The 55,087-nt window shown below is 62.4% G+C and carries 59 protein-coding genes, 1 tRNA gene and 1 riboswitch (1 of these 61 cut by a window edge); of the genes, 37 read left to right on the top strand and 23 right to left on the bottom strand.

The window, feature by feature from the left end; all coding sequences use genetic code 11:
- From M6D32_RS14255 to M6D32_RS14235, 5 genes are all read left to right on the top strand, one after another.
- Positions 1-864, top strand: partial view of an alpha/beta hydrolase gene (locus M6D32_RS14255; protein WP_298257192.1) — the 3' portion only. 18 nt of this gene lie to the left of the window's left edge; 864 of the gene's 882 nt are visible here — the last part of the coding sequence; its start codon lies off the left edge, out of view; the stop codon is at positions 862-864.
- Between the two features lie 216 nt (positions 865-1,080).
- Entirely contained in the window at positions 1,081-1,290 is a 210-nt protein-coding gene (locus tag M6D32_RS14250; protein WP_298257190.1) for a CbtB-domain containing protein, read from the top strand.
- Between the two features lie 83 nt (positions 1,291-1,373).
- Complete coding sequence (locus M6D32_RS14245; protein WP_298257188.1) at positions 1,374-2,141, top strand: CbtA family protein; 768 nt, start codon at positions 1,374-1,376, stop codon at positions 2,139-2,141.
- Positions 2,142-2,165: 24 nt separating this feature from the next.
- Entirely contained in the window at positions 2,166-2,744 is a 579-nt protein-coding gene (locus M6D32_RS14240; RefSeq protein WP_298257186.1) for a histidine phosphatase family protein, read from the top strand.
- Positions 2,745-2,818: 74 nt separating this feature from the next.
- Positions 2,819-3,373 (top strand): hypothetical protein, encoded by a 555-nt coding sequence (locus tag M6D32_RS14235; RefSeq protein ID WP_298257184.1) that lies wholly within the window; start codon positions 2,819-2,821, stop codon positions 3,371-3,373.
- Positions 3,374-3,381: 8 nt separating this feature from the next.
- Here the strand turns inward: M6D32_RS14235 and bluB are convergent, their stop codons facing one another.
- From bluB to cobU, 3 genes are all read right to left on the bottom strand, one after another.
- Positions 3,382-4,014 carry a 5,6-dimethylbenzimidazole synthase gene (bluB, locus tag M6D32_RS14230; protein WP_298257182.1) on the bottom strand — a complete coding sequence of 211 codons (633 nt, stop codon included), beginning with the start codon at positions 4,012-4,014 and terminating at the stop codon, positions 3,382-3,384.
- 86 nt (positions 4,015-4,100) lie between these two features.
- Entirely contained in the window at positions 4,101-4,871 is a 771-nt protein-coding gene (gene cobS / locus M6D32_RS14225; RefSeq protein ID WP_298257180.1) for an adenosylcobinamide-GDP ribazoletransferase, read from the bottom strand.
- 10 nt (positions 4,872-4,881) lie between these two features.
- Positions 4,882-5,385, bottom strand: coding sequence for a bifunctional adenosylcobinamide kinase/adenosylcobinamide-phosphate guanylyltransferase (cobU, locus tag M6D32_RS14220; RefSeq protein WP_298257178.1), 504 nt, complete (start codon positions 5,383-5,385; stop codon positions 4,882-4,884).
- Positions 5,386-5,530: 145 nt separating this feature from the next.
- Between cobU and cbiB the strand changes: the two genes are divergently transcribed.
- Entirely contained in the window at positions 5,531-6,454 is a 924-nt protein-coding gene (gene cbiB, locus M6D32_RS14215; RefSeq protein WP_298257210.1) for an adenosylcobinamide-phosphate synthase CbiB, read from the top strand.
- Positions 6,455-6,462: 8 nt separating this feature from the next.
- Positions 6,463-7,431, top strand: coding sequence for a threonine-phosphate decarboxylase CobD (gene cobD, locus M6D32_RS14210; protein WP_298257176.1), 969 nt, complete (start codon positions 6,463-6,465; stop codon positions 7,429-7,431).
- Between the two features lie 2 nt (positions 7,432-7,433).
- Here cobD and M6D32_RS14205 read toward each other — a convergent pair whose 3' ends face one another.
- Together M6D32_RS14205 and cobO are read right to left on the bottom strand one after the other, a co-directional pair.
- Entirely contained in the window at positions 7,434-8,882 is a 1,449-nt protein-coding gene (locus M6D32_RS14205) for a cobyric acid synthase (protein ID WP_298257174.1), read from the bottom strand.
- 20 nt (positions 8,883-8,902) lie between these two features.
- Positions 8,903-9,559, bottom strand: coding sequence for a cob(I)yrinic acid a,c-diamide adenosyltransferase (gene cobO, locus M6D32_RS14200; RefSeq protein WP_298257172.1), 657 nt, complete (start codon positions 9,557-9,559; stop codon positions 8,903-8,905).
- Between the two features lie 40 nt (positions 9,560-9,599).
- A riboswitch (cobalamin riboswitch) is annotated at positions 9,600-9,821 on the top strand.
- A gap of 93 nt (positions 9,822-9,914) precedes the next feature.
- On the opposite strand from cobO, the gene M6D32_RS14195 reads away from it, so the two are divergent.
- The 7 genes from M6D32_RS14195 to cobJ are packed head-to-tail and all read left to right on the top strand — an operon-like array spanning position 9,915 to position 17,834.
- Entirely contained in the window at positions 9,915-10,301 is a 387-nt protein-coding gene (locus tag M6D32_RS14195) for a DUF1636 domain-containing protein (RefSeq protein WP_298257170.1), read from the top strand.
- A complete protein-coding gene (gene cobW / locus M6D32_RS14190; protein ID WP_298257168.1) occupies positions 10,298-11,332 on the top strand; it encodes a cobalamin biosynthesis protein CobW in 1,035 nt (344 codons plus the stop codon). Before M6D32_RS14195 ends, cobW begins: the two co-directional genes overlap by 4 nt.
- The gene (cobN, locus tag M6D32_RS14185; protein WP_298257166.1) at positions 11,332-14,580 is read left to right on the top strand and encodes a cobaltochelatase subunit CobN; all 3,249 of its coding nucleotides are present in this window, start codon (positions 11,332-11,334) and stop codon (positions 14,578-14,580) included. Before cobW ends, cobN begins: the two co-directional genes overlap by 1 nt.
- Complete coding sequence (gene cobG, locus M6D32_RS14180) at positions 14,577-15,740, top strand: precorrin-3B synthase (RefSeq protein WP_298257164.1); 1,164 nt, start codon at positions 14,577-14,579, stop codon at positions 15,738-15,740. Before cobN ends, cobG begins: the two co-directional genes overlap by 4 nt.
- Positions 15,740-16,369, top strand: coding sequence for a precorrin-8X methylmutase (locus M6D32_RS14175; protein WP_298257162.1), 630 nt, complete (start codon positions 15,740-15,742; stop codon positions 16,367-16,369). Before cobG ends, M6D32_RS14175 begins: the two co-directional genes overlap by 1 nt.
- 2 nt (positions 16,370-16,371) lie before the next feature.
- Positions 16,372-17,103, top strand: a complete 732-nt coding sequence (gene cobI, locus M6D32_RS14170) for a precorrin-2 C(20)-methyltransferase (protein ID WP_298257160.1) — start codon at positions 16,372-16,374, stop codon at positions 17,101-17,103.
- A complete protein-coding gene (gene cobJ / locus M6D32_RS14165) occupies positions 17,100-17,834 on the top strand; it encodes a precorrin-3B C(17)-methyltransferase (protein ID WP_298257158.1) in 735 nt (244 codons plus the stop codon). The genes cobI and cobJ overlap by 4 nt, the downstream gene beginning before the upstream one ends.
- On the opposite strand, the gene M6D32_RS14160 is transcribed toward cobJ, so the two are convergent.
- On the bottom strand, positions 17,810-18,556 hold the full coding sequence (locus M6D32_RS14160) for a cobalt-precorrin-6A reductase (protein WP_298257156.1): 747 nt from the start codon (positions 18,554-18,556) through the stop codon (positions 17,810-17,812). The two genes, cobJ and M6D32_RS14160, sit on opposite strands and share 25 nt — an antisense overlap.
- Between M6D32_RS14160 and cbiE the strand changes: the two genes are divergently transcribed.
- The 5 genes from cbiE to cobT are packed head-to-tail and all read left to right on the top strand — an operon-like array spanning position 18,555 to position 23,700.
- Positions 18,555-19,748: a precorrin-6y C5,15-methyltransferase (decarboxylating) subunit CbiE gene (cbiE, locus tag M6D32_RS14155; protein ID WP_298257154.1), complete on the top strand. Its 1,194-nt coding sequence runs from the start codon at positions 18,555-18,557 to the stop codon at positions 19,746-19,748. The genes M6D32_RS14160 and cbiE overlap by 2 nt on opposite strands.
- Positions 19,745-20,527 carry a precorrin-4 C(11)-methyltransferase gene (cobM, locus tag M6D32_RS14150; protein ID WP_298257152.1) on the top strand — a complete coding sequence of 261 codons (783 nt, stop codon included), beginning with the start codon at positions 19,745-19,747 and terminating at the stop codon, positions 20,525-20,527. Before cbiE ends, cobM begins: the two co-directional genes overlap by 4 nt.
- Positions 20,527-21,837 carry a cobyrinate a,c-diamide synthase gene (locus tag M6D32_RS14145; protein WP_298257150.1) on the top strand — a complete coding sequence of 437 codons (1,311 nt, stop codon included), beginning with the start codon at positions 20,527-20,529 and terminating at the stop codon, positions 21,835-21,837. Before cobM ends, M6D32_RS14145 begins: the two co-directional genes overlap by 1 nt.
- Positions 21,837-22,610 (top strand): precorrin-6A synthase (deacetylating), encoded by a 774-nt coding sequence (gene cobF / locus M6D32_RS14140; RefSeq protein ID WP_298257148.1) that lies wholly within the window; start codon positions 21,837-21,839, stop codon positions 22,608-22,610. The genes M6D32_RS14145 and cobF overlap by 1 nt, the downstream gene beginning before the upstream one ends.
- A gap of 40 nt (positions 22,611-22,650) precedes the next feature.
- The gene (gene cobT, locus M6D32_RS14135) at positions 22,651-23,700 is read left to right on the top strand and encodes a nicotinate-nucleotide--dimethylbenzimidazole phosphoribosyltransferase (protein ID WP_298257146.1); all 1,050 of its coding nucleotides are present in this window, start codon (positions 22,651-22,653) and stop codon (positions 23,698-23,700) included.
- Here cobT and M6D32_RS14130 read toward each other — a convergent pair.
- From M6D32_RS14130 to M6D32_RS14115, 4 genes are all read right to left on the bottom strand, one after another.
- Positions 23,697-24,269 (bottom strand): histidine phosphatase family protein, encoded by a 573-nt coding sequence (locus M6D32_RS14130; RefSeq protein ID WP_298257144.1) that lies wholly within the window; start codon positions 24,267-24,269, stop codon positions 23,697-23,699. The two genes, cobT and M6D32_RS14130, sit on opposite strands and share 4 nt — an antisense overlap.
- Before the next feature lie 165 nt (positions 24,270-24,434).
- Positions 24,435-24,785, bottom strand: coding sequence for a hypothetical protein (locus tag M6D32_RS14125; RefSeq protein ID WP_298257142.1), 351 nt, complete (start codon positions 24,783-24,785; stop codon positions 24,435-24,437).
- A 121-nt stretch (positions 24,786-24,906) separates the two neighbouring features.
- Entirely contained in the window at positions 24,907-25,272 is a 366-nt protein-coding gene (locus M6D32_RS14120; RefSeq protein WP_298257140.1) for a PRC-barrel domain-containing protein, read from the bottom strand.
- Positions 25,273-25,353: 81 nt separating this feature from the next.
- Complete coding sequence (locus tag M6D32_RS14115) at positions 25,354-25,563, bottom strand: hypothetical protein (protein ID WP_298257138.1); 210 nt, start codon at positions 25,561-25,563, stop codon at positions 25,354-25,356.
- A gap of 254 nt (positions 25,564-25,817) precedes the next feature.
- Between M6D32_RS14115 and M6D32_RS14110 the strand changes: the two genes are divergently transcribed.
- On the top strand, positions 25,818-26,036 hold the full coding sequence (locus M6D32_RS14110; protein WP_298257136.1) for a hypothetical protein: 219 nt from the start codon (positions 25,818-25,820) through the stop codon (positions 26,034-26,036).
- Positions 26,037-26,122: 86 nt separating this feature from the next.
- Here the strand turns inward: M6D32_RS14110 and M6D32_RS14105 are convergent, their stop codons facing one another.
- The 5 genes from M6D32_RS14105 to M6D32_RS14085 form a co-directional block, all read right to left on the bottom strand.
- Positions 26,123-26,323 (bottom strand): hypothetical protein, encoded by a 201-nt coding sequence (locus M6D32_RS14105; RefSeq protein WP_298257134.1) that lies wholly within the window; start codon positions 26,321-26,323, stop codon positions 26,123-26,125.
- 108 nt (positions 26,324-26,431) lie between these two features.
- The gene (gene queC, locus M6D32_RS14100; RefSeq protein WP_298257132.1) at positions 26,432-27,136 is read right to left on the bottom strand and encodes a 7-cyano-7-deazaguanine synthase QueC; all 705 of its coding nucleotides are present in this window, start codon (positions 27,134-27,136) and stop codon (positions 26,432-26,434) included.
- A 140-nt stretch (positions 27,137-27,276) separates the two neighbouring features.
- A complete protein-coding gene (locus M6D32_RS14095) occupies positions 27,277-27,978 on the bottom strand; it encodes a response regulator transcription factor (RefSeq protein WP_298257130.1) in 702 nt (233 codons plus the stop codon).
- Positions 27,979-28,137: 159 nt separating this feature from the next.
- Positions 28,138-31,269 carry a multidrug efflux RND transporter permease subunit gene (locus M6D32_RS14090; protein WP_298257128.1) on the bottom strand — a complete coding sequence of 1,044 codons (3,132 nt, stop codon included), beginning with the start codon at positions 31,267-31,269 and terminating at the stop codon, positions 28,138-28,140.
- Positions 31,266-32,489: an efflux RND transporter periplasmic adaptor subunit gene (locus M6D32_RS14085; protein WP_298257126.1), complete on the bottom strand. Its 1,224-nt coding sequence runs from the start codon at positions 32,487-32,489 to the stop codon at positions 31,266-31,268. Before M6D32_RS14085 ends, M6D32_RS14090 begins: the two co-directional genes overlap by 4 nt.
- 1,004 nt (positions 32,490-33,493) lie before the next feature.
- Between M6D32_RS14085 and M6D32_RS14080 the strand changes: the two genes are divergently transcribed.
- Positions 33,494-33,964: a hypothetical protein gene (locus M6D32_RS14080; RefSeq protein ID WP_298257124.1), complete on the top strand. Its 471-nt coding sequence runs from the start codon at positions 33,494-33,496 to the stop codon at positions 33,962-33,964.
- A 352-nt stretch (positions 33,965-34,316) separates the two neighbouring features.
- On the opposite strand, the gene M6D32_RS14075 is transcribed toward M6D32_RS14080, so the two are convergent.
- On the bottom strand, positions 34,317-34,661 hold the full coding sequence (locus M6D32_RS14075) for a DUF6614 family protein (protein ID WP_298257123.1): 345 nt from the start codon (positions 34,659-34,661) through the stop codon (positions 34,317-34,319).
- 370 nt (positions 34,662-35,031) lie between these two features.
- Between M6D32_RS14075 and M6D32_RS14070 the strand changes: the two genes are divergently transcribed.
- From M6D32_RS14070 to M6D32_RS14025, 10 genes are all read left to right on the top strand, one after another.
- Complete coding sequence (locus M6D32_RS14070; RefSeq protein WP_298257122.1) at positions 35,032-36,294, top strand: site-specific integrase; 1,263 nt, start codon at positions 35,032-35,034, stop codon at positions 36,292-36,294.
- A gap of 734 nt (positions 36,295-37,028) precedes the next feature.
- Entirely contained in the window at positions 37,029-37,265 is a 237-nt protein-coding gene (locus M6D32_RS14065; protein ID WP_298257121.1) for a hypothetical protein, read from the top strand.
- Positions 37,266-37,334: 69 nt separating this feature from the next.
- The gene (locus tag M6D32_RS14060; RefSeq protein WP_298257119.1) at positions 37,335-37,691 is read left to right on the top strand and encodes a hypothetical protein; all 357 of its coding nucleotides are present in this window, start codon (positions 37,335-37,337) and stop codon (positions 37,689-37,691) included.
- Positions 37,692-38,067: 376 nt separating this feature from the next.
- Positions 38,068-38,310 (top strand): hypothetical protein, encoded by a 243-nt coding sequence (locus M6D32_RS14055; protein ID WP_298257117.1) that lies wholly within the window; start codon positions 38,068-38,070, stop codon positions 38,308-38,310.
- A gap of 155 nt (positions 38,311-38,465) precedes the next feature.
- A complete protein-coding gene (locus tag M6D32_RS14050) occupies positions 38,466-38,948 on the top strand; it encodes a hypothetical protein (RefSeq protein WP_298257115.1) in 483 nt (160 codons plus the stop codon).
- A gap of 36 nt (positions 38,949-38,984) precedes the next feature.
- Positions 38,985-39,440 carry a hypothetical protein gene (locus M6D32_RS14045; protein ID WP_298257113.1) on the top strand — a complete coding sequence of 152 codons (456 nt, stop codon included), beginning with the start codon at positions 38,985-38,987 and terminating at the stop codon, positions 39,438-39,440.
- 245 nt (positions 39,441-39,685) lie between these two features.
- Positions 39,686-40,708, top strand: coding sequence for a hypothetical protein (locus M6D32_RS14040; protein ID WP_298257111.1), 1,023 nt, complete (start codon positions 39,686-39,688; stop codon positions 40,706-40,708).
- A gap of 7 nt (positions 40,709-40,715) precedes the next feature.
- Positions 40,716-41,225, top strand: a complete 510-nt coding sequence (locus M6D32_RS14035) for a hypothetical protein (RefSeq protein WP_298257109.1) — start codon at positions 40,716-40,718, stop codon at positions 41,223-41,225.
- Between the two features lie 3 nt (positions 41,226-41,228).
- Positions 41,229-43,157 (top strand): hypothetical protein, encoded by a 1,929-nt coding sequence (locus tag M6D32_RS14030; RefSeq protein WP_298257107.1) that lies wholly within the window; start codon positions 41,229-41,231, stop codon positions 43,155-43,157.
- A 19-nt stretch (positions 43,158-43,176) separates the two neighbouring features.
- Positions 43,177-43,569: a DUF3489 domain-containing protein gene (locus M6D32_RS14025; RefSeq protein WP_298257105.1), complete on the top strand. Its 393-nt coding sequence runs from the start codon at positions 43,177-43,179 to the stop codon at positions 43,567-43,569.
- Positions 43,570-43,715: 146 nt separating this feature from the next.
- Here the strand turns inward: M6D32_RS14025 and M6D32_RS14020 are convergent, their stop codons facing one another.
- The 3 genes from M6D32_RS14020 to M6D32_RS14010 all read right to left on the bottom strand — a co-directional run bounded on the left by M6D32_RS14020 (position 43,716) and on the right by M6D32_RS14010 (position 45,422).
- Positions 43,716-44,003, bottom strand: a complete 288-nt coding sequence (locus M6D32_RS14020; protein ID WP_298257103.1) for a hypothetical protein — start codon at positions 44,001-44,003, stop codon at positions 43,716-43,718.
- A gap of 215 nt (positions 44,004-44,218) precedes the next feature.
- The gene (locus M6D32_RS14015) at positions 44,219-44,467 is read right to left on the bottom strand and encodes a hypothetical protein (RefSeq protein WP_298257102.1); all 249 of its coding nucleotides are present in this window, start codon (positions 44,465-44,467) and stop codon (positions 44,219-44,221) included.
- A 241-nt stretch (positions 44,468-44,708) separates the two neighbouring features.
- Positions 44,709-45,422 (bottom strand): DUF3489 domain-containing protein, encoded by a 714-nt coding sequence (locus M6D32_RS14010; protein ID WP_298257100.1) that lies wholly within the window; start codon positions 45,420-45,422, stop codon positions 44,709-44,711.
- Positions 45,423-45,574: 152 nt separating this feature from the next.
- Between M6D32_RS14010 and M6D32_RS14005 the strand changes: the two genes are divergently transcribed.
- The 3 genes from M6D32_RS14005 (at position 45,575) to M6D32_RS13995 (ending at position 47,780) form a co-directional block, all read left to right on the top strand.
- Positions 45,575-46,123, top strand: a complete 549-nt coding sequence (locus M6D32_RS14005; protein WP_298257098.1) for a hypothetical protein — start codon at positions 45,575-45,577, stop codon at positions 46,121-46,123.
- A 707-nt stretch (positions 46,124-46,830) separates the two neighbouring features.
- Positions 46,831-47,409 (top strand): hypothetical protein, encoded by a 579-nt coding sequence (locus M6D32_RS14000; RefSeq protein ID WP_298257096.1) that lies wholly within the window; start codon positions 46,831-46,833, stop codon positions 47,407-47,409.
- Positions 47,410-47,474: 65 nt separating this feature from the next.
- Positions 47,475-47,780, top strand: coding sequence for a hypothetical protein (locus tag M6D32_RS13995; protein WP_298257094.1), 306 nt, complete (start codon positions 47,475-47,477; stop codon positions 47,778-47,780).
- Positions 47,781-47,866: 86 nt separating this feature from the next.
- Here the strand turns inward: M6D32_RS13995 and M6D32_RS13990 are convergent.
- Both M6D32_RS13990 and ald read right to left on the bottom strand, forming a co-directional pair.
- Positions 47,867-47,943, bottom strand: a tRNA-Arg gene (locus tag M6D32_RS13990).
- Positions 47,944-48,034: 91 nt separating this feature from the next.
- Positions 48,035-49,150 (bottom strand): alanine dehydrogenase, encoded by a 1,116-nt coding sequence (gene ald / locus M6D32_RS13985; RefSeq protein WP_298257092.1) that lies wholly within the window; start codon positions 49,148-49,150, stop codon positions 48,035-48,037.
- 123 nt (positions 49,151-49,273) lie between these two features.
- Between ald and M6D32_RS13980 the strand changes: the two genes are divergently transcribed.
- Complete coding sequence (locus M6D32_RS13980) at positions 49,274-49,762, top strand: Lrp/AsnC family transcriptional regulator (RefSeq protein ID WP_298257090.1); 489 nt, start codon at positions 49,274-49,276, stop codon at positions 49,760-49,762.
- A 15-nt stretch (positions 49,763-49,777) separates the two neighbouring features.
- Positions 49,778-51,490, top strand: a complete 1,713-nt coding sequence (locus M6D32_RS13975) for a SulP family inorganic anion transporter (protein ID WP_298257088.1) — start codon at positions 49,778-49,780, stop codon at positions 51,488-51,490.
- Between the two features lie 6 nt (positions 51,491-51,496).
- On the opposite strand, the gene M6D32_RS13970 is transcribed toward M6D32_RS13975, so the two are convergent.
- Both M6D32_RS13970 and M6D32_RS13965 read right to left on the bottom strand, forming a co-directional pair.
- Positions 51,497-51,901 (bottom strand): YccF domain-containing protein, encoded by a 405-nt coding sequence (locus M6D32_RS13970; protein WP_298257086.1) that lies wholly within the window; start codon positions 51,899-51,901, stop codon positions 51,497-51,499.
- Between the two features lie 331 nt (positions 51,902-52,232).
- Positions 52,233-54,014, bottom strand: coding sequence for an EAL domain-containing protein (locus M6D32_RS13965; protein WP_298257084.1), 1,782 nt, complete (start codon positions 54,012-54,014; stop codon positions 52,233-52,235).
- Between the two features lie 346 nt (positions 54,015-54,360).
- Between M6D32_RS13965 and M6D32_RS13960 the strand changes: the two genes are divergently transcribed.
- Positions 54,361-55,087, top strand: a 727-nt coding sequence (locus tag M6D32_RS13960) for an SDR family oxidoreductase (protein ID WP_298257082.1), incomplete at its 3' end; no start/stop codon positions are given.

Genomic DNA, 55,087 nt, shown 5'->3' with positions numbered 1-55,087 from the left:
AAGGAAACGCTGCATGTCAACGGCGTCGAGATCGTTTTACGCCACGGCGGAAAAGGCCCGCCGCTGCTCCTGATGCACGGCAATCCATTCACGCATTTGTCGTGGAATCGCGTCGCGCCCGATCTCGCCGAGCGCTTCACCGTGGTGACGCCGGACCTTCGCGGCTATGGCGACAGTTCCAAGCCTGACGGCGGCAAGGACCACTACGCCTATTCGTTCCGCGAGATGGGCAAGGACATGGTCGAAGTGATGCAGAAGCTCGGCTTTGCGACGTTTTCGGCCGCGGGCCACGATCGCGGCGCGCGGGTGCTGCACCGGATGTGTCTCGATCATCCCGAAAAGATCAAGAAGGCGTGCTTTGTCGATATGCTGCCGCAGCATCACCTGCTCAACAATGTGACGTTCAACTGGGGAAAGTTCTCCTGGCACTGGTTCTTCATGATCCAGCCGACGCCCTATCCGGAGACGATGATCAGTAACGACGCCGAATTCTTTCTTCGCAAGAAATTGTCGAAGACGGGTCAGGGCACGGCCATCTTCGTGCCCGAGGCGCTCGACGAATATATTCGCTGCATCAAGAATCCGCGCACGGTCTATGCGATGTGCGAGGACTATCGCGCGACCGTGTCCTGCGACCTCGACATGGACACCGACGATTTCAATGCCGGTAAGCGGGTAACCTGCCCGACCTTCCTCTTGTGGGGCGCCACCGGTGGCGTCGGCCGCAACCACAATGCCAAGAACGTCTGGTCGAAATACGCGACCAATATTGCGGGTACGCTCGCCGCGCCCGCCGGACATTATGTGCAGGAAGAGGCCCCGAAAGAGACCCTGCAAGCCATGTTGGGCTTCTTTGCCGATTGAAATAGGCGAGCACCGTCGTATAACCTAGTGGAGTGGATTTGACATTCGCTATCCACCTAGCCGCAAGCGCGAAAGCGAATGTCAAATCCTAAACTCCACTTGAAACCTATAATCGCTAGTGGTCCTATGATTCTAACATTCGCAAAAGTGCCGCCCAGAAGGGATGCGAATGTTAGAATCGGACCACTAGGCAAAGAGCAACCAAGGAACCAGCCGATGGCCCTGACCCGTTCCCTTCCAGCGCCGATGCCGCCCGCGATCCCGGTGCGCGAGATTCTGCCCTGGGCGATCCTCGGCGGCTTGCTGCTGATGCTCGGCATTTATTTCGTCGGCGTCGAGCAAGGCGCTCTGGCCATTTTCAACGGCATGTATGTGCACGAGTTCGTGCACGACGGCCGCCATCTGCTCGGCTTCCCCTGTCACTGACGGCCACGCGGCAACCTGACGGATCCTGTCGGGATCGCGGACATCCTCACCGGCAGAACGTTTGGTTTTGAGGGAAAGCTTCCATGATCGGGAAACTGCTGGTGCGCGGCATGCTGCTTGGCCTGGTGGCTGGGCTTCTTTCCTTCGGCTTTCTCAAACTCGCCGGCGAACCATCGGTCGATCGCGCCATCGCTTTTGAAAGCGCGATGGAGGAAGCCAGGGCGGCCGAGGACAAAGCCAAGGGACTTCCCGCGCCTGTCGAAGAGCCCGAGCTTGTCAGCCGCCACGTTCAGGCCGGCGTTGGCCTCTTGACCGGTGTCGCCGTCTACAGCACCGCATTTGGCGGCCTTTTCTCGCTCGCTTTCGCGCTCGCCTATCGCCGCATGGGTGACTTTGGCGCCCGCGCCACCTCGGCGCTGCTCGCAATGGCCGGTTTTGTCAGCGTCTACCTGACCCCGGTGCTGAAATATCCGGCCAATCCGCCCAGCGTTGGTCTAGCGGAGACGATCGACATGCGGACCAGCCTTTATTTCGCGATGATCCTGATCTCGCTGGCCGCGATGATTGCCGCCGGCATGCTGCGGCTGCGGCTCGCGCCGCGCTTTGGCAACTGGAATGCGGCGCTGATGGCTGCTGCCGCTTATGTCGTCGTCGTAAGCGTTGTCGCGATGGCGCTGCCTGAAGTCAACGAGGTGCCGGAAGGCTTTCCGGCGACGCTCCTTTGGCAGTTCCGCATCGCCTCGCTCGGCGGACAAGCCATCATGTGGGGCTCGCTTGGCCTGCTGTTTGGCCTTGCCGCAGAGCGCGTGTTTGCGGCGCATGAACCGCTGCTTCGCCGCTCGACCGTCTGATTTTGGCGACCGGTGAGATGAAGCATGACGATGCGTCTTCATCTGCTTTGCTCGGCTTCGACCGCGTCCGTCAGCGCGGTTGCCTTTGCATCGGCTGATGAGCCGCTCGATCCAAGAGGAAAGGAAAGTCTCGCCGGCTTTTCCAGCCGCTTTCGCGCTTGCGACATCCTCCTGTGCAGCCCGGCGCTTTGCGCGCGGCAAACCGCAGATGGCCTGATACCGGCTGCAACCGTCGAACCCTTGCTGCGGGATTGCGATTTCGGCCGCTGGGCCGGTCGATCGCTAACGGACGTCGAGGCGAACGAGCCGGAGGCGGTCGCCGACTGGCTCGGAAATCCGCGCGCCGCGCCGCACGGCGGCGAATCTTTCGCCGACGTCACGAGGCGCGTCGGCGGGTGGATGGATCAAATGCTCATCAAGTCCGGCTCCGTTCTCGCCATCACGCATGCGTTGGTGATTCGCGCCGCGATCGCCCATGTGGTTGGCGCGGGCCCGGAGGCTTTTCGGCATATCGACGTCGGCCCGCTCACGCGCGCCAGATTATCCGGCGGCGGCGGACGCTGGACACTTGGTTCGCTGATCCCGGTCCAAGACGCACGATGACTGGCCCTCGCCGCGCGCCAGCTCACGCGTGGCCTTCGCCATCCATCCTGATTGCCATCCTCGCGATGCTTTTGATGACCCCCGCATCTGCCCATCATCAGAAGCCGAATGACGGGCCGATCCGCGGAATCGCCATCGCAGCCATTTCCCATGGCGAGATGCCGGTCGTTGCCAACTATCGAAGCCAAATCCTCGATCTCGCGGCCCGCCAGCCGGTCACGGACCCGATCTTGCGCCGGCTCTCAGGTTTCGTCAGCCTGCAATATTTTGCGTGTTTCTGGGGGCTCGTTCCCGGCAGTCTTACCGACGAACAGAGTCCCTTCAACGAATGCTCGCACGCCTATCTCGCGGGAGCGCGGGCGCTGATCGCGCATATGGCCGCGATGCCCGGCAACCAGTCCGCCGCCAAAGAACTTCAGGAGCGCATCAAGGCCGAGATCGCGGCCGATCCAAACGCAGCCGCGGTGTGCTCGAACAGCAGCCAGACCTTCGACAGTGCCGATGTGATCGGCCCGGACTGGCAGCTCGCACCAAGGCATGCGCCAACCGTCCTGACCTTCTCGGCACTTGCGGCGCTGTTCGTCATGGGTCTGGCCGTCGCTCGCCGCCGGATGCTTCGCGCAGCGTGATCACGCGTTTATCGTCGCGTGGTGAACTGATCGGCCGCGCGCCGGCATTCCCACTTCGCACGCTCCAGATCGGGTCGGTCGTCTTCGGTCTCGGGATAGCCGAGGCAGAGATACCCGATGAACTTCCACGATTTCGGGACTTCGAGAATTTCGTTGATATGCGCCGGATTGAGGATCGAGACCCAGCCAAGCCCAATTCCTTCGGCACGCGCAGCCAGCCACATCGAACAGATCGCGGCGACAACGGAATATTCGATGGTTTCCGGCATCGTCATGCGGCCAAGGCCATGCCCGATCTGGCTTTCCTTGTCGGCAAAGACGGCAAGATGCCCCGGTGCCTCCTGAAGCCCGGCCAGCTTGAGCGTCGCATAGTGCGAGGCCCGTTCGCCTGAATAGGACTGTAGTGCGTCGGCATTGCAGGTTTTGAAATCCTCGATCACCGCGTGGCGCCGCGATGCATCCTCGACGATGACAAACCGCCAGGGCTGGCTCAAGCCCACCGAAGGCGAAAGGCAGACGGTTTCGATCAGCCGCTCGATCGCGCCCTCGGGCAATGGGTCTCGGCGAAAACGCCGCACATCGCGGCGCCACACGAAAAGCTCATGCAGCTTGCGGCGAAACGCTTCGTCGAATGCGACCATTCTAGAGCTCCTTTGATTCCGAAGTTCGTAAGCGATCGCGGCGACCTCTGATGCGAACCTCGGAATCGAAGGAGCACTAGTCCCGTTTAAAATGCCGCGACTGCCATCAGCAGAATCGCGATCTCGCCGATCTGCTCCAGCGCGCCGAGAATGTCACCGGTCTGCCCGCCGACCTGCCGCGTGGCAAGCCAGGCCCAACCTATTCCAACGAGCGACAACAGCAAAAGTCCCATGATGGCCTTGCCCAGGCCAAGACCGATGACGAGGCACAGGAATCCGAGACCTGCCGCGATCATCGCGCTTTGCGCGGGGGCCTGTCCGGCTCCGGCTGACAGCCCGTCCGACCGCGCGGGCGGGACCAGCCACATGAAGACCGGCAGTTGGGCGCGCGCCGCAACATGCGCGACCATCAGCGCCGACGCGACCGATCCAGGCTCGGCGATGTTCGTCAGCCCGCTCCATCGCGCCAGGATCGAAAGGCCAAGAGCACAGGCGCCATAGCTGCCGATCCGGCTGTCGCGCATGATCTCGAGCCTCGAGTCGCGGCTGTTGCCGCCGCCGAGCCCGTCAGCGGTGTCGGCAAGTCCATCCTCGTGGATCGCGCCGGTGATGAGAACAGTGGCTGAGAGCGCGAGTACGGCGGCCGGGTCGCTGGGCAGGCCCATCGTGCGAGCGATCGCGTAAACGATCGCGCCGATAAGGCCGACCGCCAGTCCCGCCAGCGGCAAAGCCCAACTCGCCTGCGCGATCTCGCCATGATCCAGCGGCTTCGCCGGGCCAACCGGCAGAATCGTCGAGAGCGATACCGCAATTCGGATGTCGCTGACTGATCTCTCGATGAACTCCGCGTAGCGCATTGGACGTAGCCTATTTCAACTTCATCGGCAGGCCGGCGACGATGAACTCGACCTCGTCGGCAACGCCTGCGATCGTCTGGTTCATGAGGCCTGCGGCATCGCGATAGGCGCGCGCCAGCGCATTGTCAGGCACGATGCCAAGCCCGACCTCGTTGGTCACCAGCACGACCGGGCTGCGCTGGCTCTTCAAGGTATCGGCGAGTTTGGCGATCGCTTGCGGCCAGTCGTTTCCAGCGTGAAGCAGGTTGGACAGCCACAGCGTCAGGCAATCGACAAGCCGTGCGCCGCCCCCATCGGTCTCGATCAGGGCTTGCGTGAGCCGAAGCGGCTCTTCGCGCTCGATCCATCCGCTTCCGCGCCTTGCGCGGTGTTTGGCGATGCGCTCCGTCATCTCCTCGTCGAGCGCCCCGGCGGTCGCGATATAGACGGGCCGGCCGGGAACGGCGCGCGCGCGCACTTCTGCATGCCGGCTCTTGCCCGACCGCGCGCCGCCCGTGATCAAAATGACCGGCATCCCGCCTCCCGTTCCATCGGCAGTAATCATCATTTACCGGCAAAGACAAAGCGAATTCGCCACCTCAAGAGGCTTGCGTCGGGGCGGCTTCTTGCGCATCAGGGGGTGGCTGCATGGGAGAGCTTGCTTGGGATTTGCAGGAGCGATGCTGATGGCAATGGCGATTGACGCCGTGCTGGGTTGGCCGGAGCAGTTGTTTCGCCTGCTCGGCCATCCCGTCATCTGGCTTGGCTGGTTGATCGATCGGGTGGATGCTGCGTGCAATCGGAAATCGGATCTGCCCGTGTTCCGGCGCGCCGCGGGTACCGTGGCGACGCTCATGGTGATTGCGCTGCCGACACTTCCCTCCTGGGCCGTTCAGACGCAACTGGGCACGGGATGGAGCCGCATCCTCTTTGCGGGAATCCTGGCGTGGCCGCTGGTCGCGTTGCGCTCGTTGCACGATCATGTGGCGGCCGTCGAACGGCCATTGCGGACGGGCGACGTCGAGGCCGCACGCGCCGCCGTCTCACGCATCGTCGGCCGCGATCCCGCTAGCCTCGACGAGACCGGTATCGCGCGGGCCTCGATCGAAAGCCTCGCCGAAAACGCATCCGATGGCGTGGTCGCGCCGTTGTTCTGGGGTGCCATCTTCGGCCTGCCGGGCATCGTCGGCTACAAGGCCATCAATACGCTCGACTCCATGATCGGCCACCGCACGCCGCGTCACCAGGCCTTCGGCTGGGCGGCAGCGCACATCGACGATGTCGCGAATTTCATCCCGGCGCGTCTGACCGGCGTGCTGTTTGCGCTTCTTTCCACCGAGCGAAGGGCGGCGATGTGGCGCATGATCTCCGACGGGCCGCGCCATCGCTCGGTCAATGCCGGCTGGCCGGAAGCGGCGATGGCCGGCGCGCTCGGCGTTCAGTTGAGCGGTCCCCGCACTTACCACGGCGAAGTAGCTAACGAACCCTGGCTGAATGCAGGCGCGCGCGACCCGCGGGCTGCGGATATCGGGCAGGCCCTCAAGCTCTATCGCCGCGCGATGGCGCTGCTTGCTCTTTTGCTCCTCATCCTGGCAGTGGTGTGAGGTCGAACATGCCTGAGCATGGCGGAAATCTCGACCTGGCAGTGCAGCGCTTCGGCGGCGATGCGCGCGACTGGATCGATCTGTCCACCGGCATCAATCGCAAACCATATCCCATAGGCGAATTGCCTGAGACCGTCTGGAGCGCGCTGCCGTCGAAATCCGCTCGTAACTCGCTTCACCAGGCGGCGCAAAACGCATACGGCACGACCGCACCTGTTCTTGCGACCAACGGCGCGCAGGCCGCCGTTCAATGGCTGCCGCACCTTGCTTCGCGCGGCCGGGTGCGGATTCTTGGCCCGACCTACAACGAATATGCGGCGGTGTTCTCGGCCGCCGCCGGCTGGGAAGTGACCGAAGTCTCCGATCCCGCCGCGCTCGCCGGCGCCGACATCGCCGTGCTCGCCAACCCCAACAATCCCGATGGCAAGCGATACCAGCCGAAGCAATTGGTTGAACTTTTGCCGGAGGTCGGCCGCCTCGTGGTCGACGAAAGCTTTGCCGATGCCATTCCCGAACTGTCGCTTGCGTCCGATGCCGGACGTCAGGGGCTCCTGATCCTGCGGTCCTTTGGAAAGTTCTTCGGGCTTGCCGGATTGCGGCTCGGGTTCGCTATCGGCGCTGAGGCCGACATCGCCGCACTTTCTGCGATGGTTGGACCGTGGCCGGTTTCGGGTCCGGCTATTGCGGTCGGCGAGCGTGCGCTTTCCGATCGTGAATGGGCGAAGGCGACAGCGACACGTCTGAGCCGCGATTGTAGGCGGCTTGATACGGAAGTGGCGAAGCTCGGTTGGTCGCTTGTCGGCGGAACGCCGCTGTTTCGTCTTTACGAGACCGGCGATGCAATGCGTGCCCAGGAGAAGTTGGCGCGCACGCGAATATGGTCGCGCATCTTTCCGTATCACAAGGGATGGCTGCGGCTCGGACTGCCGGGTAGCGAAGCCGAGTGGGCGCGATTGTCGGCAGCTTTGGCTGGATGATTTCAGCGCGCCAGCGCAAAAATGCCTTCGACGTCTAGATGAGTGTCGATGTGATCGGCGAGCGCATCGAGCGCGCTTTCAACTCTTATTCGATAACCCTGATCGGCAGCGGGAACACCGAACCGCGCGAGAAACGCCTTTCGAAACGCGTCTGACGCAAACAATCCGTGCAGATAGCTGCCATGGACGCGTCCGTCCGCGGAGATCGCGCCTTCCGGCGCGCCATCGCGCATGGCGAAGGGGCGGGCCCGATCCGGCCCCTCGGTGCGGCCGATGTGAATCTCGTAAGCATCGATCGGCTGCGCCGTCGCACTATGATATGCGCTGACGCGCGTCAGCATCTTTTGCGGCGTCATCACGGTCGAAACATCGAGCAGCCCGAGACCCGGCGTCTCTCCGGAAGGCCCTTCGATTCCTTCGGGGTCGACGACGGTTTTGCCGAGCATCTGGTAGCCGCCGCAAAGACCCAGCACATGACCGCCACGGCGATGATGCGCGAGAAGGTCGATGTCCCAGCCTTGCGCGCGCAGGAAAGCCAGATCGCCGCGGGTCGATTTCGAACCGGGAATGATCACAAGCATGCAATCGCCGGGGATGGCTTCGCCCGGCCGCACCATCGCGAGGTCAACCTCGCCCTCGAGCTTGAGCGGATCGAGATCGTCGAAATTGGCAATGCGCGACAGCGCGAGAAAGGCGATCTTGGATTTGCCAGCCCTGCGCGCTTCGCCGAGTCCGAGCGCGTCTTCGTCCGGAAGCTCGGCTGCACGGGAAAAGAAAGGCAGCACGCCAAATCCGCGCCAGCCGGTTTGCCGTTCGATCAGACGATAACCGTCGTCAAACAAACTGGGATCGCCGCGGAATTTGTTGATGATGAAGCCGCCGATCATGGCCGCATCGTCGGGATCGAGCACCGCTTTGCTTCCGACGATTTGCGCGATCACGCCGCCGCGATCGATGTCGCCGAGCAGCACCACCGGAACATCGGCTTTGCGGGCAAAGCCCATATTGGCGATGTCATTTGCGCGCAGATTCACCTCGGCCGGGCTGCCGGCGCCTTCGACCACAACGAGATCGGCGCGGTCCTTCAACCGCGAAAAACTTTCCAGCACCGGCATCATGAGGGAAGGTTTCATGGCGGCATAGTCGCGTGCGCGCAGCGTCGCGACACGCTTTCCCTGCACGATGACCTGCGCGCCGATATCCGTCTCCGGTTTCAGCAGCACCGGATTCATGTCGGTATGCGGCTCGACGCCGGCGGCTTGCGCTTGCAAAGCCTGCGCGCGCCCGATCTCGCCGCCATCCACGGTCACCGCCGCATTGTTCGACATGTTCTGCGGCTTGAATGGCTGCACGCGAAGCCCACGGCGCTTGGCGGAGCGAAGAAGGCCAGCCACGATGAGCGACTTGCCCACGTTCGAACCGGCTCCTTGGATCATCAATGCGCGGGCCATCGATCTCAATCGCGTTTCGTTCAGAATTCCACGCCGGGCTGCGCCTTGATGCCGGAGCGAAACGGATGCTTGACCAGCGTCATCTCGGTGACGAGATCGGCGGCGTCGATCAGTTCCTGCTTGGCGTTGCGGCCGGTGAGTACCACATGCGTCATGTCGGGTTTTTGGCTCTCGAGGAATTCGACGACTTCGTTGACGTCGAGATAGTCGTAGCGAAGCGCAATGTTGATCTCGTCGAGAACGACCATGCGCAAGTTCGCCTCAGCGATCAGCGCCTTGGCTTTTTCCCACCCCGCGCTGGCCGCCGCGATATCACGGGCGCGGTCTTGAGTCTCCCAGGTAAAGCCCTCGCCCATCGCATAAAACTGGCAGAGATCGCCGAAGTGGCCGGTCAAGAGGCGCCGCTCGCCGGTATCCCACGCGCCCTTGATGAACTGCACGACGGCGCAGGGAAATCCGTGCGCGACACATCGCAGGATCATGCCGAAAGCCGAGGATGACTTTCCTTTTCCCGCGCCGGTAAGAACGATGATGAGGCCTTTGTCGCCGCTCTTGGTCGCCATGATGCGGTCGCGCGCGGCTTTCTTCCTGGCCATTTTTTCCGCATGGCGCTCGTCGAGCGAAGCCTCGGACAATCCTGCTGTTTCGCCTACTCCCGTTTCTTTGTCTGACGTCATCGGATACGTTCCTTTGGCTTGACAAGTAACGCCCATCGGCAAATGGTGGGCGCGCGTTGGTTCCTGTCCTACGACAGGCGAAGAGGGAATGCGATAGGGCCGAAAGCCGAAAGGCTTCGTCCCTGAAAGCAGCCGCCCCCGCGACCGTGACCGGAGAGATGCCCAAAGCCACTGCCCCCTCGAGGGTCGGGAAGGCGGGGATCGAAGGGAGATAATCCCTGCTCCGCAAGCCGGGAGACCTGCCAGCGCATGCGTTTTAAGACCGGCGGACGGGGTGTTCCGCGACGGGGAGCGGATCGCTTTCGTTGCTGGTCCGCGTGCCTCATCGCCTTCCGCCAGAATTTCGAGGAGAGCGATGACCGTCACGCTTCACGTCTGCATCACCTGCCGTGCCGGCCAAACGCTGCAAGAGGGCGAGACTACGCCCGGCGCGAGACTGCATGCGGCGATCATCGGCGCCGGCGCACCTGAGAGCGTTGAGGTGGTGCCTGTCGAATGCCTTTCTGCTTGCAGCCAGGGTTGCTCGGTTGCGCTCAGTGCGCCGGGCCGATGGTCTTACGTTTATGGCCGCCTCTCCGATGCCAACGCAGGCGACGTGATCGCCGGCGCCGCGGCTTATGCCGCCGCGCCCGATGGCATCGTGCCCTGGCGCCGCCGGCCCGAGATTTTCCGCAAGCAATCGCTTGCCCGCATCCCACCCATCGCGCCATCGATTGCCGTCGTCCCGGAGGCCGCCGAATGACTACGCTCGCCAAAGTTCCCGTCACGGTCGTGACCGGTTTTCTCGGCTCCGGGAAAACGACGCTGATCAAGCACCTCCTTGCCAACCCGAACGGCAAGAAGCTCGCCGTTCTCGTCAACGAATTCGGCAGCGAGGGCGTCGACGGCGACATCCTGAAATCGTGCGCCGATGCCAATTGTCCCGCCGAGAACATCGTCGAACTCGCCAATGGCTGCATCTGCTGCACCGTGGCCGACGACTTCATTCCGGCGATGGAGCAGTTGCTGTCGCGGCGTGTCCGGCCGGATCACATTCTGATCGAGACGTCGGGCCTGGCGCTGCCAAAGCCGCTCCTGAAGGCGTTCGACTGGCCCGAAATTCGCTCACGCATCACCGTCGACGGCGTGATCGCGCTGGCGGACGCGGAAGCTGTCGCCGCCGGCCGCTTTGCGCCCGATCCCGCCGCGGTCGAAGCGCAGCGCGTACGGGACGAAAATCTCGATCACGAAACGCCACTGTCGGAAGTGTTCGAAGATCAGATCGCCTGCGCCGATATTGTGCTCTTGACCAAGGCGGACCTCGCCGGCGCCGCGGGGCTTGAGACGGCGAAAGCCGTGATATCCGCGGAGATGCCGCGCCGCGTGCCGATGCTGCCGATCGTCGACGGCGCGGTTGACGCGCGCGTCATCCTTGGCCTCGGGGCGGCCGCCGAAGACGATCTCGCCGCGCGCCCGTCGCACCACGACGGGGAAGACGATCACGAACATGACGACTTTGCTTCCGTCGTGATCGATCTTCCTGAAGTGAGCGATATCGACGCGCTGGTTGCCTCCGTGCAACAGCTTGTGCGCGAACAGAACGTGCTGCGCGCCAAGGGCTACATCGCCGTTTCAGGCAAGCCGATGCGGCTATTGCTGCAGGCCGTGGGTGAGCGGGTCCGGCATCAATACGATACGCCCTGGGGTACAAAGGCGCGGCAATCGAAGCTGGTGGTGATCGGCGAACAGGGCGACATCGACGAGGCTGCGATCAGGACAGGACTTGGCCTCTAATGCACGTTGTCTTTCGCGAGAGCCGCGGGCTTGAAGAGACCGCGACGCCCAAAGACCTCGGCCAGGAGCCGGCCGATCTCGCGATGCTTTCGTTTTCCGACAGCGACCTTGCGACCTTCGCTGCCGGTTGGCGCCGTGGCGCTGCCGGCTTACCGCCGCTGCGACTTGCCAATCTCACCGAACTGCGGCATCCGCTATCCGTCGACACTTATGTCGAACGGACCTTGCGGAGCGCGCGCGGCATTCTGGTGCGGCTGATCGGCGGCGAACCTTACTGGGCGTATGGCCTTGCGACGCTGCATCGCCTGGCGAAAAGTCGCGGCATCGCACTCGCCGTGCTGCCGGCGGATGGTCGCGATGATCCGAGGCTGGACGAGGTCTCGACGCTGCCGGTTTCAACGCTCCGGCGTCTGAAGATGCTCTGCGATCAGGGCGGCGCCATCGCGGCGCAGGCCGCCATCGCCGAACTCGCACGTGCCGCAGGCCTCAACGCCGATCCCGTCATCGGCACAACCGATATTCCGGAAATGGGCTTTTACGATCCTGCCCATGGCGTCATCGCAGCGCCGTCTGGCGCCGATCAGCGGCCGCGCGCGCTGGTGGCGTTTTATCGTTCATATCTGACCGCGGCCGATACGGCACCGGTCGATGCACTGATCGAAGCGCTCCGGCGAAAGGGCTTTGGCGCCTATGGCGCCTTTGCCACCTCGCTGAAGGCGGCCGGCGTCGCGGATTGGCTGAAAGTGCATCTCACCGCCCGGCCTCCGGCCGTGATCGTCAATGCCACCGCCTTCTCGGCGCTCGGCGATGACGGTACCACGCCGTTCGATGCCGCGTCGTGTCCGGTGTTCCAGGTCGCGTTGTCGACATCGCGCCGCGAAGATTGGGCGGACTCGCTTCGCGGCCTCGCCCCCGGCGACCTCGCGATGCATGTCGTGCTGCCCGAAGTCGATGGCCGGCTGTTTGCGGGCGTTGTCAGCTTCAAATCGCCGGGAATGCGCGATGCCGATCTGCAATTTGCGCATCTGACGCACCGGCCCGACAAGGAAAGAGTGGACGCCGTCGCGGCGCGAGCCGCTGCCTGGCACAGGCTTGCGGAAAGACCCACACGCGAGAAGCGTCTCGCCATCGTGCTTTCGAGCTATCCTGGCCGTCCGCACCAGATTGCACATGCGGTAGGGCTCGATGCCCTCGCTTCGGTCGAGGCGATGCTGTCCGATCTCACGCAAGCCGGCTTCGATGTCGGCCTTGCGAACGATCTGGGCAACGCCCTGTTGCATCGTGAATTGACGTGGGGCGTCGACCATTACCGCGCCGAACTCGCGAAGCTTACGCAAGCGCTTCAGGACGATCTCGCCAAGACCTGGGGCGCGCCGGAAGACGACGCCAATTGTCGCGGCGGGACATTTCGTTTTGCTGCGGTTCAATCCGGTAACGCCGTCATCGCCGTCCAGCCCGAACGCGGCGATGTCAGCTCGCGCGACACCGACTATCACGACCTCTCACGCACGCCGTGCCATGCCTATGTCGCCTTCTACCTCTGGCTCCGCCGTCAGAGGTGCGACGCGCTGATTCATATGGGCGCGCACGGAACGCTGGAATGGCTGCCCGGCAAGGCGGTGGCGCTGTCACCCTCCTGCTGGCCGGAAGCGCTGATCGGTGATCTGCCCGTCATCTATCCCTTCATCGTCAACGATCCCGGCGAGGCCGCGCAGGCCAAGCGGCGCATCGGCGCTGTCACCATCGGCCATCTGCCGCCGCCGCTGGTTCGGGCTGCAATGCCCGAGCGCCTGCGCCGCCTCGAGCAACTGCTCGACGAATATTCGACCGCCGACGGGCTTGATCCCGCGCGCCGCCAGCGCCTGATCGCATCGATCCGCGATGAAGCCCGCGCCGCCGGCCTGGAAGACGATCTCGGTCTTGGAGCATCGGCTGCGCCGGCCGAAGCCGTCCCGCGCATCGATCGCTTCGTCTGCGATCTCAAGGAAAGCCAGTTCGGCGACGGCTTGCATGTCTTCGGCCGTGGTGCCTGCGGCGAGACGGAACGCGATGCGGTCCTCGCCGCACTCGACGGCAAGCGCGTTGCACCGGGACCGGCCGGCTCGCCTTACCGCGGACGGCGCGACGTGCTGCCGACGGGACGCAATCTGTTCGCGGTCGATCCGCGCGCCGTGCCGACGCCCTCCGCCCATGCCCAAGGAATCAAGCTCGCTGAAGAGCTGTTGCGCCGCCATTTGCAGGATCATGGCGATTGGCCGAAAAGCCTGATGGTCGATCTTTGGGGCTCATCGACCATGCGTACCGCAGGCGAGGACTTTGCGATGGCGCTGCATCTCGCAGGCCTCGCGCCGCGCTGGAACCACGCATCTGAACGCGTCTCCGGCTACGACATCGTCGCGCCCGCCGAGCTAGGCCGGCCGCGCATCGACGTCACGCTTCGCGTATCGGGCCTGTTTCGCGACGTCTTTTCGAATCTCGCGCAACTGTTCGAGGCGGCGACCGCGGCGCTCGGCGCACGCGACGACGAAGGCGGCGAAAATCCCTATCGCGTCAAAGCCTCGCGCGTATTCGCGCCGCGCCCCGGACACTATGGTGCCGGACTGGCGCGCACTTTGGATTCTTTCACGGATGAATCGCGCGCGGCCGCGGGCGAAGCCTGGCTATCGGCCTCCTCCTGGGCGTTTGCTTCCGACGGCGAGTTGCGGCCTGATCGCAGGGGCATCGATGCACGGCTCGAGGCAACGGATGCGTTCGTGCACAGCCAGGACTTGCCGGAAACCGACCTTCTGCTCGCGTCCGATTATGCCGCCCACGAAGCAGGAGTAGCCGCCGCGGCGGCCCGGCTCGGCGCGGCTGCTCCCTCGCTCTATCATCTCGACGCCACGCGGCCCGATCACCCGCACGCGCGCACGGTGACCGAGGAGATCGCGCGCGTGGTGCGCGCCCGCGCCACCAGCCCGGTCTGGATCGAGGGCATGATGCGTCATGGTTTTCGCGGCGCGGCCGAAATCGCCGCAACGCTCGAGCATATGGCCGCGTTCGCACATCTTGCCGATGCGGTGCCGCCGCATCTGTTCGACCTCTACTACGATGCGACGCTCGGCAACGATCGCGTGCGGTCCTTTATCGCGCGGGAGAACGCGGCGGCCTTGTCGGCGATGGAGACCTGCTTTGCGCGCCTGCATGAAGCTTCACTCTGGAAGACGCGGCGCAATTCGATCGCCGCCGCGCTTGGAGGGGCTTCATGAGCGCTCTCGCCATCAAGGGCTGGTGCCCGGGTACCTGGCAGCCGATGCGATCGGGCGACGGGCTTGTGGTCCGCATCAGGCCACATGGCGGGCGGATCGCCGCCGAACAGGCGGCAGGCATCGCGGAATTGGCCGAACGTTACGGCAACGGGCTGATCGATCTGACCAACCGCGCCAACCTCCAGATCAGGGGCGTCAGCGACGACAATCACCTGCGGCTGATCGACGGCCTCGCGCAGCTTGGCCTGCTTGACGCCGATCCGGACATCGAGGCGCGGCGAAATATTCTCGTCACGCCATTCTGGGCGGCCGGTGACGAGAGCATCGCCATCGCCGAGGAGCTGGAACGCCAGCTTGCGGACAATCCTATCCGCCTTTCTGCCAAATTCGGCTTCGCCGTCGACTGCGGGAGCGCGCGCGTGCTTGCAGCCAATTCCGCCGATGTGCGTATCGAGCGCGATGCCAATGGCGGGCTTATCGTGCGCGCCGACAGCGCCGAACGCGGGCGTCGTGTGACATGCGGCGAGGCCGCAAAAGTCGCGCTCGATCTGGCAACATGGTTCGTCGCATCGGGCGGCGTCAACGAAGGCCGCGGGCGGATGGCCGCCCATATCACCGCTGGTACGAAACTGCCGGAGGCGCTTGGCGGCGACGCTTTGCCGGCGCGAAACCTGGCCATTCCACACCCGAGCCTCACGCCGCACGGCGCGCTCTTCGGCGTGGCCTTTGGTCAACTCGCTCACACAACGTTGCAATGGCTCGCCCAGCGCGCGAGCGGCTTGCGCATGACGCCATGGCGCATGCTGCTGGCGGAAGGTTTGAACGAGATGCCGGCTTGCGACGGCCTCATCACGCGCGCGGACGATCCGCTATTGCGCGTCGTCGCCTGCAGCGGCGCACCACGTTGCCCCGAAGCCCACGCCGATACGCGTGCACTCGCAGCTACGCTTGCGCCGCATCTTGCCCCCGACGCCCGGCTTCACGTCTCTGGTTGCGCCAAAGGCTGTGCCCAGTCAGGCGCCGCCCCGCTCACGCTGGTGGCGACGGCCCGAGGATTTGACCTCGTCCGCGACGGTTCAACACGAGACGAGCCGGCGCGCCAGGGGCTGAGCGCTGCCGACATCCTGACAAATCCGCACCTGCTGTCGGCGGTGCACTGATGTTGCACAGCTATGAAACCAACAGCGCCACCATCTACCAGAAATCCTTCGCCATCATCCGTGCTGAAGCCGATCTTGCGCGCTTTTCCCCCGACGAAGAGCCGGTGGTGGTGCGCATGATCCATGCCGCCGGCATGGTCGGGCTGGAAGCCCATGTCCGCTTCACGCCGGGAATGGCCGTCGCGGCGCGAGCCGCCTTGCAGCAGGGCGCACCGATTCTTTGCGATGCGCGCATGGTCTCCGAAGGCATCACGCGTTCACGCCTGCCAACTCGCAACGCCGTCATTTGCACGCTGGATGACCCTTCCGTGCCTTCGCTCGCGCAAACCAAGCGCAACACCCGCTCGGCTACTGCCGTCGAACTGTGGCGGCCCCATCTCGACGGCGCCATCGTCGCGATCGGTAACGCGCCAACAGCGCTGTTTCATCTGCTCAATCTCCTGAAGGATGAAGACTGGCCGAAGCCCGCGGCCATCATCGGCTGTCCGGTTGGCTTTGTCGGCGCAACCGAGTCAAAAGCGGCGTTGATGGCAGGCCCGCCCGCCCCGGCGCTCACCGTCGAAGGACGTCTCGGCGGCTCGGCGATTACGGTCGCCGCCGTGAACGCGTTGGCGTCGAGGAGCGAATAGCGATGGGGAAGATCATCTGTTGCGGCCTCGGCCCCGGCGATCCCGACCTGATGAGCGTTCGCGCGGCGCGCGAGGTGCGCGGCGCCCGGCATGTCGCGTTCTTCCGCAAGAAGGGCCATCCCGGACAGGCGCGGCGCATCGTCGACGGCATGCTCACCGAAGGCGCGATCGAATATCCGATGGAATATCCGGTCACGACGGAAGTCGCTTCGGATAGCGATGAATATGCGCGCCTGCTCGACGCCTTCTATGACGGTTGGGCCGCGCGGCTGGCCGAGCTCGGGCGCCACAACGACGTGATCGTGCTCTGCGAGGGCGATCCTTACTTCTATGGTTCGTTCATGCATCTGCATCTGCGCTTGCAGGGACGCGCCGAAATCGAGGTGATCGCCGGCATTCCCGGCATGGCCGGTTGCTGGAATTCGATTGGCCGGCCGATCGCGCTCGGCGATGAGGTGGTGACGGTGCTGACGGGAACGCTTGGCGAAGACGACCTCATTCGCCGCATGCGCAACTCCGATGCGCTGGTCATCATGAAGACCGGCCGCAACCTCAGCAAAGTCCGCCGCGCGCTTCAATCAGCCGGACGTCTCGCCGACGCATGGCTGATCGAACGCGGCACGATGCCCGGCGAACGGGTGGCACGTCTCGCCGATGTCGGTGAGACCGACTGTCCCTACTTCGCGATCGTGCTGGTCTACGGCGGAGAGCGGCGCATGAAGGCTGCCGAATGACGGGCACGCTGACCATCGCAGGCCTTGGGCCAGGCAGCGAAGCGATGATCACGCCCGAAGTGTCGGCGGCGCTTGCTTCCGCCACCGACATTCTCGGCTATGCGCCCTATGTCGCGCGCGTCGCGCCCCGCGATGGCCTCATTTTACACCCTTCGGACAATCGCGAGGAGATCGGGCGCGCCACCGATGCATTGCGGCTGGCCTCGGAAGGTCGGAATGTAGTCGTGGTTTCCTCCGGCGATCCCGGCGTGTTCGCGATGGCGTCTGCAGTCTTCGAGGCGCTGGAGGCTTCGCCGCAATGGCATGACCTTTCCATTCGCGTGCTGCCCGGCATCACCGCGATGCTGGCCGCTGCGGCACGCATCGGCGCGCCGCTCGGCCATGATTTCTGCGCGATCAATCTTTCCGACAATCTGAAGCCGTGGGCGGTGATCGAAAGGCGCCTGCGGCTTGCGGCCGAAGCCGATTTCTCCGTCGCCATCTACAATCCCCGCTCGGTGAGCCGCCCCGATGGCTTTGCGCGCGCGCTAGAAATTTTGGGGGAAGCCGGCCCCAGCGATCGCCTCGTGATCTTCGCGCGCGCGATCAGCACAGCTCATGAGAGAATTGAGACCGTGAGCCTGCGACATGCGCGCCCGGAAATGGCCGACATGAAAACGCTCGTGATTGTCTGTAATTCGGCGACGCGCCAGGTCGGCCGCTGGATCTATGCACCGAGGCACGCGGGATGAGTGAGCCATTGCAACACGTCAGCGACGCTTTCTACCCGCAGCCGGTCGGGCAGTTGCGGCCGCTTGATCATGATGACGGACAGGCGCAGCTCGCGCGCGGCATCGATCTTGGCGCGCGCGCCCTCGCCGCCGGAATTGCGCGCCACGATCCATTCAATATGCCGCGAACGCATCAGCTCCAGCTCCCCGCCGAGCGTGAATGGCCCGCGAGAGACGAGGAGATCGGCATCAGGCAGCGGCAACGGCCCTCCGGCAGCATCGATGAAACGGAGCGTGTAAGCATGCTGCGGCATGGCCGCGAACGGCGCGACATGCTGCCTGCCGATGGCGAGGAAAATATTGGTGCGCGCCTTGGGCAGCGCCGCCACGGCGGCTGCGATGTCATCCACATCGATCCAGCGATCGTCAGCCGTCTTGATCCACGGCTTGCGCTCGAGTGCGACCAACGGCGTTGCCGTCGCCGCGCAGGCGGTAAGCGCATTGCGGCTGATCTCGGTTGCGAAAGGATGGGTCGCATCGACCACATGCGTGAATTCTTCCAGCCGAATGAGATCGGCAAGTCCGTCCGCGCCACCGAAGCCGCCGATGCGGGTCGGCAGCGGCTGATTGACCGGAACCTGCGTTCGACCGGCATAGGAATAGATTGCGTCGAGCCCGGCGGCCGCGACTTCAGCCGCCAGCCGATTGGCTTCGCTCGTTCCGCCGAGGATGAGAACGCGCATGGATAGTCCCTGGCTGACCATTATCGGTATCGGCGAAGATGGCCTTTCCGGCCTCTCGGAAGCAAGCCGAAAGGCGTTGGCTAGTGCGGAAACGGTGTTCGGCGGCGAGCGTCATCTTGCACTCGCCGGCGCGCGTGGAAAGCCGTGGCCGGTGCCGTTCGATGCGGAGGGCGTGCTGTCGTGCCGCGGCCGCCCCACCGTCGTGCTCGCTTCGGGCGATCCGTTCTGGCATGGTGTCGGCAGCCGGCTCGCCGAACGGCTGGATCGACGCGAATGGGTCACCTATCCGGCGCCCTCGATCTTTTCGCTGGCGGCAGCGCGGTTGGGATGGCCGCTCGAATCGACCGTATGTCTTGGCCTGCACGCCGCGCCGTTCGAGCGGCTCGTGCCGCATCTGGCCGACGGTGAAAAGATTGTTTGCCTCGTGCGCGATGGTCAGGCCGCGATCAAACTGGCCGAATGGCTGACGGTGCGCGGCTGGGGTACCTCGCCATTCTGGACGCTGCTCGCGCTGGGCGGACCGCGAGAGTCCGTCGCGCAACATCGGGCCGACAGCTACACCGGCGTTCCGGGTGCGGTGCTTGTTGCCGTGGCTCTCGAAGTGCGCGGTTCCAACGGCATGCCGCGGAGCGCCGGCCTTCCGGACTCGCTGTTCGTCCATGACGGCCAGATCACCAAGCGGCCGGTGCGCGCACTTGCGCTTTCGGCGCTCGCGCCGCGACGCGGAGAGCGGCTATGGGACATCGGCGCCGGCTCGGGCTCGATCTCGATCGAGTGGGCCCTGCATGGCGGAACGGCCATCGCGATCGAAGCGAGAAGCGATCGCGCGGCCAATATTCGCCAGAACGCCGAAGTTTTTGGCGTGAGCCATCGAATCACCGTGATCGAGGGGACCGCACCCGCGACGTTATCCGGCCTGCCGGCGCCGCAGGCGGTTTTCATCGGCGGCGGTCTTGATGCCGCGATGTGTGAGAGCGTCTGGGCGCTTCTTGCCAAAGGCGCGCGGCTGGTGGCCGATGCGGTGACCATCGAAACCGAAGCGCTCCTCTCGGAACTGCACCAGCGTCACGGCGGCGAGTTGATGCGGATCGAGATTGCCCATGCGGGTCAGCTCGGCCGCTATCGCGCCTTTGAGCCGGCGCGGCCCGTCGTGCAATGGAGCACCGTCAAACGATCGGGAGATGGCGAATGACCGTGCACTTCATCGGCGCGGGCCCCGGCGCCGCCGACCTCCTCACCTTGCGGGGGCGCGATCTCATCGCGGCCTGCCCGGTCTGCCTCTATGCCGGCTCGCTCGTGCCCGAAGGCGTGCTGGCGCATTGCCCGCAAGGCGCGCGCATCGTCAACACCGCGCCGCTGTCGCTCGATGACATCGTTGCTGAAATCGCGGCCGCGCATGCGCAAGGCAAGAACGTCGCGCGTCTTCATTCCGGAGATCTCTCGATCTGGTCGGCGATGGGCGAACAGATGCGCCGCCTGCGCGCGCTTGGCATTCCCTATACCATCACGCCTGGCGTGCCGGCGTTTTCTGCGGGCGCAGCAGCGCTTGGCGCGGAGCTGACGCTGCCGGGGCTCGCGCAGTCGGTGGTGCTGACGCGCATGGCCGGCCGGGCAAGCGCGATGCCGGAAGGCGAGCACCTGGCCGCGTTTGCCGCGACCGGCGCGGTACTGGCGGTTCACCTCTCGGTCCACATGCTCGATCGGCTGGTCGCCGAGCTCGTACCGCATTATGGACCCAACTGCCCGATCGCGATCGTCTGGCGCGCGAGTTGGCCGGATCAGCGCATCATCCGCGCCACGCTCGGAACGCTCGATGCGGCCGTCGGCCCTGAACTTGAACGCACCGCCATCATTTTTGTCGGTCGAACGCTTGATACGGAAGAATTCGCCGAAAGCCGGCTCTACGCCGCCGACTATGACCGGCGCTACCGCCCGACTGGCCCCGCGCCGCGCTTTCCGGAAAAATCCTGATGCCGCGCGGCCTCCTCATCTCCGCACCTGCCTCCGGCGCCGGCAAGACAACGCTGACGCTGGCGCTGGCGCGTGCTTGTCGAGATCGCGGCCTCGCCGTGCAATGCTTCAAGAGCGGACCCGATTATATCGATCCCGCCTTTCACGCGGCGGCGACGGGACGCGTTTCCGTCAACGTCGACAGCTGGGCGATGGCGCGCGAGACCATCGACGCACTGGTTGCGCGTGGCGCTGACGCTGATCTTGTTCTGGCGGAAGGCTCGATGGGTTTGTTCGACGGCGTCGCGGTGCCCGGCGTATCCGGCACCGGCGCCACCGCCGATTTGGCCGCCATGATGGGCTGGCCGGTTCTTCTCGTGATCGATCCTTCCGGGCAGGCACAAACCGCCGCAGCGGTTGCGACGGGCTTGCGCGATTTTCGCAGCAACCTGCGTCTTGCTGGCGTCGTTCTCAATCGCGTCGCGAGCCCGCGGCACGAAAGCCTCGTGCGCAGCGCTCTGGCCGATGCCGGCATTGCCGTCTTCGGCGCCCTGCCCCGCCATGCCGCGATCGAGTTGCCGAAGCGGCATCTCGGCCTGGTGCAAGCCGAGGAGCAAAGAGGTATCGACCACCTGATCGGCGAGGCGGCGCGCTTCGTCGTCCAGCATGTCGACCTCGATGCCGTTCTGCAATCGGCGAGTGATTGGTCGCCGAAACCTGTCGCGCCGACCGCAAGTCTCTCACCACCCGGTCAGCGCATTGCGCTGGCATGCGATGCCGCGTTCTCCTTCATTTATCCGCACATGCTGGAAGCCTGGCGCGCGGCCGGCGCCGAAATTCTTGCGTTTTCGCCGCTCGCCGACGAAGGCCCCGATGACAATGCCGACGTCTGCTGGCTGCCCGGCGGCTATCCCGAACTGCACGCGGGACGGCTTGCGGCGAACCAGCGATTTCAGCGCGCGCTCGTCTCCTTTGCGGAGACGCGGCCAGTTCACGGCGAGTGCGGCGGCTATATGGTGCTGGGGACCGCGTTGACCGATTCGGAAGGCGTGCGTCATACGATGACGGGCCTGCTGGGCCTCGAGACAAGTTTTGCCAGGCGGCGCATGCATCTCGGCTACCGGCTGGCCGAGCTCGCAAGCACCATCCCCGGCTATGCGTCCGGTGCGCGCCTGCGCGGCCATGAATTTCATTACTCGACGATTGTCGCGCAGCCGGACCCGCCGCTCGCGGTGGTGCGCGATGCCACCGGCGCGACCATCGCGGAAACCGGCTCGCGGCGCGGCAACGTCTCGGGCACGTTCTTCCATCTCATCGCGGAGGACAAATGATGTCATCCGTCACGCCTCAAGCCGGCATTGCGCTTTCACTGGTCGGCATCGGCTGTGGCAATCCCGGGCAGCTCACACAGGATGCGATCCGCGCCATCAATGCCGCCGATCTCATCCTCATTCCGCGCAAGGGCGATGAGAAGTCCGAGCTTGCCGATTTGCGCCGAGGCATTTGCAGGGACGTGCTCTCAAGCGAGAAGACCCTCATCGTCGAATTCGATCTGCCGGTGCGAAACGCCGGTGAGGCCGATTACCGCAAGGGCGTCGACGATTGGCACGATGCTGTTGCGGCGGCGTGGTCGAAAGCAATCAAGAATCATCTCGGACGCAACGGCCGCGTTGCCCTGCTGATCTGGGGCGATCCCTCGCTTTACGATTCGAGCTTAAGGATCGCGCGGCGGCTCGATCCGCCGCCCGAGATCGAGGTGGTGCCTGGCGTCACCTCGATCCAGGCGCTTTGCGCCGCGCATGCGCTGCCTTTGAACGAAATCGGCGAATCCTTTCTGGTCACGACCGGACGGCGCTTGCGCGAGGATGGCTGGCCGGCCGGCACCAACACCGTGGTGGTGATGCTGGACGGCGGCACCGCATTTCAGTCGCTCGATCCGGCCGGATTGCACATCTGGTGGGGCGCCTATCTCGGCATGGCGAACGAGATTCTGATCTCGGGCGCGCTCGCCGAAGCAGGGCCACGCATCGCAGCCGCACGAAGCGAGGCGCGCACGCGACACGGCTGGATCATGGATAGCTACATTCTCAAGCGCGGCCGATAAAGGTTTTTTCAACTAGCGAGACAGCAAAAGGCAGAACGGCATGTTCCCCGATTGGGTCTATCAGCAATGTCCTGAAATTTCGGCCACCCACCGCGCCGCTGCGTTCGCGCATCAGGCGCAATTAACCAAGCCCGCCGGCTCGCTCGGCCGGCTTGAGCAGCTCGCTTGCGATCTTGCTGGTCTGCAACAGACGGAGAAGCCGCGCGCTGCAAATGTGCCGATCATCATCTTTGCAGGCGATCATGGCGTAGTCGCGCAGGGCGTTTCGGCCTATCCGCAGGAAGTCACGGTCGCGATGATGGCCAATTTCGCTGCCGGCGGCGCGGCGATCTCGGTGCTCGCGCGCGAACTCGGTTCGAGTTTGGAGGTGGTGGATGCGGGGACGCTCGCGCAATCGCCGATGCCCGGCATCGTCACCGACAAACCGCGCCACGGCAGCCGCGACTTCAGCAAGGAACAGGCGCTGACGCCTGACGAAGCCGCGTTTGCGCTCGAATGCGGCGAGCGCGCTGTGGCGCGCGCCGGCACGCCGGACCTCCTGATCTTCGGCGAGATGGGCATCGGCAACACGACGGCTTCCGCGGCGATCGCGGCGGCTCTGCTCGGCGTTGGCGCTGAACGAACCGCCGGCAGCGGCACCGGCGTCGACGCCGAGGGGCGCGCACTGAAGGCCCGGGTGATCGATCAGGCACTCGCGCTTCACGGACTTGCCAAGCCGGGCGCCTCCGCTGAAAGCATCCTGTGCGCCGTTGGCGGGCTCGAGATCATGGCAATCTGCGGCGCCATCATCGCGGCCGCGCAGCGCCGGATTCCAATTCTCATCGATGGCTTCATCGTCTCGGCCGCGGCACTGGCGGCTGTGCGCCTCAATCCTTCCTGCCGGGCTTTTCTCGTCGCCTCGCATCGATCCGCGGAGCAAGGGCACCACCTGGTGCTGGGGGCGCTGAACGCGCAGCCGCTGATCGATCTGGACCTCCGGCTCGGCGAAGGATCCGGCGCCGCGATCGCACTGCCGCTGCTGCGGCTCGCCTGCGCGCTCCACAATGGCATGGCGACGTTCGGAGAGGCCAATGTTCCGGATCGTGCTTAAGGAAATCGCTGGTTCACGCCCATCACGCGCCAGGCACCAGCCAGCCGATCGATCCGCGTCAGCGACAGCGGATCAATCACAAAGCGCAACGCGGCCTCGGGCTCGATAGCAAGCGCGATGCCAAGTGCGGCACGAATGGTCCCGGAATGGACCACCAGGATGGCCGAGCCGGGATCGATGTTATCGAGCCCGCGCCGAACCCTGATGATCTGATCGGAAAAGCTTTCACCGCCCGGCGGGACGGAGCGCGCCGGATCGCTCCAGATCTGTGCGTAGACTTCGCCGCCGGTAACAGCGAGATCGTTATGACGGCGGCCGGTCCACTGGCCGAAATCCTGTTCGGCGAACTCTATCATCGGCATGGGATCAAGCATCAGAGCTTTCGCGGTGTCGATCGTTCGCTGCGCCGGGCTTGCATAGGCCTTGGCCTCCCTGGGCAAGTGCGTGCGCAACCGCTCAAACGAGCCGCGATCGCTGAGATCGGCCGGAGCATCCGCCCGCCAGATCGTTCCGGCCGGACCGTCAACGGCCGCATGCCGGACGAGCCAAAGGCTGCTGCTCTCGCCCACCTCGAATACCCCCGCGAAGCCTGAATGCCGGCAGATGATCGCAACTGCCCGACGTGACCAACTAATGAGTCCCGCGAGCTTGCGCAAGAATTCTGGCGAGTATCGCGCGCTTCGGCGCTCGTCGCCGGCCAGGGCACGGCCGCAAGCCCGATCAGGTCCTTCGCCTCAACTCATGCTGCCGGGCATGAAACAGCGGATCGTTTTCCCGATCGGGCTTTCAATAGGCCACACCACGGTGCGGCCAAACCGGTTCGGCTCGGTGATCACGGCGCTGTCCGGAACGTCGATCCATTCGCCGTCGAGACGGACGCGATAATGGCCGTTCCTGGAATCCCAATCGGGGTCGGACACGGTCACGCCGTCGGCATCCGAGCAGCACGGCCCCCTGCCGCTCTTCAGTGAATCGAACCATGGCTTCAAGGGGGAATTAGCGAAACGTCCGTCATCCCGCGCCACAGCACCCGTGGCGGGCAACAGCATTGCGGCGACGGCAAGGCGCGCGAGGAACGTGCTCATTCGTCGCAAACGCCGCGACTTTCAAAGCGTTCCTATTTTGCTGTCACCGCAGGGCCCAGACCGTTGGCCTCTCGAAGGCGAGCTTAGGAACGCTCGCCACCGCTCTTATTCCCGTCACTCATCAAGCGACGGGCACTCCGTAATAATCGTCGACCGCACGGTTTCCAGTGGCATCGGCCCAATTCCAGTCCTTTTCAGCCTCGAACTTCGGTCCACCGCGAAGCTGCTGTTCGGTAACGCCGGTCACGTAGCCGCCGAGGCGCGTGTCGTATTTCAGGGATTGCCACGGCAGCGGATAGTGATCGCTTCCAAGCCCGAGAAATCCGCCGAAGCCGAGGACGGCGTACGACACCCTTCCGCTTATCTTGTCGATCATCACCCTTTCGATCGAGCCGATCTTGCTGTCGTCGGCGCCGTAGACGGCGGTACCTTCAACCTTGTCGCTGCCAATGAGATTGCCGTATTCGCGTTCGTTCATCGTTGTCATTTGGTGTCTCCCTGACCTGGCAACCGGCTTTCGATATGGCGGTTCCTGCGGCGTCGTGGCGCCGGTACCACCAATCAGGACCTAACCCGATGGCGCATCGCCATGCTCATCCGGGGTCATGCCCGAGCCCGGCGTCTTCTCGCTGTCGTTCAATTTCGGATCGCGCGTCGCCTCGTGCGTCGCCGACTTCTTCGGATCCGATTGATGCGCGGTTTGTGCACGCTTCTCGTCGACGGGTTGATCCTGCGCCTGGCCGTCCCTGGCGATACCATGACCGGAGTGTTCTGCCATGTCGGAGTTCCTGTTGGAATGCGAGTGGGAATGCAGGCGGCGCCGCTTCTTTTCGAATGGTCTGCCCCCCGGCGCATCAGGCGCCGGGGGGCAGTCCGGAAAAACCTTCGTGCCCCGGGGAGAAAAAGCACGAAAGCATTGAGGCTACGCCTCACGGCGCGAACCGTTCCAAACCTTCGACCTAACATACGTTAACGACGCCGACACCGAACGCGCCTACCGTCAGTGCCTCATCGTGGGGCGGGGAGGCAGCGATGTCGATCGAGGGATCGTTTGATTCACGCGCGCTCACCAATATGAATATTGCGCTGGATCGCGTCTGCGAAAGAACTGCACGCGGTCAGGAGCACTTGGTGCGCAAGCGCATCGCCAAACAGATTATCAAGTGCGCACGCAACGGCAAGACGACGCTGGGTGACCTGACGGCAGCCGGCCGGCGCGCGCTCATCGAGATCGTATCGAGCGCGAAATAGCCCGCACGTTGCCACTCCGACGTGGCACCGCGAAATTACGGCAAGGCAGCTATTTCCGGGAGTTGGCCCAACCCATCCGCCACCGATCAGCGCCACATCGAGGGAGGCGATCGCAGCGCCGCTTTGCCAGCCTCCCTCAGTTCATCGACCGACTGGCGTCCGCGTCTCGTCGCGGCAAGAAGCGTTGAAGCAACGCCGGTCCTCGTCGCCGTATCTTCCAGGGCCACCTCCGCACAAAGCTCCTCGAGAACCGCGCGAAGTACCGCAATTGTTTCCGCGTCCGGCATGATGGAATCTCCCCAAGAGGGCGTTGCGAGCATATGCGTGAGCTCGCCGCGGGCGCCCTCACCTATGTTAAAGATTCCAAAATTTCGGCACGTTGGTGGAATTCCGAACTATCGAATCGTGTCAGCTTTGTAACGCCGCCATCCGTCGCTTCGCAACCGGCAAGCATCGCAGATCCCGCATCCAAAGCCCCATTCGTGGCGCTCGGTTCGATTGCCCTCGTAACAAGTATGTGTCTTTTCGACGATCAAATCGACGAGAGCGCGGCCGCCAAGATTTTGCGCGAGTTCCCAGGTCGCGGCCTTGTCGATCCACATCAGCGGCGTCTCGATGGCGAGGCGCGCGTCCATGCCGAGATTGAGTGCGACCTGAAGGGCCTTCATCGTGTCGTCGCGGCAATCGGGATAGCCCGAATAGTCTGTCTCGCAAACTCCCGTGATCAGGCGCCTGATGTTGCGCTGGTGGGCGACGATGCCTGCGAAGGTCAGGAACAGCAGGTTTCTGCCGGGAACGAATGTGGCCGGCAGCCCATCGGGGCGCGTTCCGAACGGCTGATCCGCGGTGAGCGCGCTGACGCTGACCTCGGCGAGAATACCGAGATCGATGAGATGGTCGCGCCCGAGTTTGTGCGACCATGCCGGCTCGATGGCCGTCACGCCCGCGCGCACAGGCTCCCGGCATTCCATCTCAACATGGTGACGTTGACCATAGGTGAAGCCGACCGTTTCCACGTGGTCGTAGCGCGACAATGCCCATACCAGACACGTCGTCGAATCCTGACCACCGGAGAACAGAACAAGCGCGCTTTCGGCCATAGGTCTCCCTATCACAGATCATCGGGATCTACCTATTCGTTTTCCGGTGGTTCTAAATGTCCGGCCCTGTCTGCCGAGGCGGCTGCCGCAGTTGGTCAGGACCACGGCCGGATCGCGCCGCGTGCCGGGCGACCTGACGTTCAAGCCGCGTGAGCGCGCAGCATATATCCCAGTCCGCGCACATTCGCGATCCGGCTGGGCAGGCCGTGATCGTCGATCTTCCTCCGCAGATTGCTGATGTGGGTATCGACGACGTTGGTCTCGACCTCGAATTCATAGTGCCACACATCCTTGAGCAGCATCGCACGCGTGACGAGCTGGCCCGGCCGGCGCGCGAAATATTCCAGCAGCTTGAATTCGCGCGGCAGCAAATTGAGCTTTGCGCTTCCCCTGAAGGCCGTCTGTTCGAGCAGATCGATTTCCAGATCGCCGACGATCAGCCTGGTCGTGCTGATATCGCCGAGCCGGCGCAGCATGGCTTCCACTCTGGCAACAAGCTCGGCCATGTAGAACGGCTTTGCGAGATAGTCATCCGCGCCAGCCCGCAGGCCCTCGGCAATGTCGTCGACTGACGACGAAGCCGAAATGATCAGGACCGGAATTTTAGCGCCCTGCCTGCGCATGATTTCGAGCGTGTGCAGGCTGTCGACGCCGTCAAGAATCCGGTCCAGGATCAGCATGGCGGCATCGCTTTTTTCCGTCGCGTGGGCGGCGTCGGCAATGGAAGCCCTGCGCACGAGGAAGCCGTCGCCCTCGAGTTCGGCCTTGATCTCGTTGGCCAGTTCCTCATCGTCTTCGACAAGCAAGATGGTCGGGAGGCTGGCCGAGGGCCCCTTCGTCAACGGTTCTCTCCCTTCCGTTGGACGCAGGTCGAAACGATGGGGTCTGGCTGGCCGAACTAAAACTTAAGAATTCTTTAGGGTGTGAATTTGCCGGTCTCAGCTACGGCGCTGAGAGCGTCGAGCGATTGACCACGCACGACGGATGACCAGCAACAGAGGCTAACCGGGGCGCTCGCCTCTGCCGAAGCGCCGTTTTGCACCCTCACGCCAGCGCTGGAACGTGGCGTAGAGCATCGGGATCAGGAACACTCCGATCGAGGTTGCCGCAAGCATGCCGCCGAACACCGCCGTGCCCACGCCGCGGCGGCTGATTTGCGCGGCGCCGGTTGCGACCACCAGCGGCAAGAGGCCGAGAACGAACGCGATCGACGTCATGATCACGGCGCGGAAACGCATCCGGGCTCCGAGTTCTGCGGCGTCGGCAATTGAAAGACCGGCCTCGCGCTGCTCCTTGGCGAACTCGACGATCAGGATACCGTTCTTGGCGGCAAGCGCGATCAGCACCACAAGCCCGATCTGGCCGTAAAGGTCGAGGTTAAGTCCGCTGAGCTTGACGGCGAGATAGGAGCCGAGCACGCCGACGGTGACCGACAGCAAGACCGGCACCGGAATGGTCCAGCTCTCATACAGTGCGACCAGGAAAAGGTAAGCGAACAGCACCGCCAGCGTGAGAATGACGCCGGTCTGGCCGGAAGCGGCCTGCTCCTGATAGGCCGTCCCGGTCCACTCGTAGGAATAGCCGGAAGGAAGCGCGGACTTCGACAAACCTGCCATGGCCGCGATCGCCGTTCCCGACGACACACCCGCCGCCGGACTGCCGTTGACGGTGACGGAACGATAATTGTTGTAGCGGGTGATGACCTGTGGTCCGGTCACGATGCGCAAGCTCGCGATAGAGCGCATCGGCACCATCTGGCCCTTGTTATTGCGCACATAGATCTGCCAGATGTCGCGGATGTCGTTGCGGTTGCCGGATTCGCCCTCCACGTTGACCTGCCAGGTACGCCCAAACAGGTTGAAGTTGTTGACGTAGATTCCGCCGAGCGTCGCCTGCAACGCGGTAAAGACGTCGCTCATGCTAAGGCCGAGCGCCTGCGCCTTAGCGCGGTCGATGTCGAGATAGATCGACGGGTTCGTCGCCGTGAAAGTCGAGAACACGCGCGCCAGCCGCGGATCGCGGTTGGCCACGTTGATCACGTTACCCAGGACGCTGGCGAGCGCGGCGGGGTCCTGTCCTTCGAGCGCCTCAAGCTGGTACTCGAACCCGCCCGACGTCGAGAGCCCGATGATCGGCGGCAGGTTGAACGGCAGGATGTTGGCCTGGCGGATCTGCATGCCCGCGCCGAACATCTTGCGGATCGTCGCTTGCACCGAATCCGCCGCCGCCTTGCGATCCGCAAACGGCTTCATGCTTGCGACGACGAAGGCCGAGTTCGGCTCGTTGCCGCCGTCCAGCAACGAAAAGCCGATGATCGAGAGCACGTGATTGACGGCAGGCATCTTCTTGAGCAGCGCTTCGACCTGCTTGGTCACCTCGCCGGTGCGCGCCACCGACGCGCCGTCCGGCAATTGCACCGCGATGAAAAACGCGCCCTGGTCCTCTTCGGGCAGGAAGCCCGTCGGCGTAAAGCGGGACAAGCCGACGGCGCCGGCGGCGAACACGAGCACGGCAATGAGCGACAGCACTGCGACGCGCAACAGCCGCCGGACCAGGCCGGCATAGCGGTCGCGGACCCAGTCGATGCCGCGTAGCACGCGCGCCATGAACCCTCGGCGCGGGCCGCTATGTCGCAACACCAAGGCGCAGAGCGCCGGCGAGAGCGTCAAGGCATTGAGCGCCGAGATCACCATCGCCGCGCTGATCGTCACCGCGAACTGGCGGAACAGGGTGCCGGAGATGCCGGGGATGAATGCGATCGGTACGAACACCGACAGCAACACGAGACTTATAGCGATGATCGGCGCGGTAATCTGCGCCATCGCCTTCTTGGTCGCATCAGCCGGCGAGAGCTCCGGCTCTTCTTCCATGACGCGCTCGACATTCTCGACCACAACGATGGCGTCATCCACCACGATGCCGATGGCGAGCACCATGGCAAGAAGCGACACGGTGTTGGCGGAATAGCCAAACGCGAGCAGCACGGCAAAGGCGCCGATCAGGCTGACCGGGACCGCGACTGCGGGGATCAGTGTGGCGCGCGCGCTGCCAAGGAACAGAAACACGACAATGACGACGAGAATGAAGGCCTCACCAAGGGTCTTCAACACTTCGCGAATGGTGTCGGTGACGAAGGTCGTGGAGTCGTAGTGCACGAGATAGGTCAGGCCGGGCGGGAACCGCTCCGACAACCTGGCAAGGGTAGCCTGCACGGCCTTTGCGGTAGTGACGGCGTTGGCGCCGGGGGCGAGATAGATTCCGAGCGGCACGGCCGCCTGTCCGTCGATCCGCGACTCGCTGTCCATGTTCTGCGCGCCGATCTCGACGCGGGCGACATCCTTGATGCGCAGGACCGAGCCGTCGGGATTGGCGCGAAGCACGATGTCACCGAACTGCGCCGACGTCGTCAGCCGGCCCTGGGTCTGCACGTTGAACTGGAATTGCTGTTCGTCGCCGATCGGGCGTGCGCCGATGCGTCCCACAGGCGCCTGCACGCTTTGCGCGCGGATCGCCGCCACAACATCGGAAGGCGCGAGATTCAGGCTGGTCAGCCGCTGCGTGTCGAACCAGATCCGCATCGAATAGTTCAGCTTCGCAAACAGCGTCGCCTGGCCGACGCCGGGCGTGCGCGAAATGGCGTCGAGAATGTTGATGACGGCGTAATTGGTGATGAACAGCGGATCCTGCTGGCCGTTCTTGCTGTAGAGCACGACGAACTGCAGCACCGCCGAGGACTTCTTCTGCACGACAAGGCCTTGCGCCTGCACCTCGGTCGGCAGCTGTGACAGCGCCGTCTGCACGCGGTTGTTGACGTTGACGGTGTTGATGTCCGGATTGGTGCCGAGCGCGAAGGAAACGGTCAGCGTGTAGCTGCCGTCGTTGCCGCTCGTCGACTTCATGTAGAGCATCTTGTCGACGCCGACGACCTGCGCCTCCAGCGGCTGGGCGACGCTGGATTCCACTACCGCGGCGGACGCGCCCGGGAACGTCGCCGTGACGGTGACCTGCGGCGGCACGATGTCGGGAAACTGCGCGACCGGGATTTCCCGGATCGCAAGCAGGCCCGCAATCGTGATCACGAAAGCGATGACGATGGCAAGCCGCGGGCGATCGACGAAGACGGCGGAAATCATGGAGAATTGCCCGCTGGCTTCGGACCGATCCCGCCTGAATTATCCGACGGACCACCCTCTGTCGTGCCGTTCATGCTGGACTTGATCATTGCGCTGGCAGCGCCGGGAGCAACCGCCTGGCCAGGCCGCACCCGCTGCATTCCCTCGACGATGACCTTCTCTCCCGCTGAAAGCCCGCTCGTCACCGAAGCAACCGTGGAAGTCGATTGTCCGAGCTTGATCCGCCGCTGCTCCGCCTTGTTGTCGGCGCCGAGCACGAAGACATAGTCGCCCTGCTGGTCGGACAGCACGGCGGAGCGGGGGATGGCGATCACCTCGACCGGCTGTACGCCTTCAAGAGCAACGGTGACGAACTCATTGTCGGTAAGTTCGCGGACTCCTCCGGCAATTTTCGGATTTGGAATGGAGGCGCGGAGCGAGATCGTGTCGGTGCCTTGGTCGATGGTGTTATTGACGAAATTCAGGTGACCGACCTGGCCGTAGGATCGGCCGTCCGGCAGACGAATCCGGATGACGACGGCGTTGAAGCCGCCGCGCGGTGCATAGCGATCGCGAAGGCCCAGCGCCTCGCGAACCGGGACCGGGAACGTGACATACATCGGGTCCTGGCTGACGATCGTCGTGAGCGTGCCGGAACTTGGCGAGACGACATTGCCCTCAGTGACCGCCGTACGACCGATCCGGCCGTCGATTGGCGAATGAATCTCGGTATAATCGACATTGATCTTGGACAGATCGACCTGCGCCTGCGCGGCCTGAACCTGCGCCTCGAGGCTTCGCTGGTTTGCAAGCGCGGTGTCATAGGTCGACTGTTGACCCGCGGGTCCGCTGAGCAGGGTTTTGGCACGGTTGGTTGTCAGCTTGGCGTTATCCAGCGTCGCCTGCAACTGTGCGACCTGCGCCTGCTTGGAATTGAGGTCGGCCTCGAACGGACCGCGCTCCAGCTGATAAAGCAAGTCGCCGGTCTTCAGTTCCGAGCCTTCGGTGAACAGCCGCTTCTCAAGAAATGCGGTGACGCGGGCAACGACGGCGACGCGGTTGACGGCCTCTATTCTTCCCAGAAATTCGTTGATTTCGGTGATCGGACGTTTGGCCGCCTCAAGCACACCGACGGCCGGAGGTGCCGGCGCGCCCTGCTTCGTCTGGGCTGAAGCTGGTGCATCGATCGCCGCAAGGACCATGACGAAACCGATGACCCCTGCCACGCTTGCGAGCTTCATGACACCGCCCTTTCGATCGGCCTCGCCACTCATTTCAGGTTGCAGCCTACCGTCGCGAGCGACATGCACAAGCTCAATAACTGGCGTCGCCTGGAGAAGGTCCTGTGATTTCGCGGGAAATTGACCCAACCTGGAGCTGGCCCTCCGGACATTCAGCGCATGAGACGACGGCCTCCATGGCTGCCGGGTAAAAACCGTTACCTGAATGCCGGGGTTGCCCTATTTGTCGTTCTTGTCCCTGGCTTTGACAGCGAGCGCTTGGCGGACTCCGGCTGTCGTCAGTTCGCTTCTCAATCTGGCCTGTTCGTCAGCTGTCATGGTTGGCTGATCGCGCGGTGGCGGCGTAACGCCGACCGGGAGGTAAGCACCTTCTTTCGCCGGCGAGCTGGCCTCCGCCCGGGCATCCATCAATGATGCGCCAGGATTTGAGCAGCCACCGAGTGAGAGGCTGACGATCACCAGAGAATCCCATTGCAAAACGACCTATCGAAAAATGCGACACGCATGCTCGCTGGTTCGGCGAGCATTGCGCACTGACTGTGACCGTCGAGGCAGGGAAGTCGAGTTCCGCAAGGCTCGGTCAAGCGCTGGTTCAGGCGGCCGGGATGGCGTTATTGATTTGGGCGTCCGGATGGCGTCTTTATTCTCAAAGGCCGGCAAGCGCGGCGAATTTGAAGTTCCTATCAGTTTCGCCGTGAGTTCGTTATAGGAACTTCAAATTCAAAGCCGCTACTCAAGACAATAAGTTGCTAGAGCTCCTTTGATTCCGAAGTTCGCATCGGAGACCGCAATAGCTTGCGAGCTTCGGAATCGGAGGTCTAGTGCCCATTTTCCGAAGTTCGTGCTCCATCGCAGCACCCACCTTCACGAGCTTCGGAAAGTCATGGGCTACTCACAAACTAATTGATTCTAGTACCGCTTATCGATCTGAAGTCCCCGATCGAATTCGCCGCTTGTGTTGCAGGGACTTCAGATCGGCGGTACTAGATGCGGAGTAACTGTCCGTGAAGGAAGCGGTCGGGGATAGAATTATAATCTGGCTCACTGGCGGGATGGTGCTCGTCGTGGCCGCTTTCTTCATATGGCCCGCTTATGAACACCTAAGGGGTGAGGCGACGGTCTACCGGATGTTTTGCACGTCCGATCGCAAGGATGACGGTTCTTGCGGTCTCAAGAATGAACTGACCTCACCCACCGAGACCTACAAGGCATTCCCCGACCAGCAACGCGTCATCGTCTGGATTGGCAACGACGCGCCCTCGAAACTCAGCAATTGCGCTGTGCGCAATGAGCTGAATTGGCGCTGTACAAGAACTGACAAGCATGTTGGAACGGTCGATCAATCCATGGCGGACGGGCAACTCTCTGAAACGGTCGATGGGGACCCCTCGCCGGGCTTGAGCCTTTTCTATCAGGCGCCACGCTGGCGCTGGTGGCTGGTGAAGTTGTTGGAGACGGCCGGCTTGAGAAAGTAGGATCACCGTCTATCGGCCTGCGGCTCGTGGCAGCCGCGGAGTGAGCTCTATCGAAAAGCGTGCTCCTGCGCACGCTCGTCGCTGCTGAAAGCTCAAAAAACGGCAGGTTTTGGTGTGCCCAGGTCCGTTGACTTCATGGCGCGCCAAGGCCGATGAAGATGGGCAATACTCTTTCGCCGTGGCACTATGATGCAGCAGCCTGCGATACGCTACAATTGGCAATTCTGGGATGCTCTGCGATCCAGCACTACGCCTCTTAGATGCCGATATAGGTGGTCGGTTGTGCTCAATAGCGGAAATCCCGAGTAGCCTCCGGGAAAGACACGAAGGACGAGGGGCAGACTTTCATGTTCTATGCGATCTGCGTCTCTAGAAAGAAGCCTGCGTCGGGTTTGACCAGTGAGTTCATTGTTACGTGCAGCGAGCGTACTTGCTCGCTACGTCGTTTGACGTATTCATACGCGGCATGCTCTCGCTCCAAGTCTGGATAGATAAGTTCACTTCGATACGTGAAGGCCGGTAGTGTCTTGCCAAAACCCTCTAGCGCTTCGCGGCGCATGACGCGATAGTCCGTCGCAAATCCCATGTCTATGAAATGCTGCAAGAAGACGTGCAATCGTGGCAAGAACTCTTCTTCACTGACGCCGTCCCGCAAAGCAAATATGCCGCTAAAACTGACGGATGAAGTTTCCTGCATTGGTAATTCCGTGTGTTGCTTCCCAATAGTCAGCTTGGTGGATTATGATCTCGGCTACTTCGATGATGAAACTTGCAGGCTCGAACCCCCTGCAAATCCCTTCGGACCGAAAGTGTTACCTATGTCCCCGGAATGAAACCTAATCCATGTGTCCGGAACGGACCGTACCGAAGTGGCGCACCCGACACGATTCGAACGTGTGACCTTTGCCTTCGGAGGGTATCACTCGGACGTTTTCTCTTGTGACACCTTGTTTTCCCGGTATTGACGATAGCAAGAAAACGAGGGAATTATCGGCCTTTGCGAAGGCAATGGTCAATTCCGGTAATTTCCATCCATTCCGCATCCGTGGTGACTCTTTGGTGACACCTTGGTCAAGCTGACAAAGCGCGTTGTCGAAGCGCCGATCAAATCCGTTACCGATAAGCGCGGGCGCCCGCGGCCATATTTCATCTGGTGTTCCGAGCTAGCAGGCTTCGGTGTTCGCATCTTCCCGAACGAAAAGCGGGTCTACTACGCCGATTACAGGAACAGCGCCGGCGCCCGCAAGCGTATGGCGATCGGGCATCATGGCAAGGTGACGACCGAAGAGGCGCGCAAGCTGGCGATCTCCACGCTTGGAGCGGTCGTTAAGGGCGAAGATCCCGCCGCCGAGCGGGCCACGCGTCGCAGGTCCATCACCATGAGCGAGCTCTGCGACAAATATCTAAAAGCTGCTCGGGCAGGCTTAATCCTCGGGAAGAGAAATCGGCCCAAAAAGGAGAGCACTATCTATGTCGACGCGGGCCGCATCGAGCGGCACGTAAAGCCATTGCTTAGCAAAAAGCGAGTGATCGATCTTTCCGCGGCGGACTGCAACAAGTTCATCCAGGACGTCAGTGTCGGCAAGACGGCGGCGGTCATAAAAACGGGCAAGCGTGGCAAAGCCATCGTCGAGGGAGGCGCTGGCACCGCAGCCCGGACAGCCGGCCTCCTAGGCGGGATTTTGACCTTCGCGGTGAATGAAGGCATCCGACCCGATAATCCAATGCGTGGCGTTCGCCGGCCCGCGGGAAAGCGACGTAAGCGGCGCCTGCTAGCGGATGAGTGGCGTCAGCTCGGCAAGGCTTTGGTTGCAGCGGACAGCGATGGAGAGACCTGGCAGGTCCTCGGCTGTATCCGCGTCCTTGCGCTGACGGGCTGCCGCCCAGGCGAAGCGATCAATCTCAAATGGACCGAAGTCGACCCTTCGTCGCGGTGTTTCCGTTTCGAAGACACGAAAGAGGACGAATCTGTTCGGCCGATCGGCCAGCCTGTGCTTGACGTGCTCGCCAATCTGCCGCGCAAAAAAGGCGCGGAGTACGTTTTTCCTGCGGTTCGAAGCGAGGCCGGTGCATTCGGCGGCATAGATCGTGGCTGGGATCGCATCGTGGAACGGTGCAGCTTCGCCGGCGTTTCGCCGGGCACTTTCCGGCACTCGTTCGCATCGGAAGCAGATGATCTCGGCTACACGCGCGTCACGGTCAAAGCCATGCTCGGTCATTCATTCGCCGGCGATGTTACCGAGGGGTATATTCACAAAGTTGACCCCGTGCTGATCGCAGCGGCAGATCGTGTTTCCAGGAAAATCCATCGCTTAATGACGCGGAGCTGAATGTGGACCCCGATCTTGCAGAGAGACTTCGATGCGATTTGCTTACTGCTTTCGAGCAGACGGACCAGCCTGTCTTCTTGGATGCAATGCGGGCGCTTGGATCAACCAGTTTCGAGAGAGAGGTCACTCAAATCGTTGACGCCGCCTACTACAAGGCGTTTGGGCAGTCGCGCAATGAGGCGAGGTGTCTCACACTGGATCAGTCATTATCAGAAACGAAGGACTTGATGTCGCGGGAATTGAAAACGCTGTTGGGCCTGCACACAGCGCCTGGCCGACCCACGAGTGCGAGCCATTTTCGCGTGGTTTTTATGGGGATACTGATCAAGCTGGACCCAGCACTAAGCGTTACGGCCGTGGCGAAAAGGGCGTTCCCAGACGATGGAAAATTAGGAGGAATCCTTAGTAAGCGAGAAACGCTCGAGCGTGCATATCGGAAATTAAAGGACCGTGCATCTTTCAAATTTGAGGTAGAGCTGTTCATGGGGCTCCACGCTAGATCGTCGTTGGCCGGACGGTTCGATTCGCCGTTTGCACCACTTTTTGGCGCCATGGAAACTCTACGACGATTAGGCCTTTCAGTTCGCCCTCGCCCCCAAGGCACTAATTAAAGACCAATATTGTTGAATTGAAGCCTAAGCGAATCATATCGCGATTGCTGTAGTCCATTTGAACGGCTTTGGACGGTCATTTCTCCTTTGCGACCGTCTCGACCGAACGGAGGGACTCAGCAAATGCACAATTCTCGGCCGCTCAATCGCCGCGAGGCAAGTCAATATCTTCTCGATCGGCACGGCATTCGCCGCTCACCGGGCACGCTGGCCAAATTGGCCTGTGTCGGAGGTGGCCCCATCTTTCGAAAGGTCCGACGCGGCGTCATCTATGATCTGGATGCGCTGGATACGTTTGCACTTTCGATCACATCGGCGCCGATGCGGACGACTGCCGAGTTGAGTGCGAGAGTCTCATGATCGACATCATCTCCGCAAAAGCCCGTTACCTCGTTGGAGGCGAGATCGTTCAGATGCTGGTGGTGCGCGATGAGCGACGTCGCTGATCAGGTCAAACGATTCTTAGACCAATGCACGGTTAAAGATCCGAAAGCCCGGTTACGCGTGCTGGATCTGTACAGCGCTTATGTAAGTTGGAGCGCCAGTTCGCTAGAACCGCGCGCCACCAATATTCTTTTCTCGCGATGCGTGCGCATGGAGATCGGTCTGAAAAGGTTTAAGTCCGATGTATCTTGGTGGATTGGAATCAAATTGGCGAAGCCGGCAAAGGCGGTTTCAAACGGAGGCGGCCTCGAAGCACTGGAGGCAGCCTGGCAAGCAGCCTCACCGACGGCCGCGCTGACATTCTTATTGTCGAAGATCAGCGCCATTGGTGCGAAGCAATGACTTCGCCCTGCTCCGCTTCGCACGCGCTTCCGCGCCCGCCGCGCGCCGCGAATGGGAGAGTTAACCCTCCCACGTGGGAGGCAGTGTGGGAGGGGTGTGCCGACAAATCGATTAGCACCGTCAATGTGTTGCGCCGAGATGGGAGGCGTGGGATGGTTTTCCCGACCTTTTGTCGCGTGTGCATGTGCACGCGTGTATGCGCGTGCGCGCGTATGCGAGAAAACATTGTAAAATGTATCCCAACCCTCCCATTTAAAAAGATCAAATCTAAAAACTCGTTTCTCCAGTTGAGTTTACTGGAAGTGGGAGGGTTTCGAAACGGCTCTCGAAACCCTCCCATACCCTCCCATGGCCTCCCTCGGGTCACGGCGGCGCCATGGGTAAAAAAGACGCCTGTTTCCCCATGCCTTCATTGTGCCGGGCGCTGGGCGGCCACGTGTTCATGCGCACCGGCAAGGGGCGGACGCCGATCAAGAAGCTGTGGGGTCCGGCGATCCCGTCCGAGATGGTCAAGCACCAAACCAAGGCGGCGTTTGAGCAAACCGTCGAGCATGAGTTGCCCGCGCGGCTGCTCGATGATGTCGATGCCATTCTTGCCGGCCGCTTGCCGGCACGTTGACGCTGGTCGGACGGCAGCGGGTCCTTCCTCGCGCGAGGCGGCGGCGCGGCCGCGCCGCGCCCGAAATTTCGCTAGCGGAAAGATCAAAAAGTTAGGTTGACGCGGTTGACGAGGCACCCATCAGCGGTTGACAACCACAAGCCCGGTGCGCTGCCGTGAGCGCCGACTACCACGCAAATCGGCTCTACCGGGTGGCGATGTTCGTCAAAACCGGCAGCGGCGCCTCCGATGAAGATCGCGCCAGGTTCGTCGCCGACGTCGGCCGGTACTTCGCGGATCAGTGTTCGATCGAGGACGCGCTCGGCCTTCGGCTTGACAAGGGCGAAAACCATCCGGCGTTCAGTCTGAAGCTAGCGAGGCGTAACGATGCGTTGCGCGCCGCCGCAGCAATGCTCGGCGCGGCAACCCCTGCGAACGCACGAAAGATCGCAGATTGGCTGAAGGGTTATAGATCAAACGGCTGGCTGAGAGACCGCGATGCCAGCGTCTGCCCTCACGCCATCCGAGGGCGAATCGAAGCCCATCTTTGGGTCGCATTGAAAGCTCGCGACCACTTGATCGATTGGAAGCAAATTCAAAAAGTCATTGGGACACCGATGGAACTTATATCGGCTTCTGAATTCCAAGGGGGTGGCTGATGGTGCTTCACAGCCAACGCCGAAGGGAGCAACTGGATGTCAGCGACGAAGCAGAGCGGACTAGCGGCGGTCTACGCGGCAGTCCATCCACCGGTCGGGAATTATTCCGACACGCGGGAGGGTTCACATCACGCGCCGGCCGCTGCCGACACGCGGGAGGGTTCGGGCTCCGGCGCAGCTCGCGCCGATACGCCGCGCGCCAGGCTGAGCGCGGCCGTCGATCGCCTCATCGCCAAGAATTTTCCGACCACCGCAGCTCAAAGCGTTTCGCGCATCGCGCCGCGCCCAGCAGGCTCTGATACGCCGCACGCCAGGCTAAGCGCGGCCGTCGATCGCCTCATCGCCCAAGACGACGCGCGACAGTTTGCGCGCACCGCGCCCGTGGCCGGGGCTGAAAAACGTGACAGTTCGCCGACCGCCGCCGATGCAGGCACGCCACGCGCCAGGCTAAGCGCGGCCGTTGATCGCCTCATCGCTTCCCAAGAACGATGACGACGATAGTGATCAAGTCACAAGCGCGCGCTCTCGCTCCGATGAGGGTAGTGCGTCTTGGCCGGGCCATCGGCTTCGTCTCTCCGACCGATGGCCCGGCGCGCCAACGACAATTTTCTTCGCCCGAATCGACGAAGGGAGGGTTCGCAAAAAACGCGAACCCCCCGCCGGGCGAAGAGCGGGGCAGAACCGGAAGTAGAGCTCCCACGCAACAAACCTAAATGCAGAGATGAGGAAATAATTCCATGAAAGCTATTCCCAAGCACCTCAAAGACAGGCTGCCCGCCGGCGCCAATGAAAAACTGAACAGTTTGGAATGGCGATGCCAAGAATTGTCGGGGATCGCAGTGGAAGCTGGCACAAGGTTGCTCCACCTCAATCGTAACATCGACAGATTGCGGTCTGAGCGAGAGCGCCTGTCAAAGGGGAAAGCTAATCCAGGTTCCGCATCATCCTCGTTTAGGTTGAGAGTCGACGACCATGAGGCACATGGCGTTTCAGACCGTGCCAGTGACCGCGAGAGAAAGGAGATCGACGATCGCATCGCTTCTCTAGTGGATGAGCAAGCTCAGCTGAATGAACACACTCAATTGAATTCGGCGGAATTGGCCAGTTTGGGAGGGTTGATTCGTACGATCGACGAATGGCTGCAGGCGCTCCCGGCAGACGCAGCGCTCGTTAGCTACGGGGACAAGGCGAGCAAAGCGAAGGAAGTTACACTCGACATATTGGAAAAGCGCCGCAGCCGCGTACGCGAGCTATCGGCGGAGCTCCGGCAGATCGACGCTGCGTCATACAAGACATCTGATGCGAAGCGACGGGCTCGCGAGCTTATCGAAACACTGGCCGAACGCGGCAGGCCCGATATCTACCGATTGATCGAATCGCTCGGGGCCATTCAATGGCCAGAGTTCGACATCTCCATCGCCGAAAAGGGACCGGATGGAATTGCGCTGATCGCATGGCTCTTGCGGGGAGACCTGATTGCGGCCCTCGATAAGGAGATAGACGCCACTGCAAATGACGCAACCGCATTGAGCGATGAGCAACGGATAGAACGTTTCAGGGTTTGCCTTGGTGATCTCCTTGAAGCTGAGCGCGAAGAGGAAGCGCTTGTCCAGGCCGCCGGCTTTCGGGTTATCCGTCGCCCCGACGCCGATCCGCGCGCTGTACTCGGCCTTGTAAGCACGTTGCCTGGACCGAAGCGAGAGCTATTTCACCGGCGTCTGATAGATCAAGCTTTTTCCAAAGCGTCCCTCGCCCTGTGAGGCGCACATGGCTATCGCCACTATCGCCGACGACATCCTTGCCGGCCGGTTCTATGTCGATGCCGAGATGGCCCATTTGTACCAGCTCGTTCGGGCCAGCTTGGCTTTAGAGGGTAAGGGAGCAGCTGCGCGACTCAACTTCGATGACGTCATCGTCGAGCGCAGCTATCGTGTTGCGCACGACGACGAATCATTTCGGATTTCTTGCCAAATTGCCAGGCCGCCGGCTCGCTGCGGTTGGATCGAATGGGCCAGCCATGGTCAGGATCTGGGGCTTTGGTGGCAATGCGATGATGATGAGACGCTGATGGACGTCTGCTGTTTCCTCCGCACGCCGAGCGGCGAAACCGCCATGATCGGCGCGTTGAAAGGGTATCGTTTCGAATCGACGAAGCTCGAACTCACCTACAGCAAAAAGATGATCAACGACGACGCCAACGCGGTCCGCGCGATCTCTGATTACCTGCGGTTTTTCTCTTCAGTTTGCGCGTTGTTGAACAGTCGTGGCGGGGGATAACCAATGTCCAGAATGATCGAAGCCGAAGCCAGAATTTCCGCGATTGATGCCACAGGGAACAAGTTCGAAGACATCGCCAAGAAGGTGAAGGGCCTGTCCTCAGCCTTCAAGTCGCTGCAGGGCGCCAGCCACAGCGGCGTCCTCGGGGCCAGCCGGGCCATCAACAGCCTGCACAAGACGGCGCAAACGCTGGCGCCGGTGGCTGCGGCGAGCGCCGGCATGGCTGGGATGCATGGCATTAGTGGTCTGATCCATGAGACGGTGAAAGCCACCGCCGAGCAGGCGCATGAACGGGTGCGCATGGAAGTCTCGGGGATGTCGGAACGTGAAATCGCGGAGGCGGAAAAGCTGTCGGCTGAAATGTCGCAGCGCTACCGATCGCTGTCGCAGACGACGATCATGCATTCGTTGCGCAACATGCGCACGATCGTCGGCACCTATGAAGAGGCCGCCAAAATTCTCGACCCGATGCTGAAGCTTCGGGTCGTGGCGCAGGGCGCCCATCCCGAGCGTGCCGCGGAACTGGCGGAAGACTTCGACAAGCTGGTCAAGGGCATGGAGATCAAGGGCGTCACGATGGACCCCGAGAAGTTCACGTCCTACATGCAGGGCATGGCGAAGGCGATCAACGTCTTCGGCGATACGCTGCGCCCGACCGACTATTACGAAATGTTCAAGTACGGCCGGCAGTCGACGCAGAGCCTGTCCGAGAAGTTTATGCTGGAAACCGGTCCGACCCTGGCGCAGGAGCTCGGAGGTTCCAGCACCGGCAAGGCGATGTCGAGCTTCTATCAGGCGATAGTCACCGGCCGGGTAAAGCCGAGCGCGGTCGAGGAAATGCTGGCCGAAGGTTTGATCGCCGATAAGAGCAAGATCATTTACACGTCAAGCGGCGCCGTAAAGGGAATGCTTCCTGGCGCCGTCAAGGATTGGAGGCTCGCAGCTAGCGATCCATACGCTTGGATCAACGATGTGGTGTTGCCCGCTTACAAGGCAAAAGGGATCACGAAGGCCGACGAGATTCAGGCTCATCTCGGAACGATGTTCCAAGCCGGGACCGCCGCTCAGATGGCTGGCATCTTTGCCACGCAGCAACAGCGCATCAACAAGGATTGGGAAAAAGTCCACGAAGCGAAAGGCCTGGAGGCGGCCGACGTCTTCCAGTCCAAGGATTGGTATATTGCCTTCGGCGGTGTGACCGAGCAGTTCAAGAATCTGCTCGCCATCGCCGGTGGTCCACTGGCGGAGCCAGCGGCAGCTGGTCTGAATGCCATCGCCTCCGGTCTGGTCGCGCTGGAAAAAGTCGTCGCCAAGAATCCGGTTGGGGGGGCCATTGGACTGGCGGCCGGGACCGCTGGGGCCGGCGCGGGGGCCTGGTGGTTGACCGCGCTGGGACTGCGCGGACTCGGAAATATGTTGGGCCGCGGCGGCGGCGCCGCGGCGGCGGCTCTGGAAGGACCTACCGTGCTGGGCACCATCCGTGCCGGGTTAGGCCGTGGCGGCATTTATGGCATCGGAATCGCTCTATTGGATGCCATGAAGCGCGATCACGATCATTCTCTACGCAGTCAACTGCGAGAGATGTTTGGCATCAGCGAAACTGAGGCAGATCGGTTGGCGCCGGCGCCGTGGGAAAAGGCAGCGGCCGACAGGCCGCCAGTGAATGCGCCGGAACTTGGTAGAATGTTTCAGCCCTTTAATACCTGGCAGCCGGCATCGGCCTATGCCGCCGCAGTCCCCCATCCGGAAGTTAAAGGCTCGGCGGATCTGAACGTAAACGTGCAAGTCGAACCATCCGACGCCTTCATCAGCCGGATCACTCAAGCAGTTCGCAACGAAATCAACGTATTCGGGCACCCGCCGGGCTCCGGCCCCGGCACCGCCGGCTCGACCGGGCTGTCGATGCCGGAAGCAGCGCCGGGACCTGGCTAGCGTCGACAGGAAATAAAAGATGATCATTTGGAGCGACAACTTTTCAGTCAACGCGAGTGCTCTCCGGGCGGCCAAGGCGGCCGGCGTAGATCCGTCCAAGGTGGAGGCGGTCACAAAGGATTCGATGACGTTTTATCGCTTCCCGCTGCCCGCTGCGCCCAGCGAACGTGAAAAAGCAAAACGGGCGGATAGCTCGCTGGACAAGGTTGCTGCGATGCTACGCCGGCCAGGAGGCGCCACTGCGGCAGAGATTATCGAGGTCACGGGATGGCAACCGCATTCCATGCGCGGGGCGATTTCGGGCAAGATATCGAAACGACTCGCCGAAGGCGAAGTGATCGCGCACTGGCGCGGGCGCGATGCTTCCGGTTATGCAATCATCGATCGGGGGCACGGGAGCGCGGCGACCTAATTAGAAATCTGGGAGGCTAAAATCTTTTGCGGGCTCTTTGCGCCCCGATTGGCTAACCCGCTTTCCCGTTCAAGGGATCACGTGATCCCTTGAAGTTCCACCAAACGCGTCCGCGAAGCGGGCCTCGAAGTTGCGGCGGTGCCGTTCTAGTCGGCGATATCCATCAGGTGCAGCCAGTGCCCGGACGTCTCCGAACCGCCCGGCTCGATTTCGATGATGAGCCGCGTGCCGGGAAGCCGATAGCGCGGGGGCACGGCATCGTCGGCCTGCCAGCCGGCGTAACGCAAGGTATGCGACAGCGCCGCCAGGTGAGGCCGGTCGGCATTGTCGTCGTGGATGAAGGTGAGGCGGCCATGCTCGGCCAGCGCATCTTCGGCGAGCTTATAGCCTTGGGCGAGAATGAGCTGGCGGGTCGTCTCCATGGCCGCTGTCATATCACGCCACCTCTGAGTGGATAGTCTTCCCATTCCAGAACGTCGGCAAAGGGCGGCATTTACCTGACCCCTTTGAGGGCGAGGTGGCCCATGACGGCTATCCCGACGCTTTGGAGCAGCCAAACAAAGAAGATAGGCGTGCCGTAGGTAAGGATGCCGGAGAGAAGCCACGCCGCGATACCAAGGACGGGGAAAAGCAAAGTCGGGCGCATCGCTCAGCCCCCGTTCTTTTCGAAAAGGGCGTCTTCGGAGCCGTGTTCATCAAGGATGATCTGGCCCAATTCAGTGACCGGCTTGCCGTAGAAACAATCGAAACAATAGGTCTCGCCCCTGCGGCGCTCACCTGCGTTTGTGCTCAGCACGTGCCCGCATTCAAGGCAAGAAGTGACCATAATGCCCTGGCGAGTTCTGGAACCCATCGTGGGCTCGGTGCTGTAGATGATCCTTTTGAGAGGTGCTGTCATGACGGTCTCCGATGGCGATATCGTTCTTGTGCCGCGCCCTCCTTCGCTCGAAGGGCCTTCATGGCTTTCTGTTCATGCCGACCGTTGAGGGGGTCACGGCCGGATAAGGTGGCCATTGACGCAGATGAAGCCGTTCCGTGGTGACGGGCAGGGGATAGGCGATTGGTATCGCCATTCTGTTGCGTGGATCGCCAGCGCGACCAGCGCGAACAGCAGAATAAATCCAATCCACCTGGCCACATCACGCGCCCTCCTGCGACACGCCGGGCAATTCCATCTGCTTGCTCCGCACGATGGCGTAGTGCGAGACGCCATCCTCGCGGCGACGGATGATTTCATCGCCAACCGCGAGCAGCTTCGATACGTCGACCGAAATGCGGGCGCGCGCCGAATGCGGCTTCCAGCCGGTGGCGGCGCAAACCTCGGTGATGCTGGCGCCGCCGGGCCGGCGCAATAGCGCGGCGACGGCGGTGAACTTCAGCCCGCGGTCGGCTTTGGGCGCGGCATCGTTGACCGCTTTCTTGGCGGAAGCCTTCGCCCATCCGGTGCGAGGGGATGTGCGCGGCTTCGGCGGCGGCGCCTCCTTCGGCGCCTCGGCTGGTTTGTTGAAGCTTTGGATGTAGTCCGTATTTGATTTGAACTTGCCGCTAGTCTTCGCGGATGAGTTTCCGGACCGTTCAAACGCAAAATCATCGGCTTGATTGCGGCGGTTCTTATCAATTGCGGCTGGCTTGGGCGTCTTGCGAGTCTTCGCCTTATCGGCCTTCTTCTTTGCGGCCTCGTTGGCGGCGCGGACCAGGGTAGGCAACGCGTTGAGGGGATAGCGGTACAGCTTCTGGCCGGCCTTGACGAAGGTCGAGACTGTCGATGGGTCGATGCCGGCGGCGCGGGCGGCGCGGCGGGCATTGGATTTCACGGTGTAGTCCTGGCTCCAGGATACTGAAGGCTTGGTCATTGAATTGCTCCAGGGTTGCGCTCGTTTCCGGTTACGATCTAGGATCGAGCGGACCAAGGATTGATCGGAAAGGTTGTGTCGTGAAGCCGGTAAATGGATCATTTTATTGCTCTTTTCGGGCTTCCCGATTTCAGAAATGATCAGGTTTCATCTTGCAACTGATGACGCAGGCCGAATATGCCCGGCATCGCAATGTCAGCCGCCAGGCGGTCAACAAGGCGCTGAAGGCCGGCAAGTTTCGCCTCAGGGAGAGCGACGGCAAGACCGGCATTGACCCGGCCGAGGCCGACCTGGCGCTGGGCCTCAGCGTGAGCCGCGTGCGCGCGGATGACGCGGATGAGCCGGCTTCGCCAAGCGGCTACGCCGGGCCAGGCGAACATGCCGCGCCGGGCCTCACCAGCGCCCGCACCTTCGAGGCCGTCTACAACGGCCGCATGGCGCAGCTGAAGTATGAGAAGGAAGTGGGCCGCTTGAGGCCGATCGAGCAGACCGAACAAGGCGCGGCGCGCTGCGGCGAAGCCATCCTGCGCGCCATCGAGGGGCTGCCCGGCCGCCCCGACGACCTGACCCGCACAGATCAACAAGGAAGGCGCCGCCGGCGCCCGCAACGCATTGCGCACCATGGTGCGGGATTTGCGCCAGGTGATCGCGCGCGAATTCGCCAAGCTGGCGGCTGGCGACGTGACAGACGAGCCTCTTGAAAATTAGGGTTTGGCTGGAAAACTAGTGATCAATATCCAGTTTCCCGCGCCGTCGGTCACGCAAATCATGGCCGGCATCTTCGCCGAGATGTTCGATCCCGGCGAGGGGGGAAAAATCACGCCCGCCGAATGGGGGGAATAGGCTGCAACGTGTTGAACGATCTAATTCCGCGCGCGGATACGCCTTGCGATGCAGCTTGGCTTTGACCCGAAAGAATTATCATTGGGTCGAGGAGTTCCGGACTTTGTAAAATGAGTTAAGGCGCTACGGCCTCGTGAGGGGCACACTTTTAGGCCCTGAGATCAAAACGAAAAGCCCCCCGGAGGGGCTTGGCAAGCTTTGTCAAATCAGCGAATCTGTCCGTGGATGTAAGAATCCGGACTCGAATAGGAAGGCGGCCGATTGGCGTCGGGCACCTTCCGAATGCAGAAGCCTTTGCTAGGCTTGCTGCGGTCGCGCCTTGGCGGGCGCGCCAACTCGGCTATTATGGCCGGGAGGGCCGTGCCATGTCCAGAGCGAAAGCTTAAAAGCGCGTCCACCTGTTTTCGAGCAGGTTCTTACCTCCCGGCTGCCGGTCTGACATCGGCGCGGCTGTAAGAAGCCAAGCTCGAAAGCCCATCCCATGACACATCAAAACGACGTAACGCGGCGTGACGATCGCACGCCCGCGCATGTGCCGGGCGTTTGCGTAACCAGGAGAAGCGTAATGTTGAGTACTTCTGCAATGTTGCCGATGATAACGACACCGTCGATCGCCCAGGCAGCGTCGAATTCCTATACGAGGCCAGATCTGGCCGCTCGATTCGAAGAGCTCTACGGCAAGTTCAGAGATATGGCGCGAAGCGAGGCCGACAGTGGTGGTAATTTCGAGCGCGCACTTTTCGAAAAAACTGGCATCGTCTTTCGGGGTTATGGCCAAGGGCGCGAATATCCCGACTGGTATGAAGATGTCCGAAAAGACATGGTCCATGAACGGCACAAAGAAGAACTGGACCCGGACCTTGAAAACTGGAGTGAACTGAGCGGCGCCATTGATGACCTGGCTAAGCTCATTCTGAACGAACGCGCCGTGACCGTGGCGGACCTGATTTTGCAAGCGAAGGTTTGCGCTCTAGCAAACAATAATTTTTGGCGAGATGAATTAAGCATCGAGTCGATGGATTTCGGTGACCAAGCCTATCGCCTGTTGGTCGACCGCCTCTGCGAATTCGCAGGCGAAAGGGCGCTCCCTGGACTCGAGGTGCTTCCGATGCCGACGGCGGATGCTCCGGTCGCTGTCGACTAAGCCAGATCAAAACGAAGGCCAACGGCGCAACTGCGCGCCGTTGGCAATCGATTTTAGGAGACACGTTGAAGGTCTACACCATGAACGAGGCAGCGAAGATGCTCCGCGTTAGCCGCCGATATTTTCAGGACTGGTTGCGTGATCATCCTCTTGATAGCAATGGACGCCCCTTCTTTGCGAGCCTCGACCGTCGAAAGACCTTCGACGAAGATGATCTGAGAGGCGGCGCGCGAGGAAGACCGCCGGCGGTTAAGTCCCCTGCCTTGCCGGGGCGGCGAGCCACGAAAGTAGCAAACCGCGCGGGTCAAACGCAAAGATCAGATCAGGTGCTGGTCGCTGTGCGCGAGCTTTTGGCGAAGCCGCGCAGGTAAGGATTTTGGTCGCTTCCCCGTGGTGACACTGTGGTGACACCAGAATTTCACGTAATAAGTGAAAATCCTAAAAACCCCTGATTTCGTGGCGCACCCGACACGATTCGAACGTGTGACCTTTGCCTTCGGAGGGCAACGCTCTATCCAGCTGAGCTACGGGTGCCTGGGGGCGTGATTTAGCCGATTGGATCGCCATCGGCAATGGCCGATCGTCGCGCCCTGAGGATTAAGGAAATGCTGGCAGAAATGCCGACTTACGCGGCTAGCGCCTCGAGCGGCGGCTGGTATGGAAGCTCAAGGCTCTTTGCCACGGCCTCGCAGGTCACCTCGCCGCGGTGAATATTCAATCCGTCGCGCAAGTGTGAATTCCGTCTGATCCCCGAAAGGCCTTCGGAGGCGAGCATGAGGCCGAACCGCAAGGTAGCGTTGTTGAGCGCGTGGCTCGATGTGACGGGAACGGCGCCCGGCATGTTGGCAACGCAGTAGTGAATGACGCCGTCGACGTCGTAGGTGGGGTGATCATGCGTCGTCGCATGAGACGTTTCGAAACAGCCGCCCTGGTCGATCGCAACGTCGACGATGACGGCCCCCCTCTTCATCGACTTCAACATGGGACGCGTCACCAGCTTCGGCGCGCTGGCGCCGGGAATCAGGACGGCGCCGATCACGACATCGGCGGCGGCGATTTCCTGGTCCAGCGCCTCGATGGTCGAAAACCGCGTTCGCACGCGGCCTGCGAACATCTCGTCAAGTTGCCGCAAGCGCGGCAGCGAACGATCGAGAATGCTGACTTCGGCGCCGAGGCCGACGGCCATGCGCGCCGCTTGCGTACCGACGATGCCGCCACCGATGACGACGATGCGCGCGGGCTCGACGCCGGGAACACCGCCGATCAGCAGGCCGCGGCCTCCGGCCGGCTTCTTCAACGCTGACGCCGCCGCTTCGATCGACAGACGCCCTGCGACCTCGCTCATCGGCGCGAGCAGCGGCAGACCACCGTGGTCATCGGTGACGGTCTCGTAGGCGACAGCCGTGCAGCCGGACCGCAGCAGGCCTTCGGTCTGCTCGCGATCGGGCGCGAGATGCAGATAGGCAAAGAGGATCTGGCCATCGCGAAGCTGTCGCCATTCCTGCGGCTGCGGCTCCTTGACCTTGACGATCATTCCACCGCGCTGAAAAACTTCTTCCGCGCTTTCCGCGATCGAGGCGCCCGCACGCCGGTAGACTTCGTCGGAAGCCCCGATGCCCGCGCCGGCATCCCGCTCGATCAGAACGCTGTGGCCCGCCGCCACATATTCGCGCACGGAAGACGGCGTCAGCCCGACACGATATTCCTGCGCCTTGATTTCCTTGGGAACACCTACCAGCATCGTCGTTCTCCCGTTGAGGCTTCTATCTATCAACGAACTCACCCGCGTTTCCGGCAAAGGCTGCGCGGGCCGCGCGGATATTCGTTGTATTCCTGCGCGAAAGATCGATATGGTGCAGGAATCATGCGCAAACTTGATCGATCCGATATCACCTTGCTTCGCGAAGTCACCTCGAACGCCCGCACCTCTCATGTCGAACTGGCCGAGCGCGTCGGGCTTTCAAGCACCGCCTGCGCCCGCCGCCTCGCCGGCCTCGAGCAGGACGGCTTGATCGAGGGGTATCAGGCCGTGCTCGGCCTGAAGGCGCTGGGCCTCGGCACGACCGTGGTGGTGCGCATCACCCTCGACAGCCAGAGCGAAGACGCGCTCGAGACATTCGAACGCGCCATCATCAAATGCCCCTCGGTGGTGCGATGCCTGCTGATGTCCGGCAGCGACGACTACCTGGTCACTGTGATTGCGCGCGACATCGAGGATTTCGAGCATATCCACAAATCGCAGCTCGCCCGCCTGCCGCGGGTCTCCCGCATCCAGTCGAGCTTTGCGATCCGCGACGTCGTCAACCGCTCGTTTCCTCCGGCAGCGCTGCTGCCGCCGGACAAGAGCCGCTGAAAGGGACGACACACCATGGCGGCTCGCTCTGGAGCTTTGCAGCCTTCCACCAATAACAAAGCGTGGCCCGTTTTTCGATCCCTGGCCGGCTATCGCGCCGCGTTTCTCAGCCGAGACCTGTTCGCCGGATTGACGCTCGCTGCGATCGTCATTCCCGAACAGATGGCGACCGCGCGACTCGGTGGCTTTGCGCCGCAGATCGGCTTTTTCGCCTTTGTCGCCGGTTCGCTCGCCTTCGCCGCGTTTGGCAGCAATCGCTTCCTGTCGTCGGGCGCGGATTCCACCATCACGCCGATCTTCGCCGGCGGGCTGGCAGCGCTCGCAGCCACGGGCTCGCCGGACTACGCGACGCTCGCCGCCGCGCTTGCGCTGATGGTCGGGCTGATGCTGACGGCCGCCGGCATCTTCCGGCTGGGCTGGATCGCCGATCTGTTGTCGGTCCCCGTCACGATCGGCTTTCTGGCCGGCATTTCGGTGCACATCCTGATCTCGCAGCTGCCGGGAATCCTCGGGCTGCCGGTGCCCGAAGGGCCCACGCTCCAGCGCTTCGCGACGCTCGCCGAACATCTCGGAGAGACCAACGCCTTTACGCTCGTGATCGGTTTTGGCGTGCTCGCGATCATCGCGTTGTCCGAGCGTATCGACTCGCGAATTCCCGGCGCCCTGATCGGCCTTGCGCTGGCCGCCGCGGCGGTCGTGACCTTTCATCTGGAGAGCCGTGGCGTCAGGGTGCTCGGCTCGATCTCAGTCGAGACGCCGAAGCTCGCAATTCCGGAGGTGTCGGTCGGCCGCCTCACCAGCCTGCTGTCGCTCGGCCTCATCATCTCGATCGTCGTCATGGTGCAGACGGCGGCCACGACAAGATCTTTTCCGACCGATCCAAACGAGCCGCCGGACGTCAACCGCGATTTCGTCGGCATCGGCATCGGCAGCATTTTTTCCGGCATGATCGGCGCCTTTCCCGTCAATGCAAGCCCGCCGCGAACCGCCGTGGTTTCCGAAACCGGCGGCCGATCGCAGATCGCGGGCCTCGCCGCGATCGCGATCGTCGTCGCGCTGCTGGCCTTCGGCACCTCGCTCCTGCACCGGATCCCGAACGCTGCCCTTGGCGGGGTTCTGCTCTTTGTCGCGCTTCGCATTATCCGCCTTGGCCAGATCATCGCTGTCTGCCGGCAGTCGTTCGGTGAATTTCTACTGATCCTGGCGACCGCCGCCGGGATTATCATCCTGCCGATCGAACAGGGCGTCGGGATCGGCATCGCGCTCTCGCTGCTGCATGGCATCTGGACCACGACGCGCGCCCGCGTTCAGCCGCTCGAGCGCGTGCCGGGCACGTCGATCTGGTGGCCGGTGAGCCCAAAGCTTCCCGGCGAACAGGAAGCAGGCGTGATCGTGGTGGGACTCCAGGCCCCGCTGTCATTCCTCAATGCCTATGATTTCCGGCGCGACATTCTGACGGCGCTGAAGTCGTCACCGCAAAGGGCTCGGCTCCTGGTGCTGGAGGCAACCGGCATCGTCGAGATCGATTTCACCGCCGCCCAGGTGCTGATCGACGTCATCCGCCAATGCCATGCCGATGGCATCGACTTTGCCATCGCCCGGCTCGAATCCGAGCGCGCGCAGGCTGCGATCGTGCGCTTCGGCATCGATGCCCTACTGGGTTCGAATCGCGAATTTCGCAGCGTCGAAGAAGCGATCAGCGGCCGTGCGGCGAAGATCGAGGCGTGACGCCCTTTACGCCGGAACGATCGCCCGGCCGATCGGCCATAGCGCGATGCCGGCGAGCTTCAGATGCGCCCAGGCGAAGGGAATGCCGATAATGGTGACGGCCAAAACCAGCGCGGTAACGAGATGGCCGAGCGCGAGCCACCAGCCCGCCAGCACCAGCCAGATCAGGTTGCCGATAAAACCCAGCAGACCCGTTCCGACATCGGATTCGCCGGTGAGAAAATCGCGCCGCACGGCTCTCTGTCCGAACGGCAGCAGCGTATAGACCGCGATGTTGAAGGCCGCCCGCGCCCAAGGCAGGCCGATGATGGTGATTGCCATGATGACCGCGGCGACCACCCAGCCAGCCGCCATCCAGACGCCGCCCAGCAGCAGCCACAGGATATTCAGAAAGATCGAGACGGGTTGCATGTGACCTCTTCGGAACGGGGGTACCGTGCGCCGGACACCACACCGGCGGCAGCAACGCAAAATATAAGTATGGGAACGATAGCAAGAAAGGGGCCGCCGCGGAATGACCGGCAGCATCCCTAGTGCCCACTTTCCGAAGTTCGTGCTCCATCGCAGCACCCATCTTCACGAACTTCGGAAAGTCATGGGCTACTCACAAAATTATTGATTCTAGTACCGCTTTATCGATCTGAAGTCCCTGATCGAATTCGCCGCTTGTGGTGCAGGGACTTCAGATCGGCGGTACTAGCTACGTCAATCGACGTTCAAAATCGTCGGAATGACAAAAATCTCAGCGGCGATAGCGGCGGTTGGGACGCGACGAATAGGCCTGGCGATTCTCCTGCACCGGCCGGCTGGCCTCGTTGACCCGGCTCTCGCTGGCAACTGGCGCGACAATATTGAGTTCTTCCAGGAAAACAGGCCGGGCAAAGTAGAAGCCCTGCGCGTAGCGAATCCGGGTGGCCCCTTGCAGGTAAGCCAGCTCCTCGAAGGTTTCGACGCCTTCCGCGATCACGCTCATGCCGAGCGCTTCGGCAAGCGATTCGATCGCGCGCAAGATTCCCTGGCTGCGCGGACGAAGATGGATGTCGGTGATGAAAGAACGGTCGATCTTGATTTCGTCGGCGGTGATATCGGCCAGCGCCGACAAGGACGAATAGCCGATGCCGAAATCGTCGATCGATATCGCAATTCCCATCTTGCGGAAGATCGGCACCACCTCGTCCTGAAACCGCCGTTTGGTAACGAAGGCGTCTTCGGTCACCTCGATCATGAAGCGACGCGGGAAGCCTGTCGCCTGCAGCGCTTCCGCAAACGACCGCATGAACGCGGGATTATCCGCCTGCTTGGCCGCCACATTGATGCTGATCGTGGCCTCAGGGCCGAACGTGTCGTTGATGAGATCGATCGAGCGCACGATCTCCGCCAGCACGAGGTGGGTGAGTTCGTCGATCAGGCCGAGCTCAGCCGCGAGATTGATGAAGGTGCCGGGCGCCTGGATGACGCCTTCGTCGTCGCGCAGGCGAACCAGCGCCTCGACGCCTTTGACTTCCTTGGTCCGGATGTCGACCTTGGCCTGGAAGGCGCAGCAGAATCGCTTTTCCAGGATGGCATGACGCAGCGATTGCTCGACCTTCATGCGCAGAAGCGCTTCGCGCTCCATGCTCGTATCGAAAAAGACGGCAGCACCCTTGCCGTCGTTCTTGACCCGGTACATCGCAATGTCGGCGTTCTGGAGCAGCGCGTCATAACTACGTCCGTGGTCGGGAAACAGGCTGACGCCGATCGAGGTCGAGGCGAAGATTTCCGATCCGTCGATGAAAAACGGCGCTTTCAACCGCTGCAACGTCGCCTCGATATATTCGGCGACCTCTTCTTCGCTATCGATCGGGTTAAGCAGCAGCAGGAACTCGTCGCCACTCATTCGCGACAGCATGTCGGTCTCGCGCAGATTGAGCCCGACCCGCTTGGCGACCTCGGTCAGCAGCGCATCGCCGACCGAATGGCCGTAATAATCGTTGATGTGCTTGAAATTGTCGATGTCGAGGAAAGCGACCGCAAAGGCGTAGCCCGGTTCGTAGCGCTGGATCAGGCTTTGCACCCGGTGTTCAATGACCCTGCGCATCGGCAATCCGGTCAGTTCGTCGAAATAGGCCGAACGAAACAGATGATCCTCGACCGCCTTCTGCTCGCTGATGTCGGTCGAATTCGACAACAACAGGCTGCGGCCTGCGATGCGAACCGGGCGGTGCGAAGTCAGAAGGACCTGCTCGCCGTTGCCGCCGGTCGCCGTCATCTCGGCAACGAGCGGCCGGCCGGCGCGAAGCAGTTCGATGCCTTTGGCCCGCCGCGCGTCCAGGTGTTTCGAGACAGAGTCGCCGGTCGCCATCCCCAGTTGCGAGGCTGCGGCGTCGTTGATCAAAAGAAAGCGGCCCTCTTCGTCCAGAACGGTAAGACCGCTAGGGAGGAGCCGAACGATATCCCGGAGCAGGCCGAGTTCACCCCCGGCAGCGAATTCGCGGGCGTCCGGCGCGGTTGCCGACGGAATCTGATCGGATGGCGGGTTTTGCATGGCGAGCCCGAGACTGGCAAAGTCTCTTGTAGTTTTGGTTAAGCGCACGATCACGGAATTGCGCGCTGGCGCCTTTACAACCAGCCGTCACGAACATGGTTAACAGAACGTCAACGATCTGCCCGGGGGTCTCCCATTGGACTAGAGCTCCGATTCCGAAGTTTGCAAGCTATTGCGGCCCCTCCGATGCGAACTTCGGAATCAAAGGAGCTCTAGGATAAGGCATGGCATTGCGTGATAAGGAAACCAATCTGATGGATACCGGCGATCCGCAACGCGTGACTTGCGCTACTCAGGCGGGGCGAAGATAGTTTTACAAGACCATGTCAAAAGGAGGACGAACAAAATGGGCAGGCTGAACGGCAAAGTAGCTGTCATCACCGGCGCGACGAGCGGAATCGGCTTACGCACCGCCGAAATATTCGTGGCCGAAGGTGCAAAAATCGTCATCGCCGGCCGCCGCGCCGCGGAAGGCGAAGCGCTGGCGAAGAAGCTTGGCTCCGCCTGCCTCTTCCGTCGCACCGACGTCACCATCGAAGACGATGTCCGCAAGCTGATCAGTGAGGCGCTCGACAAATTCGGCCGCATCGATTGTCTGTTCAACAATGCCGGCGGACCGGCGCAGACCGGCGGCATCGAAGGCCTCGACGTTGCCCGCTTCGACGCCGCGATGGCTACCCTGGTGCGCAGCGTCATGCTTGGCATGAAGCATGCCGCGCCCCATATGAAAAAGCAGGGAAGCGGCAGCATCATCAACAACGGCAGCATCGCCGGCAGGCTCGCCGGTTTTTCGTCGTCGGTGGTGTATGGCGCGGCCAAGGCCGCCGTCATCCATCTCACCAAATGCGTGGCGATGGAGCTCGGCGAAGCCGGCGTCCGCGTCAACTCCATCTCGCCCGGCGCGATCGCCACCGGCATCGTCGGCAAGGCGCTGGGCCTGTCGGTGGAGGCGGCGGAGAAAACCCCCGACGTGATGCGCGAGGTCTACAAGACCGCGCAGCCGATCCCGCGCGCCGGGCTGCCCGAGGATATCGCCTATGCGGCGGTGTTCCTCGCCAGCGACGAATCCACCT

This window comes from Bradyrhizobium sp. (assembly GCF_027307225.1).
Taxonomy (GTDB): domain Bacteria; phylum Pseudomonadota; class Alphaproteobacteria; order Rhizobiales; family Xanthobacteraceae; genus Bradyrhizobium.
The sequence above is the reverse complement of the archived record's forward strand: the minus strand, read 5'-3'. Positions and strand labels throughout refer to the sequence as shown.

Coding starts and splice junctions, on each gene's coding strand:
- M6D32_RS14160 (WP_298257156.1), bottom strand. CDS start 18,556: ATGCGCGTTCTCATCCTCGGCGGAACGAGCGAAGCCAATCGGCTGGCG.
- cobD (WP_298257176.1), top strand. CDS start 6,463: ATGCCTGAGCATGGCGGAAATCTCGACCTGGCAGTGCAGCGCTTCGGC.
- cobN (WP_298257166.1), top strand. CDS start 11,332: ATGCACGTTGTCTTTCGCGAGAGCCGCGGGCTTGAAGAGACCGCGACG.
- M6D32_RS14020 (WP_298257103.1), bottom strand. CDS start 44,003: ATGACAGCGGCCATGGAGACGACCCGCCAGCTCATTCTCGCCCAAGGC.
- M6D32_RS14105 (WP_298257134.1), bottom strand. CDS start 26,323: ATGCCGGACGCGGAAACAATTGCGGTACTTCGCGCGGTTCTCGAGGAG.
- M6D32_RS13965 (WP_298257084.1), bottom strand. CDS start 54,014: ATGCAAAACCCGCCATCCGATCAGATTCCGTCGGCAACCGCGCCGGAC.
- cobO (WP_298257172.1), bottom strand. CDS start 9,559: ATGACGTCAGACAAAGAAACGGGAGTAGGCGAAACAGCAGGATTGTCC.
- M6D32_RS14235 (WP_298257184.1), top strand. CDS start 2,819: ATGACCCCCGCATCTGCCCATCATCAGAAGCCGAATGACGGGCCGATC.
- cobT (WP_298257146.1), top strand. CDS start 22,651: ATGTTCCCCGATTGGGTCTATCAGCAATGTCCTGAAATTTCGGCCACC.
- M6D32_RS14085 (WP_298257126.1), bottom strand. CDS start 32,489: ATGAAGCTCGCAAGCGTGGCAGGGGTCATCGGTTTCGTCATGGTCCTT.
- M6D32_RS13975 (WP_298257088.1), top strand. CDS start 49,778: ATGGCGGCTCGCTCTGGAGCTTTGCAGCCTTCCACCAATAACAAAGCG.
- M6D32_RS14055 (WP_298257117.1), top strand. CDS start 38,068: ATGGGTAAAAAAGACGCCTGTTTCCCCATGCCTTCATTGTGCCGGGCG.
- M6D32_RS14115 (WP_298257138.1), bottom strand. CDS start 25,563: ATGGCAGAACACTCCGGTCATGGTATCGCCAGGGACGGCCAGGCGCAG.
- bluB (WP_298257182.1), bottom strand. CDS start 4,014: ATGGTCGCATTCGACGAAGCGTTTCGCCGCAAGCTGCATGAGCTTTTC.
- cobU (WP_298257178.1), bottom strand. CDS start 5,385: ATGCCGGTCATTTTGATCACGGGCGGCGCGCGGTCGGGCAAGAGCCGG.
- M6D32_RS14145 (WP_298257150.1), top strand. CDS start 20,527: ATGCCGCGCGGCCTCCTCATCTCCGCACCTGCCTCCGGCGCCGGCAAG.
- M6D32_RS14065 (WP_298257121.1), top strand. CDS start 37,029: ATGCACAATTCTCGGCCGCTCAATCGCCGCGAGGCAAGTCAATATCTT.
- M6D32_RS14015 (WP_298257102.1), bottom strand. CDS start 44,467: ATGACAGCACCTCTCAAAAGGATCATCTACAGCACCGAGCCCACGATG.
- M6D32_RS14110 (WP_298257136.1), top strand. CDS start 25,818: ATGTCGATCGAGGGATCGTTTGATTCACGCGCGCTCACCAATATGAAT.
- M6D32_RS14025 (WP_298257105.1), top strand. CDS start 43,177: ATGATCATTTGGAGCGACAACTTTTCAGTCAACGCGAGTGCTCTCCGG.
- M6D32_RS14075 (WP_298257123.1), bottom strand. CDS start 34,661: ATGCAGGAAACTTCATCCGTCAGTTTTAGCGGCATATTTGCTTTGCGG.
- cbiE (WP_298257154.1), top strand. CDS start 18,555: ATGGATAGTCCCTGGCTGACCATTATCGGTATCGGCGAAGATGGCCTT.
- cobG (WP_298257164.1), top strand. CDS start 14,577: ATGAGCGCTCTCGCCATCAAGGGCTGGTGCCCGGGTACCTGGCAGCCG.
- M6D32_RS14000 (WP_298257096.1), top strand. CDS start 46,831: ATGTTGAGTACTTCTGCAATGTTGCCGATGATAACGACACCGTCGATC.
- M6D32_RS13970 (WP_298257086.1), bottom strand. CDS start 51,901: ATGCAACCCGTCTCGATCTTTCTGAATATCCTGTGGCTGCTGCTGGGC.
- M6D32_RS14120 (WP_298257140.1), bottom strand. CDS start 25,272: ATGACAACGATGAACGAACGCGAATACGGCAATCTCATTGGCAGCGAC.
- M6D32_RS14125 (WP_298257142.1), bottom strand. CDS start 24,785: ATGAGCACGTTCCTCGCGCGCCTTGCCGTCGCCGCAATGCTGTTGCCC.
- M6D32_RS14090 (WP_298257128.1), bottom strand. CDS start 31,269: ATGATTTCCGCCGTCTTCGTCGATCGCCCGCGGCTTGCCATCGTCATC.
- M6D32_RS14250 (WP_298257190.1), top strand. CDS start 1,081: ATGGCCCTGACCCGTTCCCTTCCAGCGCCGATGCCGCCCGCGATCCCG.
- M6D32_RS14240 (WP_298257186.1), top strand. CDS start 2,166: ATGACGATGCGTCTTCATCTGCTTTGCTCGGCTTCGACCGCGTCCGTC.
- cobW (WP_298257168.1), top strand. CDS start 10,298: ATGACTACGCTCGCCAAAGTTCCCGTCACGGTCGTGACCGGTTTTCTC.
- M6D32_RS14045 (WP_298257113.1), top strand. CDS start 38,985: ATGTCAGCGACGAAGCAGAGCGGACTAGCGGCGGTCTACGCGGCAGTC.
- M6D32_RS14035 (WP_298257109.1), top strand. CDS start 40,716: ATGGCTATCGCCACTATCGCCGACGACATCCTTGCCGGCCGGTTCTAT.
- M6D32_RS13980 (WP_298257090.1), top strand. CDS start 49,274: ATGCGCAAACTTGATCGATCCGATATCACCTTGCTTCGCGAAGTCACC.
- M6D32_RS14010 (WP_298257100.1), bottom strand. CDS start 45,422: ATGACCAAGCCTTCAGTATCCTGGAGCCAGGACTACACCGTGAAATCC.
- M6D32_RS14195 (WP_298257170.1), top strand. CDS start 9,915: ATGACCGTCACGCTTCACGTCTGCATCACCTGCCGTGCCGGCCAAACG.
- M6D32_RS14060 (WP_298257119.1), top strand. CDS start 37,335: ATGAGCGACGTCGCTGATCAGGTCAAACGATTCTTAGACCAATGCACG.
- queC (WP_298257132.1), bottom strand. CDS start 27,136: ATGGCCGAAAGCGCGCTTGTTCTGTTCTCCGGTGGTCAGGATTCGACG.
- cobI (WP_298257160.1), top strand. CDS start 16,372: ATGGGGAAGATCATCTGTTGCGGCCTCGGCCCCGGCGATCCCGACCTG.
- cobJ (WP_298257158.1), top strand. CDS start 17,100: ATGACGGGCACGCTGACCATCGCAGGCCTTGGGCCAGGCAGCGAAGCG.
- cobF (WP_298257148.1), top strand. CDS start 21,837: ATGTCATCCGTCACGCCTCAAGCCGGCATTGCGCTTTCACTGGTCGGC.
- M6D32_RS14205 (WP_298257174.1), bottom strand. CDS start 8,882: ATGGCCCGCGCATTGATGATCCAAGGAGCCGGTTCGAACGTGGGCAAG.
- ald (WP_298257092.1), bottom strand. CDS start 49,150: ATGCTGGTAGGTGTTCCCAAGGAAATCAAGGCGCAGGAATATCGTGTC.
- M6D32_RS14040 (WP_298257111.1), top strand. CDS start 39,686: ATGAAAGCTATTCCCAAGCACCTCAAAGACAGGCTGCCCGCCGGCGCC.
- M6D32_RS14245 (WP_298257188.1), top strand. CDS start 1,374: ATGATCGGGAAACTGCTGGTGCGCGGCATGCTGCTTGGCCTGGTGGCT.
- cbiB (WP_298257210.1), top strand. CDS start 5,531: ATGCTGATGGCAATGGCGATTGACGCCGTGCTGGGTTGGCCGGAGCAG.
- cobM (WP_298257152.1), top strand. CDS start 19,745: ATGACCGTGCACTTCATCGGCGCGGGCCCCGGCGCCGCCGACCTCCTC.
- M6D32_RS14030 (WP_298257107.1), top strand. CDS start 41,229: ATGTCCAGAATGATCGAAGCCGAAGCCAGAATTTCCGCGATTGATGCC.
- cobS (WP_298257180.1), bottom strand. CDS start 4,871: ATGCGCTACGCGGAGTTCATCGAGAGATCAGTCAGCGACATCCGAATT.
- M6D32_RS14175 (WP_298257162.1), top strand. CDS start 15,740: ATGTTGCACAGCTATGAAACCAACAGCGCCACCATCTACCAGAAATCC.